The following is a 57,671-nucleotide window of genomic DNA, read 5'->3' as shown; positions in this document are numbered from 1 at the left end:
CCAATTGCCGTTGAATATGATGATTCGAATAGGGTCAACGTGCGTACGGGCCCAATCACGGATCCTCTCAAATATGTCATTGTGGGCATTTGCCCATGTGCATATAACGATGAAGTCGGCATTAGATAGAACTTCATCCAATTCGTTGCTGGCGTCGATGTTCCAGATACCTTCCATCGAGCCAGCCGACACTATGGACCCGTCGCGCAACGCAGCCAGCTTAGCTTCGTCACGTGTATATACCATCGGATCGTATCCAAGGGACTGTAAATGCAGAGCCGCGGCGAGACCGGTATTACCCGCCGAAAGAATGGCCACCTTCATGGTTCCCGCCAATCGTTTGTTAACGCAAATGAGTCATAAAAGTCAATGCCCGCCGCAAAGCCTAACGGTCTACGGCGAGCTGTTTCTCCGTGAGTGAGAACGTCACTCCCAGTAGATGACGCTGTCCACCTTGTCTGCGCCGGGAAGGCTAAACACATCTTCGCCATACCATTTTTCGGAAAGCTTGGATAGCGTGCCATCCTGACGGAAATCGTCCAGCACCTTATCGATATCTTTGCGGAGCTTGGCGGTGCTGTCGCCCTTGTGATACAGGAACACGGTTGGGAACAAGCCGATGGAATCAGTGGTGGTCAGGTCGAGGTCCAGCTCATCCTTGATACTCTGGAATGAGGTGTACGGATAGATGGCCGCATCATATTTGCCAGCACCGACCGCCTTGAGAACATCGGCGACGGTGGCGGATTTCTCCGTCGCACCTTCGAACTCGATCTTGTTGTTCGGATGTTCTTCGTTGTACTGGCTAATCAGTGTATAGCGGGCATCATCGGTTGGGATGGGGGCAAGCTTCTTGCCGGACTTCGCTAAGTCTTCCAGCGAGTTGATATCCTTCTCGTCGGATCGGATGATCAGACGAGCGTCGCTCAGACCGGTCGGATTCTCAGAATAGTCGAAAGTTTTGAAGCGCTCGGCCGTACCGTAGAAGGAGCAGGTGGCTGCGTCATACTTACCGCTTTGCAGGCCAGTGAGAAGAGCGTCCTGTGCAAGGGCCGTGTATTTGAACTCGTATTGAGGGAGCTTCTCATCAATTTTTTTCAGCAACTCGAAATCGTATCCAGTGTAATTATCGCCATCAACATAGGTGTACGGTTTCTTGCCGGTCACTCCTGCAATGTTGATAATTTGAACATCGTTGGAAGACGAGGTGTTTTTATCGGATGAGTTGGCACCGCAGGCGGCCAGCGAGAATACTGCGGTAGCGACGGCGAACATGGCAACAGCACGTTTGGCGATGGTGGTCTGAGACATTCGTTCTCTTTTCTCTCAAGGCGGATACTGGCTTTTTACGACGATGGCCATGCTATCGGAAACTTTTGGGCGAAATGCCTCTCTGCTATACGGATTCCAGCGGCAAGACTATAAGCAGGACTTATGAGAAACAGGACGAATCGGCTTGCATCGTTTGTATTATTCGTCTCCCGGCATCCGAGGCTTTGTGATACCGTCAGCGGTATCCTTCCCAGTGGGGGAGCGGGAAAAGAATATCCTCATATGCTGTCCATGTCTGCAGAAAATCAATGTCAGGCTCGCCCAGCCAGCGTGACTCGAGGCCTTCCATTGCCGATCCGATCGCCATGGAGAGAAGGCCTACCTGCTCAGGCTTCGAATACTCCGGAGGTAGCTTCCAAGGGACTTGTTCGACCTGCTTGCGCAGACGTTGGCCTCGATGCGCGAAATATTCATGTGCCGGATGCGACTCGTGCAATGCTTCTGCCCGCAACACCAGATATGCGCGGGTCTGATAAGGGTTCTCCTCGTTGAACCGCGCGATTTCCCGATACCATTCCGGCATCAGTGCTGGATGCTTGGAAAGTTCTTCCTTTGAGAGGTTAAGCTTGCGGATGAGATAGTTGTTTGAGCTGTTCTCATCCTCGCTGAAGTCATATTGCCGCAATACCAGATCCAATAGGTTCCGTTTGTTCTTTACATGCTTGAGTACGCCTGCCTGGCTGAGTCCCGTACGATCGGCAACTTCCTGGATGGTCATGCCGAAAAAACCTCGTTCACCGATGACTTCGGTTGCGACCCGCACGATCTCGTCAATCCGCTCGCTGCTCTGTTTCCTCAATGCAATCCCTTTCGTTGCGACGCCGCAGGTTACGTTTCGCACATTTCAGCATATCCGATAGAGAAAACCATGGGACACGCGCTGTTGACACCTCCGTCTTTGGTGATATATTGATTCTACATAGGTAAGTAACTACTTACTTACTAATGTGAAACGGTGCCTTTCCCTGAGAAAGAAGCATGTATTCCAATGTCGGAATTACAACGAACATGGAGGTTCGAATGTCAACCCAACAACGAGCTAACTGGAGACCATGGTTGGTCTTCGCCGGATGCTGCGTGCTCTCCTTCGTGGGTTTTGGCTTCATCGTGAACACGATGGGCCTGTATTACACACCGCTATGCGACGAATTGGGGATTTCCCGCACCCAGATCGCGCTGGCCGCATCAATTATGGCCATCGCCGCCATGCCGACCACGCTACTTGCAGGCAACATCATGAAACGTATCGACTCACGTGTCCTAATTTCCGTATGCGTGGTGGTGTGTTCTCTTTTGTTTCTCGCACAGTCATTCTTCACCCAGCTGTGGCAGTTCTACATCTCTTTCGCGTTGATGGGTGTCGCCTACGTTATTCCGATCACTCTGGCGCCGAGTGTGCTACTCGCCAACTGGTTCGAGGATAAGCTGGGACTGGCTATGGGCATTGCGCTGGGCGTCAGCGGCATCGGCGGCATGGTATTTAATCCGGTTGTTTCTTCCTGGATTACGAATTTCGGTTGGCGCACTTCATACCGTGTTACCGCACTTGTTCTGGCCATATGCATTCTGCCCTTTGCGATGTTCGCTTTCAAATTCCATCCCGACCAAGATAAAGGCGAATGCGCCTATGGACATACCGTCAATGCCGATGCTGCCAAGACCGAACAGGACGGCGAGCTGCCGGGTCTGTCGCTCAAACAGGCAGCGAAGACCCGTTCCTTCGCGTTGTTGGTTATTCTTGCCGTGCTGCTGCAGTCCGTTGCGGCGCTTGTGCAGCACGTTTCCGGTATGGAAGTTGCACGCGGCCTGACTTTGGAACAAGGGTCTCTGGTCGTTTCCGGAATCATGCTCGGTGCGGCCGTCGGCAAGGCGACTATCGGCATCCTGCTCGACCGTGTGAAAACCGAGGTGGTCATCGCCTTGTATGCGTCACTTGGACTGTGCGGCTGGGGTCTCATGGCGATTACCAGTGTGCCAGTGGTAGCCACGGTTGCCGGCTTCCTTGCGGGTATCGGCCAGGGAGTGGTGTTGGTATCCCTTCCTTGGATGATCCGTCAGTTCTTTGGGCTGAAGGATTACCCCATGATTCTAAGCGTTATCTCCGTCGGAGGCGGCATTGCATCAGCAGTCGCCAACACCATCCACGGGACGGTGTTCGATACTGCTGGTTCGTATATGCCGTCGCTCATCTCCAATGTCGTCTTCTACATGGTAGCTGCTGTCTGCGCAATAGCTGCGTACAAACTGCGCCCGATGAAGGCGGCCAAGAACAATTCCGAACAATAACACAGACACAAGGAGCCAAACAATGAGTGACGCAGATGAGTTTCTCAAGAAGTATCTGGAAAATATTCGCAACCAATATAACAGCTCAGGGTTCCCGCCGAAATATGCGTCCGGAACCATGCGGACCGTCACGGTCTCCTGCCGCGATGGCGTGGAACTGACCACTGATATCTACACGCCTGTCATGAAAAGACCATATCCGACCATCGTGGTGCGTTGCCCCTACCCGCAGCAAGTCGATTTATGGAGGTTGCATGGTGAAGAGCTTACTAAACGCGGTTATGCCATGGTATGCGAATGGTGTCGTGGCACCTATACATCCGGCGGAACATGGGAGCCGAATATCAATGAACGCAATGACGGTGCTGATTTGCTTGCCTGGTTGGAAACGCAGGATTGGGTCGAGACCATTGGCCTGTGGGGTACTTCATACCTATCCCTGACCTGCTGGGTCGTGGCCGACATCGCCACATCCAAGGTGGCATCCATCTGTGCGAACCATTATGGCACCGACCGATTCTCTTCCGCCTATCAGAAAGGCTCATTCCGTTGCGACGTGCTTACTGCATGGGCCATGCAGAACGCCGGGCATCCCGTTAACGCCGACTATCTCAAGTCCTCGTTGCATCTGCCGCAAATGACCGTGGATGAGGATATGTGGGGAGGCCGTCTCGACTGGTATCGCGACTGGATCAGTCATCCAAAAGGGACTGATTCCTACTGGGATGAAGGTTTTTGGGGGCTGCTCAAAAAGATTCCTTCCAACGTGAAGGTTCCAATGTTCATCAATGAGGGATGGTTTGATCATCATCTCGGCAGTGCGCTTACCGGCTATGCCTCTCTCGACCCCGATATCAAGAAACACTCTTGGTTGCGTATCGGCTGTTGGAACCATTATTTCAATAATCCTCTTGAAGGGCTCGAGCCCGCAAACCTCAATGCCACCGAGGTGCCTGCAGCACTGGAATGGTTCGATCTGACCCTCAAACAGCATCGGATTCCGGAACGTAAGGTTGAATACTACGAGGTCGGTGATGATTCCTGGCACACCGTAACGCAATGGCCGCTATCAGCCGATGACGTCGAAGAGCGCCGATTGTTCTTCGCCTTGTCCGGTGACGAATCCGATCAGAACGCACACGCCCTTGTCGATCGGCCGAAAGCGAAGATGGAAGCATTGCAGTACAACTATGATCCGGCCAATCCTGTCGCAACTCGTGGTGGTGAGGCCTTGTTGACCACGATGCAGGAAATTGGCGCTCGCATTCAGCCGAAACCGGGTTACCGTGCCGATGTGCTCAGTTTTCTCACAGCACCATTTGAACAGGATGTGCATATTCAGGGAGCTATCAGAGTGGAACTTTACATATCCTCCACTGCTTCCGATACGGCGTTCACTGCCAAACTGATGTGCGTCGACCCGGATGGTACGGCACGCAACTACCGCGGTTCCATCACCACCATTGCGCTCGATACGCCGGATGCGGAACCCTACACGCCTAGTGATATACGCAAGGTGAGCGTAGAGATGTGGGACATATGCTGGAAGGTGCCTGCCGGATCGCGAATTCGTTGCGATATCGCATCATCGGATTTTCCACAATATTCGGTGCATACCAATCGTGCCGGACTATGGAGTGAGCAGACCGGTGCAGACAAGGCCGTCCAGACCATATATATGGGTTCAGAAATGCCTTCGGCGATTGTGCTGCCGGTTCTTGCCTAATTGATGATCACAAGGAAGATGGTGCAATCATGTTGAAAGGAGAATGCACGCTGAATTGGGAACAGCTGACTGACTTGGCTGAAAGCGATGCCATGCCATCCGCTACGATCAGACGGCATGGCATCGCTTTACGAACAAAACACAGTGCCCCAGATAGGAATCGAACCTACGACACCTTCTTTAGGAGAGAAGTGCTCTATCCACTGAGCTACTGAGGCAACGAAGATATATTCTACACACCTTACGGACGTGGCATGTGCAAAGGCGGTGAATACGGGCGAGATTTCTTTCGCGATGCGGTAGGGTAGGGGCGTTGCGCGGCTTGTGTTCGCGCCGTCATCGGCTGGCATCCATGACATCATGCCGCGCGCAAGGAGGAACTATGGCTCAGGCAGCGAAATCACGTACGACCCGATCAGCCGGACCGGTCCAACCGATTCGGCTGGTGAATGGTCGTAGGTCGCACCATGTGCGCAACTGTATTTTCGGCATGCTGGCCTGGGTGTTCGCACTTGCGTCCCTGCTCGGCACGGCTACGCACATTCTTCCGGAATCGATTCAGGCGTGGCCCTATATGCCGGTCGTCGTGTCATTGGTACCGTGGTTCGCCCTTCTTGCCATCGTCGCTTTGGTTCTTGCCGTGATTTCGAGACGTGGCTTTGCCGCAATCATGGCGATCGCAGCAATCGGATTGCAGATATGGTGGCAGTATCCGTTCTTCTACAATCAGACGAAACTGCCTCGCGCCGCGATTGCCGCGGTTTCCGGCGCTTCCATGAACACGGATGACGGGTATGCCCGTCTGATGACATGCAACGTATATAAAGGACGTGCCGATGCGCAGGAGATAGTCGACTTGGTGAAAAGCGAGCATGTGGAAGTGCTTGCCCTGCAGGAGACCACGGATGATTTCGTGGATGCGTTGAACAGGGCCGGCATCGCCGACTATCTGCCATATTCGCAGGTTTCCAGTTCGGATGGCGTCTACGGCAACGGTTTGTGGTCGGCGACCCCGCTTGGCGACCCTGCGGATGATGATGTGGATTCCAGCGCTTCGTTCATGCCGGGTGGCACGGTGAGCTTCAACGGCGGCACCACGCCCGTCCGTTTCGTTTCCGTGCACACCACTTCGCCGACCCGAAGCCGCTGGCAGCAGTGGAGGCGATCCCTGGATGAACTGGCCCGTATGAAATTCAATACTGATACCCGGTACATTTTCATGGGTGATTTCAATGCCACCTACGACCATACGCCGTTCAGGGATTTTCTTGGGAATCGTTTCATCGATGCGTCCAGGCAGGCGGCAGGCGGGTTCGTGTTCTCATGGCCTGCGGATATTGATTATGTGCCGACCTTCGCCGGAATCGATCACATCGTGCTCGACTCCGGCATGTTGGCGGGGCAGGTGAAGTCGGAGAAGATTGACGGCTCCGACCACAAGGCCCTGCTGGCGACGGTGCAGATCAGCTAGTTCAGGACAGGTTGTCCTGAGTTCCTGCGGTATTCGCGGCCGTGGCCTGTTCGGCCTGGGCTGCGTCAAGCTTGGCTCGAACCTCGCCCAGCAGGCTCTGCGCCCGCTTGGCAAGGGCCTCGCCGATTTCCCATTGGCGCATGGACTGATCGAGGTTAAGGCCGCCGGCTTCCAGCGCCTGGACGGCTTGGATGAGTTTGTCGCGCGCCTCTTCATAAGGCATCTGCTCGATGGCCTCGCGTTCCTTGTCGGTGAGGCTGGAGGCCGGGGTGCTGGTTTCACTGGTCATGTTGACTCCTTGCTGTAGTCGCGGTTTTGACTTCGGAGACGACCATGCCGTGCTTCAGGGTCATGGTGAGCTCGTCCCCGGGTTTGACGTTGTTCGCGTCGTCGATCACATGCCCGTCGGCGCTTTGGATCACCGCATAGCCGCGGTTGAGGGTGGATTGCGGGCTGAGGGCCGTCAGGGATGCGCGTGAGCGTTCGATGGTCAGGCTGGCGTCGTCGAGAATGCGGGTCAGTCCGATGCGCATACGGTTCCGGGCGTCATCGAGGAACCGTTGATGCGGTTCCAGCATGGTCAGCGGCTGTGTCAGGCTTGGCCTGTTCGCGTAGCCTTCGACCAGTCGCATCTCGTTGGCGATCGTCGCGTCGATGCGCATGCGCATGCGTTGCAGATGCACGTTGATCAGTTGTGTCTGCTCATTGACGTCAGGCACCACTTTCTTGGCGGCGTCGGTAGGGGTGGAGGCGCGCAGGTCGGCTACCAAGTCGAGCAGGGTCCAGTCATCCTCATGTCCGATGGCCGAGATCAAAGGGGTCTGTGCCGCCGCGGCGGCTCGCACCACACCTTCGTCGGAGAATCCGATGAGATCTTCGAAGGCGCCGCCGCCCCTGGCGACGATGATTACGTCGACATCCGGGTCGGCATCCATCGCACGGATGGCGGCGACCACGTCGGACGGGCATTGCTCGCCTTGCACGTGTACGTGCATCACCTTGAAATTCGCTACCGGCCAGCGCAGGCGTACGTTGGTGATCACATCGCCTTCCGCACGTGCCTGGGGGGCGCAGATCAGGCCGATGCAATGCGGGAATTCCGGAAGCGGCATTTTGCGGTCGATATCAAACAGGCCTTCGCCTTTGAGCTTTTTGCGCAGCTCGTCGATCATCGCCTTCAGACTGCCGCCTGCGCCGGCTGCGATGATTGCGTCACCTCTGAGCGAAAGCGACGTGCGTTTCATCCACAGATTCGGCTTGCCGTGGATGATCACACGATCGCCCTGCACAAACGGCGTGGCGGCCGCCGCGAATTGGCCGAAGCCATTGACTTCCATTGCGATGTCCTGATAATCGTCGCGCAGGGTGAGATAGGCGCTGCCCGCACGGCGGGTGTTGATCTGTGTGATCTGCCCGGCCACCCATACGGAAGGCCAACGCTCGACGGCCATATGGAATTTCTCGCTGAGCATACTTACCGGCCAAGGATTATCCGCTGTGGTTTCGCTGGCAAGGCGGGGAAGCTGTTCAGGCTGTTTGAGGCCCGGCTGTGGCTGCGACTGCGTTGCCATGGGGTTGTATCCCGGAGTCCAAGTCATGTTGTCAAGATTCCTCCATCTTGCGGACAATGACGGCTCGGAAAACGGCGTTCGCCATGTATGGATCGCACGCGGTTGCGCGCGCCTACCCCCGCGTATATAGTCCTCTGTGGAGCAAATGCCAAACGACACTCCGGAACCGGTATCGTTACCTTTGTCACACAAATCAAATAATGGCGGAATGGCGCCGAAAAGTGCCATATCTAGTTTCTATGGCGGCGTGCCTCTACTAGATATAGTGCTGGGGATGACGTAGAGTACTTGAAGCCGATATAAACAGGACATGCGATGCGAAGCATGGAGACCAGTCGGAAGGCCCGACTCGGAAAGGACGAGAAATGGAAACTCAGGTTCTGGGCGCGATGAACGCGACCTCCGCAACCACTGCGGAGAAAGTGCTCGTCGAGAAGCGCGATGGTCGTGTGGTCGATTTCGATCCGATCAACATCATCAGCGCGGTGAAGTCCGCCTTCGCCGATCTCGACAAGAAGATCGGCCCGCAGGAAGAGCAGATGATCCGTGGTATCGCCAACCAGGTCGAGGCTGAGATCAAGGAACGCTACAACGGTCCGGCCAAAATCGAGGACATCCAGAATCTTGTAGAGCATGGCCTGATCGAGGATCACCTGTACGACGTGGCCCGCACCTACACCAACTATCGTCTGAACAAGGATATCGAACGCGCCAAGGCCACCGATATCAACGAGGCCGTAAGCCGACTGGTGAATCGTGACGAATCCTTGGTGCGTGAGAACGCCAACAAGGATTCCAACGTGTACTCCACCCAGCGTGACCTGCTGGCCGGAGCCGTCTCCAAGGCATCCGCCTTCTCCATGCTGCCGGATGCCGTGTCGAACGCGCATATGAAGGGCGACATCCACTTCCATGATGCCGATTACTCGCCGTTCACCGCACAATCCAACTGCTCGCTGCCGAACTATTGGGATATGCTCGCCAACGGCTTTACCTTGGGCAACGCCCCGATGGGTTCGCCGAACAGCATCAGCATTGCGGCCACGCAGATTACCCAGATCATGAAGGACGTGGCCTCCAGCCAGTACGGAGGGCAGACCGCCAACCGTGCCGACGAGCATTTGGCCGAATACGCCAAGAAGGATTACGCCAAGTTCCTGGAGCAGGCCCACGAGATCATGCCCGACGACCTGCCGATCGAAATCGCCGAGCGTCAGGTCACATTGTCCAAGAACGTCGAGCCGAAGCGCCTGCACTTCGAGGCCGATCGTGCTCCGCTGCCGATGGACGAGCCGTTCCACAAGGAAGCCGGACGCCTGGAACAGTTGCGCGAGGTCTGGGCGAAGATCCAGACCCGCAAGGCCATCTATGACGCCATGCAGACCATGGAATACCAGATCAACTCCAACCGTGTGTCCAACGGGCAGACCCCGTTCGTGACCGTCGGTTTCGGTTTGGGCACCGACTGGTTCTCTCGTGAGGTACAGCGTGCCATCTTCCTCAACCGCATCCGCGGCCTCGGTTCCGAACACCACACCGCCATCTTCCCGAAGCTGGTGTTCTCCGTCAAGCATGGCATCAACGCCGACGAGGGCGATCCGAACTACGACATGAAGCAGCTCGCGCTCGAATGCGCCACCAAGCGCATGTACCCGGATGTCATCTTCTACGAGAACATCGTGAAGATCACCGGATCCTTCAAGGCTCCGATGGGTTGCCGTTCCTTCCTGCAGGGATGGATCGACCCGAAGACCGGCGAGGACGTCGAAGACGGCCGTATGAACCTCGGCGTCGTGACCGTGAACGTTCCGCGCATCGCGTTGGAATCCCACGGCGACAAGGAACGTTTCTGGAAGATCTTCGACGAGCGCATGGCCGTCGCCCATCAGGCATTGCAGTACCGCATCATGCGATGCAAGCAGGCCGCGCCGGTCAACGCCCCGACCTTGTTCCGCTTCGGTGCATTCGGTCGTCTTGGTGCCAGCGACAGCGTCGACCAGCTCTTCCGCAATGAACGCGCCACCGTATCCCTCGGATATATCGGCTTGTATGAGGCGACCAGCGTGTTCTATGGCAAGAATTGGATGCGCGACCACGGCTGGGACCCGCAGGGTAAGGAATTCGCCCTGTCAATCGTGCGCCGCATGAACGAATTGTGCAAGGAATGGTGCAAGGCCGAGGGGTACCACTATTCCGTGTACTCCACGCCGGCCGAATCCCTGACCGACCGCTTCAACCGCATGGACCGCGAGAAGTTCGGCGAGGTGGAAGGCGTGACCGACCACGACTTCTACACCAATTCCTTCCATTATCCGGTGTGGCTGCAGCCCACCCCGATGGAAAAGCTCAATTACGAGAAGGACTTCCCCTATCTCGCTTCCGGCGGCTTCATCAACTACTGCGAGTTCCCGTGCCTGCAGGCCAATCCGAAGGCTCTCGAGGCCGTATGGGATTACGCCTACAACATCGGCATCGGCTACCTTGGTACGAACACTCCGATCGACCACTGCTTCATGTGTGGTTTCCAGGGCGACTTCGAACCGACTGAAGAAGGCTTCAAGTGCCCGGAGTGCGGCAACTCCGACCCGGACAAGTGCAATGTGACCAAGCGTACCTGCGGCTATTTGGGTAACCCGGTGCAACGTCCGATGGTGCATGGTCGCCATGAGGAGATCGCCCATCGCGTCAAGCACATGAGCGGTGAGACCGGTCATGTCGTGTTGCAGGACGGCTCCGAACGCGAATGGTTCGAAGAAGCCAAGTAAAGTCATGTAATGCCCCTCATGACGAGGGGCATCCGACGAAGCTTGGTAGGGAGGGATCAGGGAGCCCAGACTTCACTGTCCCTCCCTTTGTCATACTTCGCATGCCACCTCCCTCGCGAGAGGGGTATGTGTTATCGAGGAGGCAGATGTGATCAGCAGCGTCAGCACGGCGATCAAACGACATGATTTCGCGCCGAACGAACATGATCGTGGGCCGTTCATCCCTACCGAACGCTCCAATAACCCCAAAGCCGGCCAATGGACGAACCGGATGAGTCACAACATGGTGGCCGACTACAAACGTTTTCTCATGACCGATGGCGAAGGGATTCGCTGCTCATTGTATGTTTCGGGTTGCCCGTTCTACTGCGAAGGCTGCTATAACTCCTCGATCTGGGATTTTCAGGCCGGGCATGAGTACAACGACAGACTGGAAGCGCAGATTCTCGAAGATGTCGGGCAAAGCTTCGTGCAGGGCATTACCTTCCTCGGCGGCGAGCCGATGCTCAACACCGGCATCCTGATTCCTTTGGCGCGCAAGATCCGCGAACGGTACGGACATACCAAAGACATCTGGTGCTGGACCGGCTATACGTGGGAGGAGCTCATGCGTGAAGGCGAAAGTCCCGACAAGCGAGAGCTACTTGAGTTGGTCGACATTCTTGTCGATGGTCGTTATATCAAGGATCTGCATGACTCGTTGCTGCAGTTCCGTGGAAGCTCCAACCAACGCATCATTGACGTGCCGAAATCACTGGAATCCGGCGAAATCGTCATTTGGCCGAAACTGCACGACCAACTCCGCGTCATTCCGGAAATCTACGGCAAGGACCGTGCCGCGGGGGAGGGGGACGCTTCCTGAAGGGTGTCCCCTTGACCATCTTGAAAACTATACAGGCTGACTAAAATAATTGTCTAAATTACGCCTTGTGTCGCGCGAATCATGCGGCACGATGGTCGCTTAGGCGTGGCCACAGACTACCATTACATATTTGGATAACCGGGCCATGGTCACCTGTGGGGACACGGGGGAGGCTTACCGGCACTACGAATAGGTATAGAGGTATACATGGTTGAAGCAGCAGATACCGCGGTCGAATCCCGCGATACGAAGCCGTTGCGTGTAGGTCTTGACATCGGTTCGACCACGGTGAAGGCCGTGGTGCTCGACCAGACCGACGCGCTCGATGGCGTGCTCTTCTCCGACTATCGTCGTCATCACGCCAACGTACGCGCCACAGTGGCGGGACTGCTTGAAGACATTCACAAGGAACTCGTGGCTCGGGATCGTGGCGATGAGCCGATCCGACTGGCCATTACCGGCTCCGGCGGCCTGGCTCTGGCCGACAATCTCCATGTACCGTTCGTGCAGGAGGTCATCGCCGAGACCCGCGCCATCGATCAGGAATATCCGCAGGCCGACGTGATCATCGAACTCGGCGGCGAGGATGCCAAGATCACCTACTTGAAGCCGACTCCGGAACAGCGCATGAACGGTTCATGCGCCGGCGGTACCGGCGCGTTCATCGACCAGATGGCCACCCTGCTCGACACCGATGCGGCGGGGCTCAACGACATGGCCAAAAGTTACGAGACGCTCTATCCGATTGCTTCGCGATGCGGCGTATTCGCCAAAACCGATTTGCAGCCGCTCATCAACGATGGCGCGGCGAAGCCCGATCTGGCCGCCTCCATCTTCACCGCCGTGGCCACACAGACCATCGCAGGCCTGGCTTCCGGCCGACCGATTCACGGCACCGTGATCTTTCTTGGCGGGCCGCTCTTTTTCATGTCTGAACTACGCGAAGCCTTCCACCGCGCCCTTGAAGGCAAGGTCGACGAATTCATCGTGCCGACCGACGCTCACCTGTATGTGGCCTTCGGTTCGGCATTGTTGGCGGGCGAGCCCGACCAGCTGGAAGACGGCGTTCATTTCGAGGCACGTACCTGCGAGGATATTCTCGAGAATCTCGAGGATTTGAAGAATCTGCCTGCGAACACGCCGACCATGCCTCCACTGTTCCCGACCGAGGCGGAACGTGAGGCGTTCAACGAACGTCATCATCGCGAGCATGTGCATATCGGTACGCTGGAAGGTGCAATCGGTCCTCATTTCCTCGGCATCGACGCCGGATCGACCACCATCAAGGCAACGCTGGTGAACGATGACCGTGAAATCGTATGGTCATCATACGCGACCAACGAAGGCAGCCCGCTGACCGCCGCCGTGAACATCGTCAAGAAAATTCAGAACGAACTGCCGCAAGACGCGTGGATCGCGCGCTCCTGCGCAACCGGTTACGGCGAAGGCCTGATCACCACCGGCCTGCACCTTGACGAAGGCGTGGTTGAAACCATGGCCCATTACCGCGGTGCCGAAATGGCGAGCCCGGGCGTCACCGCCGTCATCGACATCGGCGGCCAGGATATGAAGTATCTGGCCATTTCCGACGGCGTAATCGACTCCATCGCCGTGAACGAGGCCTGTTCCTCAGGCTGCGGCTCGTTCCTGCAAACCTTCGCGCAATCCATGGGCCTGACCATTCAGGAATTCACGCAGGCGGCCCTGAACTCCACACATCCGGTGGATTTGGGCTCGCGTTGCACCGTCTTCATGAACTCATCCGTCAAGCAGGCGCAGAAGGAAGGCGCCTCGATGGAGGACATCGCGGCCGGTCTGTGCTACTCCGTGGTGCGCAACGCCTTGTATAAGGTCATCAAGCTGCGTGATTCGGGCGAACTCGGTGACACCGTGGTGGTGCAGGGCGGTACGTTCCTCAATGATGCCGTGCTACGCGCCTTCGAACTGCTCACCGAACGTGAGGTCACCCGACCGAACATCGCGGGCCTCATGGGTGCGTATGGAGCGGCCCTGACCGCGCGCATGCATTATTCCGATGTATCCGACGGACTTGATGGCGAACCTGACGATGCGGCGAACACCGGCATCAAGCAGATCGTGATCGACGGCGTGACGCACACTGCATCGAACATCATCTCCGGCGAGGACCTCGACCACCTGTCGATGACCTCCGAACGTGACGTATGCAAGCTATGCCAGAACCACTGCAAGCTCACCATCACCACTTTCCAAGACGGCTCGCGCTATGTGACCGGCAACCGCTGCGAACGCGGCGGCGACTCCAAAAAGCAACGCTCCGACAGGCCGAACCTGTACGACTACAAGTACAAGCGTTGCTTCGCCTACCGCAGGCTCACCGACAAGAAGGCCACCCGTGGCGAAATCGGCATTCCACGCGTGCTCAACATGTATGAGAACTATCCGTTCTGGTTCACGCTGCTCACTTCGCTCGGCTTCAAGGTAATGATTTCCGGCCGTAGCTCGCACGAGCTGTTCGAGACCGGCATCGAATCGATCGCCTCCGAGAACATCTGCTATCCGGCCAAACTGGTGCACGGCCATGTCAAATGGCTGCTCAACAAGGGCATCAAGACCATCTTCTACCCGTGCGTGTCATATGAGGAGAACCTGGTTCCGGACACCGACAACCATTACAACTGTCCGGTCGTGGCCAACTATCCGGTGGTCATCGGTGCGAACATGCCCGAACTGCGTGAGGAAGGCGTGCGCTACATGCGCCCGTACTTCAACATGGCCAACCACGAACTTATGATCGACCGTATCGTCGAGGAGTTCGCCTGGGCTGACGTGACCCGCGAGGAAGCCGAGACCGCGGTTAAGGCCGCCTACGCCGAAAACGAGGTGTTCAAGCACGACGTGCAGATGGAGGGCCTGAAGGCGCTCGCCTACATGAAGGAACACAACTGCCGCGGCATCGTGCTTGCGGGCAGGCCCTATCATATCGATCCGGAAGTCAATCATGGTATTCCGGAAACTATCTGCGCGCTCGGCATGGTGGTGCTCTCCGAGGATTCGATTTGTGACCTGCAGCCGGGGCAGAAGCTCGCCCTGAGCGAATTCCTGGCCGAGGGCGAGGAAGATCCGCGTAAGAAGAACGCCAACGGATTCCGCCATGTCGGTGACCGCAAGGTGACCAAGATGCCATTGCGCGTCACCAATCAGTGGGCCTACCATTCCCGACTGTATGCGGCCGCCAACTTCGTGGCCTCCTATCCGGGGCTCGAACTCGTGCAGCTCAACTCCTTTGGCTGCGGTCTTGACGCCATCACCACGGATCAGGTGTCCGAAATCCTTGCGGACAAGGCCGACGTGTACACCATGCTGAAAATCGACGAGGTGTCCAATCTGGGCGCGGCCAAGATTCGACTGCGTTCGCTCAAGGCCGCCGTCGAGGAGCGCGAACGCAATCACAAGCGCGCCGTTGCCGCATCCATGCCCACCAAGCAGGATCAACCCGGCAATGCCGACGCCGTAGCCGACGCCAAAGCCAAGCTTGACGAGGTCAAGGCACAGCTCAAGGCCGCTGAGGCTGAGCTCAAGGCCGCCGAAACCGCGGCCATCAAGCAGGCCGGACAGGGTGGATTCCGCAAGACCGGTTCCGCCGCCCCGACTCCGGGCCGTCAGATCATGCTCGATACGGTGATGAAGGCCAATCCGAAGCTTACCGAAGCCGTGAAGGCCGCATCCAGGCGTGCCGCTGAAAATGGCATCGGCGAAAGTCGGGAAGGCAAGAAGACGGCTCATAATTCCGCCACCATGTCGAAATATGCGAACCGCATTCCATTCGGCAAGGATATGAAGGACTACACCATCGTGGCTCCGCAGATGAGCCCGATTCACTTCTCATTGGTGGAATCCGTGATCCGTTCCGGCGGCTATAAATTCGACATTCTCAAGCACGCCAGCCGCGATGATGTCGAAATCGGCCTGAAGTACGTGAACAACGATGCCTGCTATCCGGCCATCATGGTTATCGGCCAGCTTGTGAATGCGATTCTGGAAGGCAAGTATGATCCGGACACCACTGCGCTCGCCATCACGCAGACCGGCGGCATGTGCCGCGCCACCAACTACTTCGGCCTGATCCGCAAGGCGCTGGTGGATGCCGGCTATCCACAGATTCCGGTCATTGCCATCTCCACTCAAGGTATCGAAGACAATCCGGGCTTCAAGGCGACCCCATCTCTGCTGCATCGTGCCGTCAAGGCGCTGGTCATCGGCGATCTGCTGATGAAATGCCTGTATCGGGTGCGTCCGTACGAAGTGACCGCAGGAAGTGCCGACAAGCTGTATGAGACGTGGGATGTCATCGTGCGTGAAACGCTTGAACATCACGGTTTCTCCAAGACGGCACGCAAGTTCATCGGCAAAGGGTATCTGCCGTATCAGGAGCTTGTCAAGGAAATCGTCAGGTCCTTCGACAAGTTGCCGTTGAAAGACGAGCCGCGCAAGGTACGCGTCGGCGTAGTCGGTGAGATTCTGGTCAAGTACCAGCCGGATGCCAACAATCACGTGGTCGATGTGATTGAATCACAGGATTGCGAGGCCGTGGTGCCGGGAATCATGGAGTTCATGACCACCCGTCCGTACATTGCCGACTGGAACGAGCACTATCTCGGTATGGGTGGCAGCAAGCTTGGCTATGCCTTGATGCGTAAGGGCTTGGACCTGTATTTGAATCCGGTGCGCAAGGCAATCGGTCTGGCAAACGGCAAGTTCTCCCAGGACCTGCCGATGCCTGAACTGGTCAAGAAGGCCGGTGAGGTCACTTCCGTGGGCGTACAGGCCGGCGAAGGCTGGCTGCTGACCGCCGAGATTCTGGAACTCATCGAATCGGGATGCCCGAACGTGATTTGTGCGCAGCCGTTCGCCTGTCTGCCGAACCATGTGACCGGCCGAGGCATGTTCGGCAAGATTCGGCGTCTGCATCCGGAGGCCAACATCGTATCCATCGACTATGATCCGGGCGCTTCCGAAGCCAACCAGCTCAACCGTATCAAGCTGATGATTTCGGCGGCGAAGAAGGCGTATAGGGCCCACCAGTCTGAGCCCGCAGCCTAGTGCCTTCCTCAATCTACCGACGCTGAAACGGTCTGAGCGTCGGCAGATTGAGATTAGCCTCAATCTACCGACGGTGGCGGGCCTTGAGCGTCGGTAGATTGAGGTGGCGTATAAGCGTTATCGATTTTCCATATAGCGGTTCCTGCGTTGCGGATGCCGATTTTCGTTAGGATGACCATCATGACAGCACCAAGAATTACGTATGCGCACCTGCTGACCGAGCCGAACCCGAAGCATGTGGAAAGCCTGGTCAAGTTTTTCGAATCCGGTTGCCAAGGCCGTGGAACCGGTGGCTTCGGTGTGGAGATCGAACACCTGCCGGTGCACAACAGTGACGATACCGCCGTGAACTATTACGAGGAAAACGGTATCGAGGCGTTGTTGAACCGTATTCGTCCATACTACGACGAAAGCAAGGAATACTGGGAGAACGGACGTCTTGTCGGGCTTGGACGTGAGGGCATTTCCGTTTCCCTCGAGCCGGGTGGCCAGCTCGAATGTTCGCTCGGCATCCTGCATAAACCCGAGGAACTGAGCAGACTGTACGGTGCGTTCCGACGTGAAGTCGATCCGGTGCTTGATGAGTTGGATTTCCGTTTGGTGAACTATGGCTACCAGCCGAAATCGGGCTATGCCGATATTCCCGTCAATCCGAAGGACCGGTATAAGGCCATGACCGCCTATCTTGGCCGCGTCGGTCAGTTCGGCCCGTGTATGATGCGATGCTCGGCTTCCACACAGGTGAGCATCGACTATGTTTCCGAGAGGGATGCGATTGCCAAGTTGCGTTTGGGAACGGTTATCGGTCCGATTCTGGCATGGTTTTTCCGTAACACCCCGTATTTCGAAGGGCAGGAAAATCCTTATCCGTTGCTGCGTCAACGCATGTGGGATTATTTGGATTTCCAACGCACCAATGTGATTCCCGGACTGTTTGACCCGCGTTTCGGTTGGGAGGATTACGCGGTGGATGTGCTGTCCACACCGCTGATGTTTGCCGATCTGACGCATACGCCGGAGGCACTGGCCACACCTGGAGCCGATTTGCACCATCCTGCATTCTACGAGAACGCGAACGATGCATATCCGGATCGTGAGCTTAACGCATATGAGATCAATCATGTGATCTCCACGCATTTCAACGATGTTCGTCTGAAGAATTTCATTGAATTCCGTCATTGGGATTCATTGCCGATCGCACGTGCGCAACGGCTTACTGAAATCATTGGCTCGCTGTTCTACGACTCCACGAATCGTGAACGTCTCGAATCATATTTCGATGGCATTCGCGAGGAGGATGTGCTTGAGGCCAAGGCGAATCTGCAGGCACGTGGACGCCAGTCCGCTCCTTATGGCAATTCGCTGGAATTCTGGCAGGAATTCCTGGGACTGGAGGGTGTACTGGCCGACGAGCCAGGCGATCCGAAGCATCCCAACGTGTTTCAGGCATAGGGCCGAGAGTGCCGGTTTCAATCGGCCTGCGGTCGGCTACTGATAAGAAAAGCCTGTGGGGGCATGCCGTTGCTGCCCCACAGGCTTGGATGTTGCTTGTCAGATGAATAGTGACAAGCCCAGTACGGAGACCAGTCCGGTTACGGACATTACCGTAGTGGCGGTGGTCCAAGACAGGAACGTCTCCTTGAGCGAAAGACCGAAATACTCTTTGATCATCCAGAAGCCGGCGTCGTTGACATGATCTGCGATGACCGATCCTGCACCCACTGCCAGCACCATCAATGCCGGATTGACTGAAGACATCGCCAGCATGGGAGCGACCAGTCCGGCGGCGGTGAGAGACGCCACGGTCGCGGAGCCAAGGCAGACTCGTAATACTGCGGCCACCAGCCAGGCGGCAATCAGCGGAGACATGTTGAGATTGGCGAACAGCGAGGATACGTAATCAGATATGCCGCCATCGACAAGTACCTGCTTGAATGCGCCACCGCCGCCGATAATCAGCAGCATCATCGCTATCTGCTTGACGGACTCGGTCATCGACGTGCTGATTTCGGACACGGTCTTTTTGCGGGCGAATCCCATCGACCAGATTGCGAAAAGCAAGGAAAGCAGCATTGCGGCATCAGGTGCCCCGACGACTTGGATGGCCTCGTTCACCGGATTGCTTTCCGGCAGAATGAAAGAGCAGATCGTTGCGATGGCGATCAGAATGACCGGCATCATGGCGGTCAGTACGGAGATGGCGAAGCCGGGGGTCTCTTCCTCCTTGAATTCTTTGAAATCACCGAGTACTGCGATGTCGATGTTTGTGCGATATAGATCCGGACGAACGCGATGCAGGAGCATGTTGAACAGCGGACCCGCGACAATGGTGGTACCTTTATGTTTCTTGGTATGAGGTCATGTATTTGGCGATATGTCAGCGAAGCAGGTATCCGCCGTCGACGGGGAGCATGACACCGGTCACGTAATCGGATGCCTTGGAGCACAGGAACACCATCGCTCCCATCAGTTCCTTCGGCTCTCCCCAGTGGCCCGCCGGAATATGTTCTCGGATTTCAACGCTTCGTACTGGATCCTCTTGCAGGGCCTTGGTCATAGGAGTGTTGATGTAGCCGGGAGCGAGACCATTGACCTGCACATTGTAGGGGGCCAGGGCATCGGCATAGGCTCGGGTCAGTCCCATGACTGCATGCTTGCTTGCCGCGTACGGGAAGATGAACTTGCCCGCCCGATAGGACTGCATGGAACCGATATTGACGATTTTGCCGCTTTTTTGCTCAATCATGATCGTTGCGACTTCGTGGGAAAGGTAGTACAGGGCGTTGAGATTGAGTTCGATGACGGCTTTCCAATCCTCGTCGGGGAATTCCACGAGTTCATGTCTGCGTTGCATGCCTGCATTGTTGATGAGCACATCGATTCGTCCAAATTCCTGCATTGCCTGTTGAACGATCTTTTTGGCCGCACCTGGCTCCGTGATGTCCTGCAGCATGAATACCGCCTTGCGTCCATTGGTCTCTACGGCAGCTCGGGTCTCCTCCCACCCTTGTCGGTCGTAGGAGACGATGAACACATCCGCGCCGACTTTGCTTACGGCTTGGGTGTAATACTGCCCCAAGCCACTTGCGCCGCCCGTGATGAGTACGACTTTATCCGTCAGATTGAAGCTGTTGAGTGAGAACTCTTCCATGATGCCTCCGTTGGCTTTGTGATGGTTAGTTTAACGATACATCTTATGGTAATCAACATTCTTTGTTGTGTTAGGTGTATCGATACCCCTATGATAAACACCATATGGACGATTGTCAATCCACATGGCCTCAAGTCCTTGGGGCGCAAGGGACTGAAGCATGTCGGATGGGCGTGTCGTTGACGGAACGGACTCGATGAAGAAGGGGCGGTACAATGATTGACTATTCCGACGGAAAGGGAGTTGCTATGGCAAAGGCGACCATTGCGGATATCGCACGTGAGGCGCAGGTGTCGGTGACGACCGTGTCGCGTTTTATTAACGGAAACTATGGGAAGATGAGCGCGGCTACGAAATCTCGCATTCAGGAGACTGTGGATCGTCTGGACTACAGGCCGAACGCATCGGCAAGGCGGATGCGTCAGCAAAATACGCATGTGGTGGGTGTCGTGGTCGCTGATATCTCGAATGTGTTTTCGTCATTGCTGTTCAAAGGCATCGATGAGGAGTTGCGTCCGGCTGGATACGATGTCATGCTGATGAATTCCGATAATTCTCTCGAGGAGGAGCGTGCCGAAATCAACCGTCTGTTGTCTCAAAGGGTTGATGGGCTGGTGATTCAGCCCAATGCCTCCGATTTCAACGCATATTCTTCCATTATCACGGCGCGCACGCCATTGGTCGTCGTGGATAGGGAGCCGGAGAATCTTCCCGATTCCGTATCGAGAGTGATGTCGGATAACGAGGATTCATGCATGAGGCTAGGTAAGCGACTGGTGGATGCTGGCTATGACAATGTCTTGGTGCTTTCGCGTATGAAAAGCGAGATTTCCGCACAGACTCATCGAGTGGAGGGGTTGCGGAAGGCCGCAGATGAATCCGGTATTCTGATGATTGCGATTGATGTCAAGGACAATGACGTCGACTGGATCGAGCGAAAGCTGTCCATCGCGTTGGGTCATCTGAGCGGTAGGACCGCGATCGTGTCGTTGATGGGGCCGTTGCTGTTCGATGTGTTGGCGGTGTTGCGCGCCTTGGGCGTCGGTTTCCCGGATGGCGTCGGTCTGGTCAGTTTTGATGATTGGCGTTGGAGCCAGTATGTGCACGATGGCATCTATTTGCTGGAGCAGGATCCCAGAGAGATGGGGCGCGCCGCCGCGCATGATCTGTTGTTGCAGATTCGGGCGAAGGAAAACGGGATTCCATATGAAGGAGACGGGAGTGTGGTGCTTCCCGTCTCCTTCGTGGAGGCTCCGTCGATCTGATGGTGCCTTGCTAGGCCGTGACGTTTCCGCGCGCTCGCTGGTTGGCCCGGGACTGGGATTGACTGAACGTGTTGGGGTCGCCGGAAATGCGCATGGCAGGATTGTGCAGGGCTCTGATGGCCTGCATCTCATCCGGATCCAGCTTGAATCCGAAGACATCCAGGTTCTGTCTCATGCGTTCTCGGTGTCGATGTGCCGGTAGCCGATTTCCAGAGCCTGCTCGATGGCCTGCTGCGTAGCGGTTACCGGAATCTGATAGGTGCCGAAACCGATCTGAAGAATGGGGACGGAATTGTTGAGTTGCATGTTTGGGACCGATGGGATTGATGGCTGCGTCATAGCGCTCCTTTGTACAGACGTTAGGAAAACGATACACCATGATGTGCGTGTCGGCGAACGGGGCCGTGTTGGCCGTGGGGTGGATGCTGGTCGGTAGACTGGGATGCATGACTGGTGCGGGGAAAAAACGTGTTCGCAAATCTCCTGAGGAGCGTAAGGCCGAAATCGTTGCGGCGGCGGTCAAACTGATAGGGGAGAAGGGCTTCTATGGCACGTCGTTGAAGGACATCGCCGATGAGATCGGTATGAGTCAGCCGGGGTTGCTGCACTATATCGGCAATAAGGAGAACCTGCTGTCGATGCTTGTCACCGATAACTATGACGCTTATGGAACGCCGCGGGATTTCATGGAATCGGGCTTGCCCGGCAGTGATCCGAACGGCATGAGTTTTCCCGCATATCTGCGGTTTCTGGTGCGGTACAACGCGAAGCGACAGAGTCTGTTGCAGCTTTACATGGTGTTGGAGTCCGAAGGATTCAGCCCCGAGCATCCGTTGCATGACTATTTCGAAGAGCGCCCGAACCTTGTGTGGGAGCATTATTCCGAATATCAGTGGAATATTCCGCCTGAGGTCGGTGGATGGCGGAATATGCGGCCGACGGTGCGCATGTGTCTGGAGGCGATGGATGGCATTCAGTTGCGATGGATGCGCAAGCCTCCGATCGACCTGTACGATGAGTGGCTGCTCTTCGAGAGGATCATCTTCCCCTCCCCGGTGTGGGATAACTACCGGTAGGCTTCGTCGCCTGACGTCTGCACTCATGCGTGCGGACTCGCATGCTTGCGAGAGGTATTGTTTTCTAATGGATGTTAGATAAGACATGCCTGATTTCTCGCCGTTCTTGACAAATTGCCGTGTCGAGATGTATCTTCTTTATATCTAATAACCGTTAGATATAAATGCAAGTGCATGTCAAGGAAGACAATAGAAAGAGGAGCCATGAGTCGCAACAGCGCGGACCATATCCTTTTCGGCGCCGCCTACTACGACGAATACCTCATGATGAAGGGCATCGATCGTATCGATGAGGATATGAGGATGATGAAGGACGCCGGGCTCAACGTGATTCGCATCGCCGAATCCACGTGGAGCACCTGCGAACCCCAACCGGGCAAATTCGACTTCACCTATGTGGACCGCGCCCTCGACGCGGCCCAGCGCGCCGGCATCGACGTCATCGTCGGTACGCCGACCTACGCCGTGCCCGGCTGGCTCGTCAAGCTCGACCCGAGCGTGCTCGCCGTCACCCCGAACGGCGAAGGCAAATACGGCGCACGCCAGATCATGAATATCGTTAACGCCACCTACCGTTTCTACGGTGAGCGCGTGATCCGCAGGCTCATCTCCCACGTGGCCGACCATCCGGCGGTCATCGGCTATCAGGTGGATAACGAGACCAAGTACTACGATTCGGTCTCCGACGACATGCAGCGTCTGTTCGTCAAATACCTGTACGAGAAATTCGATGGCGACCTCGATGAGATGAACCATCGCTTTGGCCTCGACTACTGGTCCAATCGTGTGGACTCCTGGGAGGACTTCCCGGATGTGACCGCGACCATCAACGAATCCCTCGGCGGTGAGTTCGACAAGTTCCGCCGCGACCAGGTGCGCGCCTTCCTGCAGTGGCAGGCCGACATCGTGCGCGAATATGCGCACGACAACCAGTTCATTACCCACAATTTCGATTTCGAATGGCGTGGTTATTCCTTCGGCGTGCAGCCGGCCGTCGACCATTTCAAGGCTTCGACCGCTGTGGACATCACCGGTGTGGACATCTACCATCCGACCGAAGACGATCTGACCGGCAAAGAGATCGCATTCGGCGGCGATATGACCCGTTCCACCAAGGACGGCCGGAACTACCTAGTGCTCGAAACCGAAGCGCAGGGCCAGCACGGCTGGGTTCCGTTCCCGGGTCAGTTGCGCTTGCAGGCATACTCCCATCTGGCCTCCGGCGCCGACATGGTGGAATACTGGCACTGGCATTCCATCCACAATTCATTCGAAACCTACTGGAAAGGCCTGCTGAGCCACGACCTGGAACCGAACCCGACCTACCGTGAGGCCGGCGTATTCGGTCGCGAAATCGCCAAGCCAGAAGTGGGGGAGCGTCTTGTCCACCTGAAGAAGCGCAATAAGGTGGCCATCATGGTCTCCAATGAATCGCTGTCCGCGCTGGACTGGTTCCTCATCGAATCCGGCTTCCCGTTCGGTGGCAGCCTCAAGTACAACGACGTGGTGCGCAATGTGTATGACGCGTTGTTCGAACTCAATGTGGAATGCGACTTCATACCGTCCGACGCCGACGCCGAACGCCTTGCCAGGTACGGGATGATCGTGACCCCGGCCCTGTACTGCACAGGCCAGAAAACCACTGACCGTCTGCGTAAGTTTGTGGAAAACGGCGGCCATCTGGTCTCCACCATGCGTTCCTTCGTCTCCGACGACGAGGTGAGCGTGTGGGCTGACCGCGCTCCGCACAACCTCACCGACGTGTTCGGCATGACCTATAACCAGTTCACCCGCCCGAACGGTCACGTATCCGTGGAATTCGCCGGCGCGCTCGAAGGTGTTCCATCCACCCAAGCGCTTTCGCTGATCGAGCTGGTGGCCCCGGCTGACGGCACCGAAGTACTTGCCACCTACGGCCACTATGCATGGAAGGATTATGCGGCCGTGACCCGCAACACCTTCGGCAAAGGCAGCGCCGAGTGGATCGCCACCTTGCTGGATGCCGAATCGATTCGCGCCGTCATGCGAGAAGCCGTGGAATATGCCGGGGTCGCGGGCGCCGGCACTGCGCTCGCAGGTCGGATTGCGGTTCGCCAGGGCACGAACACTCAAGGCGAGACGGTGACGTATCTGCTCAACTATTCCGCCTCCGACATCACCATCGCCAGTCCGGTGCCGGGTGAGGTGGTGGTCGCGCCGGTCGTGATCGCCTCGGAAGGCGAGATCGACGAGGTGGCCACGGCCGATGTTGCGCTGAAAGCGGGCGATGCCGTTGCCATCGGTGACGAACTGACGATTGGCCGCTGGAACGTGGTCGTTATCGTCGGTTGAGCCGAATCCGCCCGGCGCAGGAGATTTGTCGACCGACGCCGGGCGGTCGGAACGACGGCGGAATGACTTTCGTCAGGGGATGATCAGATCGATGAGGGCCTTCCACTCGGCCACGAAGTCGATGTCGTGAGATCCGTTGAGCCATCGCAGCTGCAAGCCTTCCATGGCGGAGAGCACCTGCAAGGCGGTGCGCTCCGGATCGGCGACCCCGTCGCGCTTTGCGGCGAACGCATATTCCCTGAGCAGATTGGTCTCGCGCTGTTCGAAATACTCGTGCACGGGATGGTCCTTGCTGAGCGCTTCGCTTTCAAGCAACGTGTACAGGCGGACCATTTCCAGACGGTCGGCATTGGTTTCCACGGTGCCTGTGGAAATGGCTTTCAGCCCCAGATCGCAATGGTATGCAATGCCGTCCTGCAAGACTTCGCCGGTCACGCCTTCGACGCCCAAATGTTTCGCGATGGCGATCTGATTGATGCGATCGGCGTACTTGAGGGTTTCTTCGAGAAGCTGTTCCTTGGAGTTGTAGTAGTAAAGGAGGCCCGCTTCGGTGATGTTCTGAGCTTGGGCGACGTCGCGAATGGTGAAGCCCCAGAAGCCGAACTGCGAAATGAACGAGATGGTGGTTTCGAGGATGCTTTTCCTACGATCCTCGGCGCTCATTCGTTTCTTGGTGGTGGTTTCCGTACGGCGACGCATGATTTCTCCTTTTTGTACTTACTAAGTTATAGCAGAGGGAGGGGGAATCGTTGAAAATCATTGGGACACGCCGGAGAATGACAGTCAGATATCTTTGTAATATGATTTAACTAAGCAGTTACTAAGTAATAGATAACTTATGTACTGCGGGGCATGGTCAACGACGATCCCTAAGGAAAATCGATGGTCGGGCATTGCCGACTTGCGTTTTTCCGTCGGGTGGTTTATGGTAAAAAACAAGTTAGTTACCATATGGTAGTTAGCAAAACGGAGCAAAGCAGCTCACACATTTCACTACTGAAGCATGAATCGAAGGAGAGAGTTTCATGAGTGAAGCAATCGCAAGCAAAGAAGAGCGTCTGTCGGCATACTACGCCAACATCGCGGCGGCGGAAAAGGACCCGTCGCTCTCGCCGGCAACGGGCAAGCCGCTCGATAAGGTCACTATCGCCCGATTCGGCGCCGGTTTCATCATTTTCGGCGTACTATGGATGTCGGGTCTTGGCATTGTTTCCGCAGTGCTCCTACCGATGCATTACAAGACCATCGAAGGCGTCAATCCGGATGCGTTGATCGGTATCGTCAACGCCTTCACCGCGGTCGCATCCCTGATCGCCAATCTGATGTTCGGCAACTTCTCGGACCGTTCCCGCTCGAGGTTCGGACGTCGTACTCCGTGGATCCTGTTCGGTGCGGTGCTTGGCGGCGTCACCCTGTTCCTGACCGGCACCACGCATAATGCCGTGCTGCTCACCATCTTCTACTGCGCCTGCATGTTCGGCCTGAACTGCATGATCGCCCCGATGGTCGCCATCCTGTCCGATCGCGTGCCATCCGGCATCCGCGGCACCATGTCCGCCTTCTACGGCGCCGGTGCCACCATCGGTTCCCCGATCGGCACCATGCTCGGTGCACTGTTCATCAAGAATCTCATCCCGGGCTTCGCCGTCGCAGGCGTACTCATGTTCCTCGGTGGCGTCGTCTCCATGCTTATCATGCCGAAGGAGGAGTCCGCCGACTTCCTGCCGAAGGATGAAGGCTCCCTCAAGGACGTGCTCGTCTCCTTCCGTCCGCCGGCATTCCATGGCGCGCATGACTTCTACAAGGCGTTCGTTGGTCGTTTCTGCATGCTCGTTTCCTATCAGATGATTGCCGTCTATCAGCTGTACATCATCCAGAACTACATCGGACAGTCCGTCGACGAATCCGCCGTCACCGTGTCCGTCGTTTCCATGATCATGATGGTCATGTCTCTGGTCGGCTCCTTCATTTCGGGTCCGGTCTCCGACATCATCGGCCGTCGTAAGGTCCCGGTCGTCGTGGCGTCCGTGCTGTTCGCCATCGGCATCGCCATGCCGTGGGTCTTCCCCTCGTCCATGGGCATGTACCTGTTCGCAGGCATCGCCGGCCTTGGCTATGCGGTCTACTCCGCGGTCGATCAGGCCCTGCTCGTCGACGTGCTGCCGAACAAGGAAGAGGCCGGCAAGGATCTGGGCATCCTGAACATGGCTACCACCCTCGGCCAGATGTGCGGCCCGATCGTGATGTCCGCCCTCGTGGTGAACCTCGGCTACAACTTCGCGTTCCCGACCTCCATCGCCCTGGCCATCATCGGTTGCTTCTTCATCATGGCCATCAAGAAGGTCAAGTAGGCCATCCTTCCCTGAACGGGAACGGAAGGAACATCATAACAAGCAACGTGACGTGACGGCGTTGCGAACAGGGAAGCTACGGCGGTCCGTTCCGGACCGCAAGGACTCGGCCTTGCATGGTCCGAACGTGCCGGAACGGACCGCCGTGGCTCCTCTGCAGGAAAACGTACCAGCTTGGGCGATTGCATTGCCATGACGAATGCAATGGGTCGAAACCTAGGCCGAAAACCGCAGATTCCAATATCAACGACGATATCAAGGAGTGTCCAATGACCACCTGGACCGCAACCACGCAAGACGACAGACTCGTCGACAAAACTTCCGAAATCGAATCCACCAACTCCGCCTCCGCCTCCGACTTGCAGCTCGACGGCAATGAGTATCAGGCCCTGCGTGGCTTCGGTGGCTGTTTCAACGAGCTCGGCTGGCTGCCACTGCAAACGGTCACCGAAGAGGAGCGCGACCAGATCATCAAGGAACTGTTCAGTCCCGACGAGATGAACTTCACCTTCAATCGTGCACCCGTCGGTGCCAACGATTTTGCCGACCACTGGTACAGCTACGACGAGACCGACGGTGATTACGAGATGGAGCATTTCTCCGTCGAGCATGATGAAAAGACTCTGATTCCGTACATTCATCGTGCACAGGAATGGCAGCCGGATATGCAGCTGTTCTCCAGCCCGTGGAGTCCGCCGACGTGGATGAAGCGCCCGAAGGCCTACAACTACGGCCGTCTTGTGCAGACGCCGGAGAACCTCAAGGCCTACGCCAAGTATTTTGTCAGGTATGTGCAGGCCTACGCCGAACACGGCATCACCGTGAACCAGCTGCACGTGCAGAACGAGGTGTTCGCCGACCAGAAATTCCCGAGCGCCCTATGGGATTCCGAAGCGCTCAAGGTGTTCATCCGCGACTATCTCGGTCCCGCGTTCGACGAAGCCGGGATCGACACCGACATCTGGCTGGGCACGCTCAACGGCCCGGAAGACATGGCGTGGACCGGCGGCGGCTACGGCATGAAGCTCAACAACTACAACCGTTTCGTCGATAACATCCTCTTCGATGACGATGCGCGCAAGTACATCAAAGGCATCGCCTACCAGTGGGCCGGACAGAACTGCATCGCACGTACGCATGAGTCGTGGCCGGAAATCGAGCTGATCCAGTCGGAATCCGAATGCGGCACCGGCGACAACAGCTGGGAATATGCAGAGTACATCTTCCACCTGATCAACCATTACCTGCGCAACGGCGCCACCGCCTACACCTACTGGAACATGATCCTCGACGACCAGGATTCCACATGGGGATGGTGGCAGAACTCGCTGTTCACCATCACCGCCGACAAGCATGAAGTGCGCCGCAATCCGGAATATTACGTGATGCGCCACTTCTCGCACTACGTCAAGCCGGGTGCGAAGGTGCTCGGCACTACCGGCCACTTCAACTCGATGGCCATCGCATTCCGCAACCCGGACGGCACGGTGGTGGTCGTGGTCCAGAACGCCCTCGATGAGGAGCGTCCATTTGAGTTTGCCGATCCTTCGTCCGCCAACCGTGGATTCAAGGTGACGCTGGCCCCGCGTTCGTTCAACACGTTTGTGCTGGATTAGCGGGGACGGTGGCTCGGTCGATTGACTGAGCTGACAGCGGCTTGGAGGGTCTGCCGAACGGTGGTCTTTCCTTTCTCTTCCCACCGTCGCCCTCGAAGCCGGTGTTGTATTGCAAGGCGCCTGCCTGACGGAATTGGTTACTGGTTCCGCATGGCAGGCGTCAACATGCTGCGAAAGGAGCCGGCATGACGTTGGGAGTCGACGAGAAGATCAATGGCGTGAATCTCGGCAACTGGTTGGTGTTGGAAAAATGGATGAAACCGGCCTTGTTCGAAGAATGCGGCGAGGATGATGAAATCTGGATGCATCGCACGATGGAACCGTCCAGGTTGGAGGCGCTGCTACGACGCCATCGTGAAACATATGTGACCGAGCGGGATTTCATCGCCATCGCTTCACACGGATACAATCTGGTGTGCATTCCCGTTCCGTACTTCGTCCTCGGCGATGTGGAGGGACATCCGGGATGCATCGAATATGTGGACCGCGCTTTTGCTTGGGCCGATCGGTGCGGATTGCAGGTGCTGCTTGACCTGCACACCGTGCCGGGCTCGCAAAACGGTTACGACAATGGCGGAATCACAGGCGTATGCACATGGCGCAAGGACCCGGAGGCCGTGGAATATGCGCTGACGGTGCTGGAACGTCTCGCCAAGCGCTATCGGAATGAGCCGGCATTGTATGGCATGGAAGTATTGAACGAGCCGATCAGCTGGCTGGTATATCGGACGGCGCCGTCCACCGGCCATGCCAAGGACAAGGAGGAGGCCAAGGGCAGCGGGCATGTGCCCATGAGATTCTTGAAAGACCTGTATCGCGACGCGTATCGGCGTTTGCGAGCCATCTTGAAACCGGAAAGCGTGATCGTGTTCCATGACGGATTCCGATTGGGCGCTTGGAGAGGCTGGTTCGGGAAGGAAGGCATGACGAACGTCATGTTGGACACGCACATCTACATCATCGCCATGGAGACATTCGTACCGGTGCCTGCGATGTGGCTGTACCGGTTGTTCGTCGCATACGGCAAGGCGATGATTCGGCTGGCCGCACGGCATGTTCCTGTTATGGTGGGCGAGTGGTGCCTGATGAATACTCTCGCGCAACGGCAGCGCGATGCGGTGGAACGCAAGGCGATCTACCGTGAAGTGGCCCGGCTTGAGTTGGATGCGTGGAACGTGTCCGCGGGGCAGATCTACTGGAGCTACCGGTTGTTGGGCAATGATGCGATGGGGGATTCCCGCGGCGGCAACGGTTTGGAAGGATGGGATCTGACGTGTGTATGGCGCAACGGATGGATGGCTCAATCGACCGACGAAGGCGCCGATGGCGAGCGAACGGTCGATTCATGAGCCGTGAGCGTCGTGGCGATCTGGCGGTTGCATGTCTCGGATAATTATATTATGATTTAACTAAGTGGTTACTAAGTACATAGAAACTACTATGGGACCGTACAAAGGAGTGCATATGGATCTGAACTACATCAAAGGCGTGAACCTCGGCAACTGGTTGGTTCTGGAGAAGTGGATGAACCCGACGTTGTTCGACGGCACCACCGCGGATGACGAATACTATCTGCCGACCCAGCTTGATCCAGCCGTTTACGAAGCGCGCATCGCAACGCATCGCGCCGAATACGTCAACGAACGCGACTTCGCCACCATCAAATCATGGGGCCTGAACTCCGTGCGCATTCCGGTGCCGTATTTCATCTTCGGCGACCGGCCGCCGTTCATCGGCTGCGTCGACGAACTCGACAAGGCGTTCAACTGGGCCGATAAGTATGGTCTGACCATTCTCATCGACCTGCATACCGCGCCGATGAGCCAGAACGGCTTCGACAATGGTGGCATCTCCGGCGTGTGCAAGTGGGCGCAACTGCCCGACGAGGTGGAATTCGTGCTGTCCGTGCTCGAACGTCTCGCCAAGCGTTACGGCAACCGTGAAGCGCTGATGGGCATTGAAATCATCAACGAACCGAACACCACCACTTCCTGGCCGATGATGAACGTGACCGAACGGTACAAGGCGGTCGATCCGGAACTGGCCGCAGGCACCGGACCGATTGCGTTCGACTGGTTGAAGGACTTCTATGTCACCGCCTACCATCGCCTGCGCGACGCCGACAGGGGAGCTCTGCCGACCGATAAGGCCGTGGTGTTCCACGACGGTTTCGACATCGGGCAGTGGAAGGACTTCATGCGCGGTGATGACGGCAAGCTGGCGCCGGAATTCGAGAACGTGATTCTCGACACCCACCAGTATCTGATGACCGCCGAAATGATGGGTTGCCCGCAGACAGTCGAAGGCTACGACGATTTCGTGAGGAATACGTACGCGCCGATGATCGAGGAGATGAGCGAATACTTCCCGACGATCGTGGGCGAGTGGTGCCTGTTCAACTCCGTCGGTTGCGGCGTGGATACCCATGGTGGCCAAAGTGTGCTCAACGGTGAGGAAGGCGCACAGGCCGAGACGCTTTCTGCCGAAGAGAAGCGCGCGCTATACCAGGGTGTGGCCGAATCCCAGCTCAACGCCTGGAGCAAGGGCCACGGTTTCTACTACTGGAACTACAAGCTGCTCACCGACACCGTCAACACTCCCGGCTGGATTGGCTGGGATGCATGGGATCTCGGCCGGTGCATCGCCCAAGACTGGTTCCCGATCCAAAAGTAATCCCGTACACCAAAAACAAAGGAAAAGCAATGCTGCACAATCCGATTTTCAAGGGCTTCAATCCCGACCCGGCCATCTGCCGTAAAGGCGACGATTACTACGTGGCCGTCTCCACATTCGAATGGTTCCCGGGCATCCCGATCTACCATTCCAAGGACATGAAGCACTGGGAATTGCTGACCCATGTGCTTACCGACGACGCCACACCGAACCTCACCAAGCTGCCCTCCGCCAAGGGTATCTGGGCTCCATGCCTCACCTACAATGAGGCCGAAGACATGTTCTACGTAATCTATGGCGTCATGAACTCCATGAATGCCCGATATTTCGACGTGAACAACTATCTCATCAAATCCAAAAGCATCGAAGGTCCGTGGAGTGAGCCGGTCTATCTGACCTCATCCGGATTCGACGCATCCATCCTGCATGACGATGATGGCAGAAAGTACATCGTCAGCCTTGAATGGGAAACCCGTGAAGGCTATGAGAAGCCCGGCGTGATCTGCTGCGTGGAATACGATCCGGAAACCGAACACGTGGTCGGCTATCCGAAGCGTATCTGGCGAGGCGCCACAGACCGTGGCTGCATCGAAGCGCCGCATCTGACCAAGCGCGATGGCTGGTACTACATCATGTGCGCCGAAGGCGGCACCGGCTACAACCATGCCGTGACCATGGGCCGCTCCCGCAATGTGTGGGGTCCGTACGAGCCGGATCCGAACGGTCCGCTCGTCACCTCCCAGCCGAAGGAATCCAACGAGCGTGCCGATGACGACCATCTGAAGCCGCGTTACTTCAATCCGGAATCCGTATTGCAGAAGTCCGGTCACGGATCGTACGTGGATCTGCCGAACGGCGAAACGTATCTGGTGCACCTGACCAGCCGTCCGTTTGTGCCGGAACTGCGTTGCACGCTCGGTCGTGAGACCGCCATTCAGAAGATGACGTGGACCGACGACGGCTGGCTGCGCATGGCCGACGGCTCCAATCTGGCCAAGCTGGAGGTCGAGGAACCGAATCTGCCGGATGTGCCGATGCCGGAAATCCCGCAGCATGATGACTTCGACGGCGATGAGATCGGCAACTGGTACTACTCGCCGCGCCAAATGCCGACGACCTTCGCCAACGTGACGGAACGTCCCGGCTGGCTGCGCATCCGTGGCGAGGAATCACTCGCATCGCTCAACCGTACGAGCCTGATCGCCCGCAAGCTGACCAGCGTATACGCCACCGTCACCACGAAGATGGAGTTCGAGCCGGAAGTCTACCAGCATTCCGCCGGTCTGACCGTGTACTACGACAACATGAACAACGTCTTCCTGCGCAAGTACTACTCCGAAACGCTTGGTGGCCCTGCAATCTCCATCGTGCGCCTTGAGAACGGCGAGAAGACGGAGATGCTCGACACCCGCGTGGCCGTTGAGGACAAGCCGATTCACATGCGTCTTCGCATCGAAGGCCGCCGCACCTGGTTCGAGTGGGGCTATGACGGCGAGACCTGGACTACGATCGGCCCGGATTTCGACACCACCACCTTCTCCGATGAATACTGCAAGTATGGCGAATTCACCGGCACGATGGTCGGTATCGCCGTCACCGACGCTTCGCTGCATGAGAAGACCGCCGACTTCGACTTCTTCGATTACGAGGCGGACGAGACCAAGCCGGTCGACTGAATTTCGGGCGAGTATCGATGAGAAGCGCGGATGGCCTTGTGGGGCAGGGCCATCCGCGCTGATTATTGGTTATGCATGGGCAGACTCGTGACTACTCACCGTCATTGGCGGCGGGCTCACCGGTTTCCGCAGCTACCGTTGCGTCTCGCTTGCGTCGGCGCAGGATCTGCAAGGTCGCAATGGCGATCAATGCGACCGCTCCGACCGTCACCACGCCGTCGAGCGCATACACGCCCCAGCGCCACAGCGAACTGGTCAAGGAGATGCGCGAATCGTTGACCGTCTATGATGCGACGGCCAACACGGGCAATGATGCGCTCGATGCGCTCATCACGGAGCGCAATTTTTCCTGTGCCCGAAATGACATCCGTATGACCTGCTCGTTGATGATGGGGTTATTCATGGCCGCTCCTTGTCGGTTGCGGAACGTCGGTTCATTATGATGATGGTTGACGCGAAATAACGGGAATGAAGCAGCATCGGCGCTAGACTCGAAATCATGGTTGAAGAAGAGGTTGTGAGGCGCGTGCGCAAATCGCCGGAAGAGCGCCGTGAGGAAGTGCTGGATGCGGCGGTGCAGCTGATCAGCGAACGTGGATACAACGGCATCTCCGTGCAGGATGTGGCCGATAAGGTCGGCATTTCCAAACAGGGTGTGCTGCGATACGTCGGCAACAAGGATCATATGTTGGCGATGGTGTATAGCGAGTATTACAACGGTACCGGCACTCCGGAGGATTTCTTTGCATCGGGCATGCCCGGCAGTGATCCGACCGCGCCGTTGTTTCCGGCCTACTTGCGCTATCTGGTCCGGCATAATTCGCGCCGTCGCATGATGGTGCAGTTGTTTACGGTACTGGCGGCCGAATCACTCAATCCTGGCCATCCGCTGCATGACGAATTCATGTCGCGCATGGACGGCATTTGGGAAAATTATTCGAGGTATCCGTGGCTCGTCCCGCCGCAGCTGGGTTCGTGGCATGAGAGCATGCGGCCAATCGTCCGTAAAGCCATGGAGATCATGGATGGCATTCAGCTGTGGTGGTTGCGTGAGCCGGAGGTCGATCTGTATACGGAATGGTCCGAAATGGAGAATCTGCTGTTCCCCTCACCGCTGTGGGATGCGTATCGCTGATTGAATCTGTCGGGCTGATTGGGTCTGCAGGGGCTGGTCGAAGCTGCTGGAGCCGGTCGGTCGTGCACGATTCGGTATTGCGGCACCTTGCGTGAATCGTGCTCTGCAATCCTAATAGAATTAACCTCGGATATATGTTCGCAGTCGGGAAAAGAAAAAACACGACTTGCCGAAAACGGCGTTCTCGGCAAGTCGTGCTTTCGTCAGGATGTGGGTGAGCGCGGTGCATTCACCCACTATGTAAGAGGAAAGACGTCAGGCGACCGTGAAGACGGTGCGCTTGAGATCCTCGCGACGGCTGGAATGGCCGACGAGTAGCTCGAATTCACCCGGCTCGACGATACGATTGGCATCGGGGTCGACGATGGTGCAGTCGGCGACCGGAATGTCGAATGCGACCGTCTTGCTTTCTCCCGGCTCGAGCTCGACGCGCTTGAACGACTTAAGCTCGCGATCGGTCCAGCTGTAAGAGGTGACGATGTCGCCGATGTACGCCTGCACCACTTCGATACCCTTGCGTTCGCCGGTATTGGTGAGCGTGATTTCGGCATGCACGGTGTCGGATTCGGTGAAGGCGCCGGAGTCCGGAACGTTGGTGATGGCCGGTTCGCCGTACTCGAACGTGGTATAGCCCAAGCCTTCGCCGAATGCGAATGCCGGATCCTGCGTGAGATCGGCGTAGCGGTTGCCGTGCTGGCCGCGAATCTGGTTGTAGTAGACCGGCAGCTGGCCTGCGTGGCGTGGGAAGGTGATCGGCAGGCGTCCGCTCGGTTCGGTGATGCCGAGAATGATTTCGGCGATGGCCTGGCCGCCCTTCATGCCCGGGCTTGGCGCCCACAGCAGTGCGGAAGTACCTTCGGCGGCGGATTCGTCGACGATCACGCCATTGGTGCCGATCACACAGGCCGGCAACACCATCGGCTTGGAGCTCATGAGCACCACGACCAATGGCTTGCCGGTTTCGCGAGCTACGTTGGACAGCGCCTCGAGCAGTGCGTTCTGCCCGCCGAGCAGTTCCAGCGTGCCGGTGGAGCAGCCTTCTCCGATGAGCTGGACCACATCGCCGACCACGGCGACAACCAAATCGGACTGTCGTGCATTCTCGATGGCTTCGTCGATCATGGCCTGGTCCACTGCGGCGGAGACGCCGATTTTCGGTCGCGGCTGACCATCCGGATAGAACTCGCCTTCCGGATCGGGTACAAGATCCACGATATTCGCACCGCGGGAGTAGACCACGTTGCATCCTGCCGGTGCGAGCTGCTTGAACGCATCGAGCACGGTGGTGATCATGTGGCGCGGATGGCCGTCCGGCATCCAATTGACCTGTCCGGAATTGCCGGCCCAATCACCCAGCTGGGTCTGTGCGTCGTCGGCGAGCGGGCCGACCACGGCGATGCGTTTCGCATCGCCTGCGGCGAACGGCAGGGATCCGTTGTTCTTAAGCAGCGCCACGGATTCGCGAGTCAACTCGAGGTTGAGCCGCTGATGCTCGTCGGAGCCGATGACCGCGTCGATACGTTCCTGATCCGGCAGGCGCGGATCCTCGAACAGGCCCAGACGGAACTTGAGTGCGAGAATGCGGGAGACGGCGGCATCGATCAGTGATTCGTCGAGCAAGCCGGTGCGTACCGCCTCGAGCGCACCTTCATAGAACTGCGGGGTGGTCATGACCAGATCGTTGCCGGCCTTGACCGCGTCGGCGGCCGCATGCACGTAATCCGGCTTGACTTTCTGCTCCCAGACGGAACGGCCGACGTTGTCCCAGTCGGTGATCAGCGTGCCCTGATAGTTCCAAGCGCCGCGGAGTTTGTCGGACAGCAGCCACTTGTTGAAGGTGACCGGCACGCCTTCGATGGATTCGTAGCCGAGCATGAACGTGCCGCAGCCTTCCCTGGCTACGCGTTCGAACGGCGGCAGGAACCAGGATTCCAACTTACGATGGCTCAGGTCCGCTTCGGAGGCGTCGCGGCCGCCCTGGGTTTCGGAATAACCTGCAAAATGCTTGGCGCAGGCCAAGATCGCATCCTTGGCGAGCGGTTCGCCGGCCTTGGCTCCGCCCTGATACCCTTTGACGATGCTGGAGGCCATCTCGCCGATCAGATACGGATCCTCGCCGAAGGTTTCTCCCACGCGGCCCCAACGGGTGTCGCGGCCGATGCACAGCACGGGGGAGAAGGTCCAGTGCACGCCCGTGGTGGATACTTCCTCGGCGGTGGCGCGGCCTGCGGCCTGTACCTTTTCGGAATCCCAGCTGACGGCCATGCCGAGCTGCTCCGGGAAGATGGTGGCGCCCGGCCAGAAGGAGTAGCCGTGGATGCAGTCGTCACCGATGACCAGCGGAATGCCGAGGCGGGTCTTGGTGTTCACGGTTTCGACCGCGCGGGGCAGGTCGGCGGGAGAGGTGTGCAGGATGGAGCCGACGTGCTTGTTGACGATCAGATCGTCCAGATCGCCGCTGCGGGCGTCAAGCTGCATCATCTGACCGACCTTCTCTTCGAGGGTCATGCGGCCGAGCAGGTCCGCGATGCGTTCTTCGGCGGGAAGTTCGGGGTTCTTGTATGGCAGTTCGGTGGTATTGCCGGTCATGGGATTGCTCACTTTCCTCATTGAAGCGATGTCCTTTAATTACCAATTGGTAGTTTAGCAGTTGAGGGATGGTTTTGCAAATGAAGTAGTGGATGGCTTTCGAACGGACGGACCTGTTGGCATGGCAAAGCCCGTCCCCTCCGAAAGCGGAGAGAGCGGAGGCTCTCGGAGGGAACGGGCTTTGCCGGTTATGCGGCTTGTGCGGGCCGCTTGCGGTCGGTGAACCTACTTCACTTTTTTGATGAACAGGATCACCACTGCACCGACCATCACGGCGGCGATGGCGATGGGGAATACCAGGAAGTAACCGCCGGTGGCGACCACGATGGAGGAGACGACGATCGGTGCGATGACCTGGCCGAGGGTGTTGGCGAGGTTCAGGATGCCGAGATCCTTGCCGGCTTCGTCCGGATTCGGCAGCACGTCGACGTTCAGTGCCTGATCCACGGCCATGTAGATGCCGTATCCAAGGCCCATGAGCGCCGCATAGGCGAACATGGAGAACTGAGACTTCAGGACCCACGGCACGGCGATGCCGATGGCGATGATGGCGGAGGAGACGAACACCGGCAGCTTGCGCTTGCCGATCCTGTCGGAGATTGGACCGGAAACCAGGGATACGACAAGCGAGACGATCATGGTGATCACTGCCATGGTAGACACGGTCGCCGCGGCGGCCTTGGCATCCTGTCCGATGTACTTCATGCACACGTACAGTTGGTAGCCGACGATCATGTTGTAGCCGAAGATGAGCATCAGCCGTCCGATGAGCGCCAGGTAGAAGTCGCGTGCGCCCTTGGTCGGTGGGCGGAACTGCATGGCGACCTGCTTGATGTCGAACTTTTCGGTTGTGTCGGTGGCTGCGGACAGTTCACGCGGAAGCAGCAGCACGGTGCCGATGCCGCACAGGCACCAGCAGATGGTGCCGATCATGAAGCCGGTCTTCGGCGCGTCGATGAATGCGGATCCGATGATGGTGCCCATGGACTGGCCGACGATCTGTCCGGCGCCGTAGAAGGCGGACATGGAACCACGGTATTTCTGGGGAACGCGATCGGACAGAATCGCCACACACGGTGCGATCATGCAGTTCAGGCCAATCTGCAGCAACGACCAGGAGGCGACGATGGTCGGCAGTGTGAGGGAGATGGAGGTCAGGTAGAAACCGAGGCCGGCGATCGGGCCTCCGACGATGATCCATGGCGTACGCTTGCCGAAGCGGCTATGCGAGGCGTCGGACAGCGCGCCGAAGATGACGTTGGAAATCAGGGCGAAGATGATGCCGATGGAGTTCATCGTGCCGAGAATCGTCTCGCCCTGACCGATGCCCAGCGTATTGAAGCGGGCCGGTAGCAGTACGGTGGATCCGATGGTGCCGGACATCATGAAGACGATGCAGAAGAAGATGAAGCCTGCGCCGAAACGGCCGAGGTTGAGTTTGCTTACCGGCTTGCCGGTGTCGGGAGCGAGCTCCTCGGCGGCGATGATCTGCGATTCCATGTGTATACACCTTCCTTGGTGCCTATTGCAGTTGGTTATGGGATGACTTCGTTGTTCCGGTTACTGGTTACTACCAGATAACTTATAAGTTAGCTACCGATAACTTTGATGTCAAATCATTGATGTGATTGCGGTGTGTCTTACTGATTTTCCGCGATTTTCACATACGACTGCGGCATAATTATTAATTGGTAACTTAAGTGATTGTCTGATGTGTCAGGAGGCTCGATATGGCGGTTGACAAGGTGGGTGCCGACGATCTTGATGTGCTCGACAAATCGGCCATCACCGCGCTGATGGCGGAACCGAAGCCGAAGAAGAAAGCGGTGTCGAAAAGGATGAGCGCCGAAGAGCGCCTCAACCAGATCATCGACGTAGCCGTGCGGTTGATCGGTCAAAAGGGCTACCACGGATTGTCGTTGCAGGACATCGCTTCGGAAATCGGCGTGACGCAGACGGCCGTGATCCATCGCGTGAAAAGCAAGCACAATCTGCTGGTGCTGGTGGTGGAACGTTACTATGACATGTCGGGGGCGGAGACTGAATATCTGGGCCATTTCCGCGCCGGCGGCGACAGGGCGGGTGAGCGTCCGCATATCCCGTCCGCGTTGCGCGCGGTGGTCGAACAGAATGTGCGGCAACCTGAAATGGTGCGGCTGTTCCAAATGCTCAACACCGAGGCCATGTCGGCCGAACATCCGGCACATCGATATTTCGTGGAGCGCACCAAAGGCATGTGGGATAATTTCGCGCAATTTGACTGGGCGGTTCCCGAAGGGGTGGACGGCATGCTGGCATATCAGTTGGCCAATGCCGCCATGTATGGGCTTGAAGGCCGTTGGCTGGCCGATCCCGAGGGCGTGGACTATCTGGGGGAGTGGAAAAGATATGAGGCGTATCTGTTCCCGTCGCCGCAGTGGGATGGGTATCGGTGACGTCCGCGGAAGATTCGTGGGCGAGCGTCGATGATTCGTGTTTTGCCTGGCGTGTCAAGGAAGCCGAATGCCGGTCGGGGTCGGGGTGGCTGTGGGCGTGTCGTGGGTTGACAAGTAAGTTATCAACCAGTAAGTTACTAGTTAGTAATCAATAACAATCGGATTGTTGTTCCGGTATCCGGTTGCTGTTGATTGCTACCAGTCAACACGTTCGAACGCGTCGCACGTCGTCGTGCGGCACCGACCAACCAAAGGGCGGCAATCATGGCGGAATACAAGACCCAGGTCGAGCAGTACCGACTGTTCGAAATCAATCTCACCGGAACCACGGAAGGCAACCCATATCAGGATGTGACGCTTTCCGCCGACTTCACCAATGCCGAGACCGGCCAGATCGTTGTCGTCGGCGGCTTCTATCGCGGCAACGGCAACTACTCCGTGCGCTTCATGGCAGCGTCGGCGGGGCGGTGGGCATTCACGACCCGGAGCACCGATCCGGCGCTCGACGGTCAAACCGGCGTCTTCACCGTGACTCCGGCGACGCAGGACAACCACGGTCGTGTGCTTACCGCAACCGAAGCGCTTTCCGGCAAGGCCCGCGAAGCCTATGGCAGCGAACTCAAATACCGTTTCACCTATGAGGATGGCACTCCGTACCAGCCTTACGGCACCACCTGCTACGCATGGGTGAGCCAGCCGACCGACGTGCAGGACCGCACCGTCGCCACGCTCGCCAAGGCGCCATTCAACAAGATTCGCATGTGCGTATTCCCGAAGTTCTACGACTTCAACACCGCCGACCCATGGGCCTACGCCTATCCGGGCACCCGTGAAACCGGTTTCGACCACACCTGTTTCGACGAGGAATTCTTCGCGAACCTCGATTGCCGCATCGCCCAGCTTGACGAGCTCGGTATCGAGGCGGACATCATCCTGTTGCACCCGTATGACAAGCCGGACTGGGGCTTTTCCAAGATGACCAAAGTCGAAGACGAGATGTACCTCGCCTATATGGCCCGTCGCTACGGTGCCTACAAGAACGTGTGGTGGTCGCTGGCCAACGAATACGACCTCATGCCTCAGAAGTCGCTCGAGGACTGGCGTGAGTACGCACGTGTGGTTATGGCCAACGATGCGTTCGGCCACCTGCGCTCCATCCACAACTGCATTCCGATCTACGACTACAACGAACCGTGGTGCACCCACTGCTCCATCCAGCGTGTGGACGTGACCCGTACCACCGAATGCATCGCCGACTGGCGTAAGGCCTACGGCAAGCCGGTCGTATGCGACGAACCGGGCTACGAAGGCAACATCTATTGGGGCTGGGGCAACCTGACCGGCGAAGAACTCATGCGTCGCTTCTGGGAAGGTGCCATGCGCGGCGGCTACGTGACCCACGGTGAGACGCTCATCGACGAAGGCGAGCAGATCTGGTGGGCGCATGGCGGCGAACTGCACGGCGACGCCCCGGCGCGCATCGCGTTCATGCGTTCGATCTTCGACGACGTTCCGCTCGACGCGACGCCGTTGGATGGCGATCTCGACGCCGATCGGGCATGGCCGATTGCCAATCCGATCAACGGATCCGTAAACGTGGCACCTGCGGTCGAGAAGGCCGCACAGTACTGGGACGTTCCCGTGCTGCGCGGTGGTGACGATTACCAGCTGATCTATTTCGGCTGGTTCCGTCCGAAGTATCGTGAAATCCCGTTGCCGGCCGGATCCGCCTACGTGGTCGACGTGATCGACACGTGGAACATGACCGTCGAAACGCTGCCGGACGCCTACGAAAACTCCGTGCGCGTCGATCTTGGCCGTCAATACATGGCCGTGCGCATTCGCAAGGCCTGACATCATGCTTTGCCGCCTCCCTCATCAGAGGGAGGGGCCTGCCTGTTATCTCACAAAAGCGACATGAGGGAAGAACTATGTCTGCAACCATCAAACCCCAGGGCAAACTGACGTTCCTGACGAAATTCGCCTTCGGTATGGGCGATTTCTGGACGTCCATCGGCAACATCGCCATGGCCACCTATCTGACCATGTTCTATACGGATGTGGTCAGGCTCTCGCCGTCCATGGTCGCCTCCATGCTGCTCGTCGTGCGTCTGGTGGTGGCCTTCTGGGATCTGACCGTCGGCATTCTGGTCGACCAGACCAAGTCCCGTTGGGGCAAGGCCCGCCCGTGGATGCTGTTCGGCGGCATCGCCTACGGCATTGCGTTCCTGTTCCTCTTCCTCGACCCGTTCGGCAACTCTCCGGCCGGCGTGATCTATGCGTGGGCCGTGTATGCGATCGTCAACGTGGCCTATTCGACCGTGAACGTTTCGTATGCCTCGCTCACCTCGCTGCTGACCGCCGATTCCGGTGAAAAGACGCAGCTCAACATCTTCCGCATGACCATCGCCAATGTGGGTGCCATGCTCGTCTACGTGCTCGCCATGCCGATTGTGAACGCGTTCGGGGGAACGTCGATCGGCTGGGGCGTCTTCTTCGGCGTGATCGCCGTCATGATTCCGTTCGGCTACTGGTTCACCTTCGCGAATACGTGTGAAGTCGCTTCCTTCGAATCTGACGGCGGCACGGATGGCAACGATGGCAAGGTCTGCGTGGGCGGACATTTCAAAGCGCTGGTGCGCAACAAGTACTGGTGGCTCACGCTTGGCCTGAATTTCGCGCTGTGGACCTATAACGGCATCGCCAACGGCATGGCCGCCTATATCGCCAAGTATGTGCTTGGCAATTCCAATCTGACCGCCGTAATCGGTTTGGCCACCGTCATCCCGATGGTCATCGGCCTGCCGTTCGCCGGCCCTCTTGTGGCCAGGTTTGGCAAACGCAACTCCTCGATGGCGGGACTTGTGCTCGTCGCCGCCGGCAGTCTGCTGGTGTTCATCGATCCGAGCGATCTGTGGGTGTTCTTCGTCTCCATCGTCGTGCGCATGATCGGCATCATCCCGATGAACGCCGCGCTCAATGCCATGAGCGGTGACGTGGTGGAGTACGGCGAATGGCAAAGCGGCGTGCGCTCCGACGGCATCGTGTTCAGCTCGTCCAGCTTCTCCATGAAGGTGGCCATGGGCGTCTCCTCGGCCGCCATTGCATGGGTCCTCGGCGCCAGCGGCTATGACGGTTCGCGAGCCACGCAGTCCGCCGTCACCGTGTCCGCCATGGTCAACACCTTCGTATGGGTGCCGGTCGCCATGGTCGTGGTCATGGCCGTATTGCTTTTCTTCTACGATCTTGACGGGCGCATCGGCCGGATCGGCAGGGAGCTTGCCGCTCGTCGTGCGTAGCGGAAAAGGCTATTGAGGTTTTTGTGGAATACAGGCGTGCATCCAATGGGTGCACGCCTGTTTCGTTAATGGAATTATGGTTTTCCGAAACATGATTTGGCGGCTGATACGGAAAGTCCGCCGGTTGTCTAGGGCATTCATATACTTACTCTTGGTAATGACTATTGGTAACGATATGCGGAGGCGTCATGACGGAATCGCGAAGTGGCCGACGGCAACTGTCTTTGGATGACGTGCGTGATCTGATCGACGCATGCTGGACGGCGAAACGTATCACCGAAGCGTTGCCGGAACTACCGAGAAGCATGAAACCGCGGCATGTGCACGTCATCGACGCCATCTGGAATCTCAATCATCAGGCCGAATCCCCGACTCCGGTCGCACGGGTCAGCGGCGTCAGCGCTTTTCTGGGAGTGACCGCACCGAGCATTACGAAACTGGTCAACGAGCTGGTCGGCAAAGGTCTTGTGGTCAAGCACGCATCCGAAACCGACGGTCGTGCGGTGACGTTGAGCCTGACGGAAGCCGCCGAGGAAATCCGTGAACTGTACGTGCATCAGTTCCACGAACACCTGTGCGGCGTATTGTCCGGCATCGATCCGCAAGACGCCGCCACCACGGTCGCCACGCTGCAGGCCATGCATCGGCTGATGGGCGCAGATCGGGGAGGGGAGTGGACCACGCAGGTGGCCGATGCCTGGCCGGCGCACGTCGAAACGCTGATGGCGGGTGACGAGTCCCGATCGCATACGGCGACGAAGCAATAGACCAGATGGACAACCGAATCGTGCGACACACGATGCGGTCGCGCATGTTGAAGAGAGAGGAATCGCCAATCATGACGGAACGCGAAAAACAGCAGGGGCAACCGATGGAAACAATGCGGGAGGAATCGCAGCCCGGCAAATATATGAATGAGGGACGGCTCACCGTCGTGGTGGTGGCGCTCGCCATCCTGACGTTTCTTGGCATCCTGTCCGAAACATCACTGAACATCGCCTATTCGACACTGATGGAGGAATTCGCCATTTCCGCTGACGTGGTGCAATGGCTTACCACCGGCTATCTGTTGCTGCTTTCGGTGGCGATTCCGACCTCACCGTTCATGGTGCGACGTTTTTCGACGAAGGCACTGTTCGTCACCGCCATCGTACTGTTCTCGGCGGGTACTCTGGTCGGAGCTCTTGCGCTGAATTTCCCGATGCTGCTCGCGGCGCGACTCATCATGGCGCTCGGAACGGGCGTTTCACTACCGCTGCTGACCAACATCATTCTGGAAAAGGCGCCGTTGTACAGGCGAGGCATGATGCTCGGCCTGGTCAGCCTCGTGACCTGCGCGGCCCCGGCCATCGGCCCGGTGTTCGGAGGCTTGGTCATGGAATTCCTTGACTGGCATTGGATTTTCTACGCCATGATTCCGTTCCTTGTGATCGCTTTCCTGCTCGGTACCGCAACCATCCCCGACATCCGTCATGGTGAGAAGGGGTATCTGTCGGCGCCGTCGTTGCTGCTGATCGCGCTCGGTCTGGCCGGGGTCATCGTCGCGGCCAGCTTCTTCGCGCAATGGAATGGCGATTGGCGATTCTGGACCGTACTCGTCGGTGCCGTCGTGGTGTTGGCGGTGTTCGCCTTCGTGCAGCTGAGGATGGAACATCCGCTGATCGAAGTGCGTATGTTCACGTACCCTGGCTTTACGCTTGGCATGGTGATTCTGCTCATGTCGTCCGGTGGCGTGCTCGGCGTCAACTTCCTGTTGCCGATTCTGCTGCAGCGAGGTCTTGGACATACCAGCATGATCGCCGCCCTGATTCTACTGCCGGGAGCCGTGGTCGGCGCGGTTTCCGCTCCGCTGATCGGCAGTGCGCTGAAAGCGCATTTCCCGCCGAAATTCATCTCCTGCGGTTTCGTGGGCGTGGCGGTCATGGACGTTGCGATGATGCTTGGCGGTGCGCATGAATGGGCGGTGGCGATAGCCTACGCGCTGTTCATGGCGGCTTCCGGGTTCGTGCTCGTACCTGATCAGACCCATGCGCTGAACCAGTTGCCGGCTTCGATGAACGCCGATGGATCCGCCGTGATGAACACCGTGCAGCAGCTCGCCGGTGCCATCGGTACGGCGGTGGCTTCCACGCTCATCGCCGAATGTGCAGGCGCGAACGCCGCTTCCGGAATGAGTCAGTCGGCGTCCTACGTGGCGGGATTCTCCACCAGCATGTGGGTGTTCCTTGGCATGGCCGTAGTCGGTGAGATTCTCGCCCTGCTCATGTTTCGCTTCTCGAAGCGCGTGGGTTGATCGCGTCTCCGGTCCGTTCAAGGAATCGTGATCCGTTGGGTCATGATTGACGGAGTGCGATGTTGCCGATTGCTGAACATGTGTGGATGATGCGGGCTGTGTCATTTGATAACCGGTACAATATGCGTGAAGCGTCGTGTTGTGGCAATTATTGTACGAGACAAAGGAGCCCCTATGAAAGTTGCAAGCGGCAATGTGCTGTGGAAGCAGCGTAAGCGTAATTGGTGCCGTACTCCGTTCACCTTCACCGTATATACGCTCACCGATAAGGAGATGAGCATCAAAACGGGCATATTGAATGAGAAATTCAATCTGATCAAACTGTTTCGTATCGTCGACATCAGTGTCGAGCGTTCGTTCCTGCAACGTCTGTTCGGCATGAGTACGCTGGTTCTTGACACGCGCGACCAGTCGTCCGGCAATGGTGTCGTGGTGTTGAAGAACATCGTGCATGGCTTCGAAGTTCGGCAGGCGCTACAGGAAGCCGTGGATGCCTCCCGCAAGGAAAACGGCATGTCCGCTCGTGAATTCATTGGTGGTCCTAGTGGCCCCGGCCCGGAAGTTCCGGGTTTCGACGATGGTTTTGACGGTCCTGACATGGACGGCTACGCCGACGGACAGTAGCTGGGCGCGCACGGTGTTGCGTGTTCGTGCCGCGTGAATTGGTGGCATTACTACTGGTAGAGCTGTTCAACGGATACCAGCCGTATTGACGGATCGTCCTGTGCCAGTCTCTCCAGTTCGGTGCTGAAACCGTTGAGCGCGAACAGCAGATAGTGCTTTTCCGCGCGGCAAATCGTAATTTGTTAAATCGTAATTTGAATAATTACGATTGTAGGGCGTAGAGCGGCGTGCAGCGATGGCGGGTGAAGCGGATGCGTACCGATCCGTCGGGCGTGCGGCTGCCCCAAATCTCCGTCATGGTCACGTGCGGCCAATCCCGCGGGTTGAGTTTCAACGCCATCGCAGTGCCGTCGTTGAAGCATTCCACGAGGGATTCACGCTCGATCACCTGGCTTTCTGCAGGGCCTCCGGGCGGGTTGATGACGGTCGTATTACCGGGAAAATCGTAATCGCATATCAATCGTGAACGATCGCCGGAATGGAATACGTCAAGCATGTGCTGCGAGGGGGCGAACTGATGAAAGGCGAACGCCTGTCGCCGTTCCAAATCCATAAGTATGCCCCGGCGTAAAAGATGCGGTGCCGACGCTTCGCGAATGGCCTTGCGCAGGTCCGTCATCGTGCGCAGATACTGCTTCATGTTGCACGGAGCGTCGAACGGCCAATCGGTTGAGACCAGCCACGTTGGGAGCAGATCGGAACGGACCACACCATCAGCGGGGGAGTGCGCCTTGCGGACCAGTTCGCCGGCGTAATCGTTGATCGTGGTCTGCAAATATCGCAACTGCCTCATGCGTTCGTCAACTTGCGATTGTGCGGCTGCCAGTACGCTCCGCCAATCCAATGACCCATCTTCGAAACGGTATTGTTCCAACGATTCCAGCGGGATGCCGGAAGAGATGAAGATGCGCATCACATCCACGTCAAGCATCTGGTCGGGTGTGTAATAGCGGTATCCGGTCATCGGGTCGACGGCTGCAGGCTTCAAAATGCCATGCGCGTCATAGTAACGCAGCGCTTTGGTGGTGATGCCATCCAATTTGGCCACCTCGCCAATCGTCAGCAGTTCGTCCTCCGCGTCCACGTCGTCCTCCTTGACCTTACCCTCGGGGCAAAGTCTACCATCGGTGCTGATTATTCCGACAAAGATGCGGAATCTGGGAAAAATTTAAAGGAGAAGCTCCCGTGAATGAAAAGATGATCGAAAATCCGGCTTCAAGACAGTATGACTGGCTGGGATTGGCAGGCGACGTATGCGTGGTGACGGGTGCCATTGGCGGCATGGGCACCGCGATCTGCGGTGAACTCGCCAAAGCCGGCGCCCGACTGGCATTGGTGGATGTGAGCGAAGAGGCTACCCGCACGTTTGCCGTCGAAGTCGCACAGACCTACGGCGCAGAGGCGAAAGGGTACGGTTGCGACATCTCCGATGCCGCCGATGTCGAGATCCTGCGTAACAAGATCGTCGCGGACTTCGGCACCGTCGATGTGCTCGTCAACGCCGTCGGCATCCTGCGGTTCGCTCCGCTCGAGGATCTGCCTTTGCAGGATTGGAAGGATGTAATCAACGTCAACCTGACCGGTGCATTCATCCTTTCACAGGCATTCGGCAAGGTGATGCTGCAGCACAAGTCCGGTCGGATCGTGCACATCTCCACGGTCGCCTCGCACTCTCCGGAAACGTTCTCCGGCGCATATTCCTGCGCGAAAGCCGGTCTTGGCATGCTCTCCAAGATGATCGCGGCCGAATGGGGGCCGTTCGGTATTCGGTCCAACTGTGTATGCCCATGTTTTGTGAAAACCCCGATGTCGGCCTCATTCTACGCCGATCCGCAGGTCACCAAGGATCGCGAACGGCTGATTGCATCCCGTCGCATCGGTGAAGTGCAGGACATCGCCAACGCGGTGGCATGGATGGCGTCGCCACGATCGGATTTCGTCAACGGAGACGAAGTGAACGTGGACGGTGGCTTCCACCTGATGATGGGGGATCTGACGCCGAAGCCGGGCGGTCGTCGCCAGTTCGCGGTCAACTCGCTCAAGCAGCGCGGACTGCTGTAAGCGGTACTCGAAAATCTCGGTATAACGCGAAGCCGCGCAAAGGGGCGTGGCTTCGCACGGACAATCGCAATTGCGGTTTCGAAAAGCAATTGCTGGAAAGGAAAGCCTTATATGGCAACCGCAACCAAGGAACATAACCGTTACGGCATTTTGTCGGCCGCGTTCGTGGTCATGTTCTTCGTGGCGTCCATCGCATTGTTCAGCGTGTTTCTGACGCCGCTGAGCGAGCAGAATGGGTGGAGCAAAACCGACGTGAGCCTCTCGTATTCCATCTTCCAGACGGTCATGGCCGTCACCGGCATCTTTTCGGGTCGCATTTCCGACAGATTCGGTCCACGAAAGGTCATGATCGTCGGCGGACTGGTATTCGGCCTGGGCTGGTTCCTGACCGGCATGGCCACCAGCATTCCGATGCTGTACCTCTGCCACGGCGTGATCGCCGGCATGGGAAACGGCCTGGTATACAACCCGACGCTCACCACCGCGCAACGCTGGTTCCCCGACATCCGCGGCAAGGCGTCCGGCATCCTGTTGGCCGCAGCGGCCATCGGACCGGCCACCCTGTCTCCGATAGCCAGCTTCCTGTCGAGCACGTTCGGCGTCTCCACCGCGTTGAAGATTCTCGGCATGACGTTCTGGATCACCATCACATTGGGCTCGCTGTTCGTCTCGCCGGTGCCGGAAGGGTACCGTCCGAAAGGCTGGAATCCGCCTACTCCCGCAACCTCTGCCGACAATGCCGAAGACGACGGCTTTGATTGGAAGGCGATGCTCGCTTCGCCGCGGTTCTATGTGCTGTTGCTCGTCTACGCGGCCGCGGCGACCGCCGGCACCATGCTTGTCGGTGCGCTGTCATCGATCGCCCAGTATCAGGTCGGCCAGGTCGGTGCGATGACGGCCGCCGCCTTCGGAGCGATGGTGGTGTCGATCAACACGTTATCGAATTTCGTGGGACGACTCGCATTCGGTGCTTTGTACGACAAGCTGGGCGCGTTCAAGTGCCTTGCCGTGATGCTGATTGCTACCGTGCTGGCGATGGTGGCCATGTCGTTCGCAACGAACGCGCCGTTCTTCATCGGCTGTGTAATCGTACTCGGATTCGCTTTCGGCGCGTTGCTGGTGATTTACCCGCCGCTGACCGGCGAGACGTTCGGAACAAAGCATCTGGGCATCAACTACGGCATCATGTTCCTAGGGTACGCACTGGGTGCGTGGATCGGACCGCGCATCGCCACCAGCCTGTTCGACGAGACGGTCGGATATCGCAACGCGTTCTATGCTGCGGCCGTGATTACGCTCATCGGCCTTGCCGTTGTGTTGCTGCTGGTGACGAAGGTTAGGAAAACCGGCACTATGATGCCGAAACTCAAGTAGACGCAGTCGCGGAATATTCCGAAGGAAGAACCAGACAGCGAAACGACGCCAACAAAGGAGTTACTTATGACGCAACAGCTCAAACTCGCCGTAATCGGCGCAGGCGCTATGGGGCGCGACCATATCCGTTACATTCAAGACAATCCTGATGCGAAATTGGTGGCGATCGCCGATCCGATGCCCGAATCGGAGGAATTGACGAAATCCATCGACGTCGAATGGTATGCGGACTACAATGACATGTTCGATCATGTGGCGCTTGACGGCGTGGTGATCGCATCGCCGAACGGCCTGCACCTGCCCATGGCACGCGCGGCACTCGAACATGGCGTGCCGCCACTGGTGGAAAAACCGATCAGCGACGACCTGGACGACGCGCGCATCTTCGCGAAGGCGGCCCGCGAAATCGGCCTTCCGGTATTGGTCGGTCAGCATCGCCGGCATAATCCGAAGGTGCAGCGTGCCAAGGAAATCATCGAATCCGGCGTGCTCGGCACAATCGTGACGGTTTCCGTGCATTACAACATCTACAAGCCGGATACGTATTACGACATTCCCTGGCGCAGGCAGAAAGGCGCCGGCCCGATTCTCGTGAACATGGTGCACGATGTTGATCTCATGCGCTATCTGATCGGCGAACCCGTGGAAATTCAAGGCATGGCGGCCAACAGCGCTCGAGGATTCGAAGTGGAGGATTCCGCAGTGGTCAATGTACGCTTCGAATCCGGCACGCTTGGCTCGATCACGCTTTCCGACGCGGCGGCCAGCCCGTGGAATTGGGAAGCGACCGCACGAGAGAACCCGTTCTTCGCGCCGTTCGACACTGACGCGTATTTCATCATGGGTACCAAGGGGTCACTGTCTCTGCCGAGATTGCAGCTCTTCACATACCGGGATGGTGTAAGTGACTGGACGAAGCCGCTCACCTGTGAGATTCAGGGCGTGAAGGAGGGACTGCCGCATCGTCTTCAGCTGGTGCACTATCTGAAGGTGCTGCGCGGTGAGGTTGAGCCGATCGTCACGCCGGAAGACGCCATCAAGTCGCTGGAGGTGCTCAACGCCGTCAAGAAGGCGGCGGATGAAGGTGCCATGGTGACGTTGTAGACGCCGGTCTTCGGTGATCTTCGGTGATCTGCAGGACGGGCCGCGCGCCGTCGTGTGATTTCGCTTCTGCGTCTTGATTCCTCCACCCACTGGAGGTTTTACCCTGCTGGGATGCTTCTTAGCGGGGTAATTCTTCCAGTAGATGGAGGTTTCTTACCTCGTAATGGCTTCTCTGCGTCCTGTTTCTTCCAGTGTCTGGAAGTTTCATCCTTCTGAAAGGCTCCTCAGTGGGTCAATTCTTCCAGTCGCTGGATGTTTTGTACCTCTGAGAGGTCCCTGAGCAGGTTGATTGTTCCAGTGACTGGAGGAATTTGGCTTCTAGCGGTAGCCATCCCACTGAGGCAGCGGAAAGAGCACGTCCTCGCATTCGACCCACATGGCGTTGAGATCCTGGCCAGGCTTGCGCAGCCAGCGCAGCTGCACGCCGTCCATCATCGCGAAGCCGGCGCGCAGTACCTGTTCGGCGTCGACGCCTTCGGGCACGTGCCAGCGGATGTTCTCCGCCACGTCCACGATACGCTCCTCGCGGTTGGCGAAATAGTCGTGCGCGGGATGATCGGGGTTCAGCGCCTCGGCGCTCAAGGTTGAGAACATGTGCACAAGCTTGGGACGTTTGGCGTTGATCGCCACGGTCTTACGCCACATTTCGGCGATGTGAGGGTGTTCGTTGCGCACCATGCCGGCGGTGATGTCTTCGGTTTCTCGATCGTACATCTCGTCGAGCACCGCATGCAGCAAGCCTTCTTTGCTGCCGACATAGTGCAGTACGCCCGCTTTGGTCAGGCCGACCATGGTGGCTATTTTCTGCAGTGACGTTCCGTAGTAGCCGAGCGTGCCGAAGCATTCGACCGCCGCGTTGAGGATTTCGCTTCTGCGGTCGACTTCGTCGTTGGCCATGTTCTCTCCTATGCAGCTCTGACAACAGTTCCTCATCGGGATGGAAAATTATGATTACCTTACGGTCGGTTAACTGAAATTCCAAAGATGATTGGCGTGTCGCGTATTCGATTTTGATAAAGTACCTACCAATCGGTTGGTAAAGAGTTCGGAGTTGAACTCTTGCCGAGCAAACGAAAGAGGTTCGTATGAGCGAAAGCACCTATCCTGAAGTCAACGACCTGACTCTCGAGGAGAAGGCGTCACTGACCTCCGGCGGCGACGCATGGCATCTGCAGGGCGTGGAAGCCAAGGGCATTCCGGGCTACATGATCACCGACGGCCCCCACGGCTTGCGCAAGTCCTTGGCATCCAGCACCGGTGAAACCGATTTGAACGACTCCGTGCCGGCAACCTGCTTCCCGCCGGCCGCGGGCCTGTCCAGCTCCTGGAATCCGGAACTCATCCACCAAGTGGGCGAGGCCATGGCCGAGGAATGCATTCAGGAGAAGGTGGCCGTGATTCTCGGCCCCGGCGTCAACATCAAGCGCAACCCGCTCGGCGGCCGTTGCTTCGAATACTGGTCCGAAGATCCGTATCTGGCCGGCCATGAGGCCATCGGCATCGTTGCGGGCGTGCAGTCCAAGGGCATCGGCACTTCGCTCAAGCACTTCGCCGCCAACAACCAGGAGACCGATCGCCTGCGCGTCAGCGCCAACATCTCCCAGCGCGCGCTGCGCGAAATCTACTTCCCGGCTTTTGAGCACATCGTCAAGGAAGCTCAACCGTGGACCATCATGTGCTCCTACAACCGTATCAACGGTGTGCATTCCGCGCAGAACCGCTGGCTGCTCACCGACGTGCTGCGTGACGAATGGGGCTTCGAAGGCATCGTCATGAGCGACTGGGGTGCAGACCATGACCGTGTCGCCTCCCTCAACGCCGGCCTCAACCTTGAAATGCCGCCGAGTTACACCGACGATCAGATCGTCTACGCCGCCCACGACGGCCGCATCCAGCCTGAGCAGCTCGACAGGATGGCCCAAGGCATGATCGACCTGGTCAACAAGACCCGCGCCGCCATGAGCGTCGAAGGCTACCGCTTCGACGTGGATGCCCACGACGAGGTAGCCCACCAAGCCGCAGTCGAATCCATGGTGTTGCTCAAGAACGACGACGCCATCCTGCCGGTCGCATCCGATGCAAAGGTTGCCGTCATCGGCGAATTCGCCCGTACCCCGCGCTATCAGGGCGGTGGTTCCTCCCATATCACTCCGACCAAGATGACCAGCTTCCTTGACACGCTCACCGCACGTGGCGTGGACGCCAAGTTCGCGCCGGGCTTCACCCTCGACCTCGAACCGGCTGATGCCGCAATGGCCGCCGATGCCGTCGAAGTCGCCAAGGGTGCCGACGTAGTGCTCATGTTCCTGGGTCTGCCGGAAGCCGCCGAATCCGAAGGCTTCGACCGTGAAACCCTCGACATTCCGGCCAAACAGGTCGAACTTCTGGAAGCCGTCGCCGCCGAAAACAAGAACATCGTGGTCGTGCTTTCCAACGGCTCCGTCGTCTCCGTGGCGCCGTGGGCGGATAACGCCAAGGGCATCCTCGAATCCTGGCTGCTCGGACAGGCCGGCGGTCCGGCGCTCGCCGACGTGATCTTCGGCAACGTCAGCCCGTCCGGCAAGCTTGCCCAGACCGTTCCGATGGACATCAACGACGACCCGAGCATGATCAACTGGCCGGGCGAGGAAGGCCATGTCGACTATGGTGAGGGCGTGTTCGTCGGCTACCGCTACTACGACACCTATGACAAGGCGGTCGACTACCCGTTCGGCTACGGCCTGAGCTACGCCACCTTCGAAGTGTCCGACGTGAAGGTCGCCAAGACCGGCGCCAACACCGCTTCCGTAAGCGCGGTCGTGAAGAACACCTCCGACGTTGACGCCGCCGAAACCGTGCAGGTGTACGTGGCTCCGGGCAAGTCCGCCGTGGCACGTCCGATCCACGAGCTCAAGGGTTTCAGGAAGGTGCTCCTCAAGGCTGGCGAATCTGCCGAAGTGAGCTTCGACCTGGACGAGCGCGCCTTCGCCTACTGGTCCGAGAAGTTCGATGACTGGCATGTCGAATCCGGCGAATACGCCATTGAGGTCGGTACTTCCAGTCGTGACATCGCCGGCACCGGCGTGGTTGAGCTCGATGGCGATGGCAAGGCCGAACCGCTTACCGAGTGGTCTACCTTCGGCGAATGGTCCGATGATCCGGTCGGCTCCAAGATCGTCGCATCCGTGTATGCCGAGGGCGAGGCCGGCAATCTGCCGAAGATGCCCGATAACGACATGATGCGCATGTTCCTCAGGTCCATGCCGATCAACTCCATGCCGATGCTCATGAGCGAAGGCGGTAAGAAGATCACTGCCTTCATGCTTGACGAATACGCCAAGGTCACCGAGTAAGGCGACGGAAAGGAACCCAAACAGACTTGGGCCGAGAGCCTAGTCCGCGAATGAACCGGTGCGGACCAGGCCCTCGGCCTTTCACATAACGATTCGCCGGCATGTTTGCCGGTAAGGGGCATCTCGCTCCGGTAAGATGGGCGAGACGACGAGTGCATGCAAGGAGGCACAATGACCGAGATCGACGAGACGGCTGGCATGAGCGAAGCGGGTCGTCACGAGTGGGAGTTGATGGTGGCCGGCGAGGTATATCAGGACTCGCATCCGGACATCGAACGCAAGCGCGCCGAGGCGAAGAGACTGTTCGTCGAATACAACAAAACCGATTACGAGGATGTCGAACGTCGTCGTGAGATCATGGAACGGCTGTTCAAATCGATTGGTGAAGACGTGTTCATCGAACCGAACTTTCGTTGCGAGGTCGGCCGCAACATCACCATCGGTTCGCATGCCTACATCAATTTCGATTGCGTGATGCTTGACAATGCGCCGATTACGCTCGGCGACTATGTGTGGATCGCGCCGATGGTCGGTCTGTTCGCCACCAATCATGCGCTTGATTTCGAAGAGCGCAAAAACGGCGCGTGCCAGGCCAAGCCGATCGTGATCGGCAACGGCGTATGGTTGGGCGGTCATGTGACCGTGCTCGGCGGCGTGACCATCGGCGACGGTGCGGTGATCGGCGCCGGAGCCGTGGTGACGCACGATATTCCGGCGAACTGCATCGCCGTCGGCAATCCCGCACGTGTGCTGCGCGAAATCACGGACGAGGATCGCACCGGATTCATGGAACGCATCAAGGCACGTGACGCGGCGTGATTTCGTCTGCCGCCCTTATCGCCATAAGCCATAAGGGTGCTGCACAATCGATCATGGTGCGAACCTTATGTGACGTATCCCGAGTTTTACGGGCGGGATCATGAGGTTCGCACCATGATTGTTTTTGCGGTTTCGGCAATCCTTGAACCGGTGCCTTCTCGTCGGAGAAAACCCGACGACACGCGGAATGTTGTATATGCAACTGTTGTATGTGCAACGGGTTATGATATAGCGCGTGACAGATGAACGAAACAATGAAACGACTTCGGTGAACCCGGCGTTCGCCGAGGCGTGGGACCAAGGTGTGTGCAAGCCGCCGAGCGTCGCCATCAGATCTCTGCACAACGTCATCAACCGGTATCTTGCGTCGACGCGTCCCGAGCAGGTGGATGGATTGAGCGGTGGCAACATCGACATCATCGCTTTCCTCGCCCGTCATTCGGAACGTGAGATTTTTCCACAGGATGTGGAACGGCGCTTCGGCGTGACCAGATCGACGTCAAGCAGGGTGCTCGGACTCATGGAACGAAAAGGACTGATCGTTCGTGAATCGGTGCGGCGCGACGCAAGGCTCAAGAAAATAGTCTTGACCGACAAATCCCGCGACATCGCCGAAGCGTTGCGTGAAAACGCCGTCGCCATGGAGAACATACTGCTGCAGGGGCTGAACGATGACGACATTCGCCAGTTCATGCACGTGCTTGACGTGATGCAATCCAATCTGGTGGAGACCGGCATGATCGGAGACGAAAAACGTTACTCCAGTCTGGCGATCTGTGATGTGCGGGCGGATGAATCGCAAGCGGAAAACGAAGGGAAGGAAGAGGAGTGAGCGCAACAACGCAAACGGTTTCGGTTGCAAAGAACCAGTCACGGCCGAAACAGCATCTGATACGCACGTTGGGCGGATCGCTGCGTGAATACAAAAAGGACAGCTTGCTGGCGCCTGCATTCGTGGCGGTGGAAAGCGTGCTGGAAATCCTGATTCCGACGGTCATGGCGTCGCTGATCGATCAGGGCATTTCCGGCGGCAGCATGCCGGCGATCATCAAATTCGGCGTGATCCTGTTCGTATGTTCGATGTTCTCCCTGGCATCTGGCTTCCTTGCCGGAAAATTCGCGGCGATCGCCGCCGCGGGCCTTGCGAAGAACCTGCGTAAGGACCAGTTCGAGAAGGTTCAGGGCTTCAGCTTCACGAACATCGACAAGTTCTCCACCGGTTCGATCATCACCAGGCTCACCACCGATGTGACCAATCTGCAGAACGCCTACGGCATGATGATCCGCATGGGTGTGCGAGCCCCGATCATGGTGGTCGTGGCATGGATCTTCTCGTTCCGCATCAGCCCGTCGATCTCCTTGGTGTTCCTCGCCTGCATCCCGATTCTCGCAATCGGCCTGTGTGGTCTGGCCGTCATCGTGCACCCGGTGTTCGAGCGTGTGTTCCACACCTATGATGAGCTCAACAATGTGGTCGACGAGAACCTGCAGGGCATCCGCGTAGTCAAGTCGTACAACCGCGAATCGCATGAAATAGGCAAGTTCGGTCGCATTTCCGAGCGGATCTTCAAGGATTTCACCAAGGCCGAGCGCATCATGAGCTTCAACAGCCCGCTGATGATGATCTGCATCTACGGCACCATGCTGCTCATCGCATGGATGGGCGCACAGCAGATCGTCGCTTCCGGCAACAACGCGGCCCTTGGATTGACCACCGGCGACCTGACCGCATTGGTCACCTACGCCATGCAGATCCTCATGGCCATGATGATGCTTTCCATGATCTTCGTGATGTTCATCATCTCGCAGGCTTCCGCCGAACGAATCTGCCAGATTCTCAATGAGGAAAGCACCGTCACCAATCCGGACAATCCGGTCAGGGAGGTCGTCGACGGTTCGATCGACTTCGATCATGTGACATTCCGCTATTCCGACAGTTCGGAAAAGCCGGTACTGGACGACATCAACCTCAAGATCCGCTCCGGCATGACCATCGGCATCGTCGGCGGCACCGGTTCCGCCAAGTCCAGCCTGGTGCAGCTCGTGCCGCGACTGTACGACGTGACCGAAGGCTCGCTCAAGGTCGGCGGCGTCGACGTGCGCGATTACGACCTTGAAGTGTTGCGCGACCAGGTGGCCATGGTGCTGCAGAAGAACGTGCTGTTCTCCGGGACCATCGCCGAAAACCTGCGTTGGGGCAATCCGAACGCCACCGACGAGGAAATCCGTCACGCATGCCAGTTGGCGCAGGCCGACGGATTCATCCAGGAATTCCCCGATAAGTACGATACATACATCGAACAGGGCGGCACCAACGTCTCCGGCGGCCAGCGTCAGCGCCTGTGCATCGCCCGCGCCTTGCTGAAGAAGCCGAAGATCCTCATCCTCGACGATTCCACTTCCGCGGTCGACACCAAAACCGATCAGCTGATTCGTGCGGCGTTCCACAACGAGATTCCCGACACCACGAAGATCATCATCGCGCAGCGCGTCGCCTCCGTACAGGAATCCGACATGATTCTCGTCATGGATGCCGGCCACATCATGGCCGCCGGCACCCACGACGAACTGCTTGCAAGCTGTGACGAATACCGTTCCATCCATGAATCGCAGACCAGGAACCAGGCACAGCCTGAGGAACTTCAGTGAAAGGAGGAGAGAGCAATGACTGAAATGATCATCGATGAAGAGACCGAGATGAACGAGCGCCAAGAGGCGATCGACGAGGCGAAAACCGCGGAAAGCGAACCACGAAAGTCGCAGGGCGGGCCGAATGGTCCCATAGGCAAACCGATGCAGAAGGCCGCTCCCGGCACCACCAAACGCATCTTCGGCTACATTTTCCAATACAAGTGGCGCGTAGCCATCGTGGTGCTGTGCATTCTGATCGGAGCCGCGGCACAGTCCGGATCCGCGCTGTTCCTGCAATCACTGATCGACAGTTACATCCTGCCGATGGTCGGTGCGAACAATCCTGATTGGGGTCCGCTGCTGCGCGCGTTGACGCTTATGGGATGCCTGTATGCGGCCGGCATTCTCTGCAGCTGGCTGTGGCAGTGGCTTATCGTCACCGTCGAGCAGGGCGTGCTCAAGAAGATTCGCGACGACATGTTCGCCCATCAGCAGAGCCTGCCGATCCGTTATTTCGACACCAACGAACACGGCGACATCATGAGCCGCTACACGAACGATACGGACACGTTGCGTCAGGCCATCAGCCAGTCGTTCCCGCAGATGTTCTCGTCCGCGATCACCGCCATCGCAGCGCTCATATCGATGCTGTGGCTCTCCGTGCCGGTCACCGTCTTCGTGCTGGTCTTCTCCGCACTGCTGTTCGTGGTAGTGCGCAAGGTCGTCTCCCGTTCCGGGCGC

General features: G+C 57.7%; 45 protein-coding genes, 1 tRNA gene and 2 pseudogenes (2 of these 48 running past the window's edge). 32 read left to right on the top strand and 16 right to left on the bottom strand.

Annotation, left to right across the window (positions count from 1 at the left end; genetic code table 11):
• The 3 genes from HMPREF1494_RS09685 to HMPREF1494_RS09675 form a co-directional block, all read right to left on the bottom strand.
• Positions 1 to 324, bottom strand: the beginning of a protein-coding gene (locus tag HMPREF1494_RS09685; RefSeq protein ID WP_034522444.1) for an NAD/NADP octopine/nopaline dehydrogenase family protein. 762 nt of this gene lie to the left of the window's left edge; the window shows 324 of its 1,086 coding nt (coding positions 1–324); it begins with the start codon at positions 322 to 324; the stop codon falls past the left edge of the window.
• 102 nt (positions 325 to 426) lie between these two features.
• Positions 427 to 1,311: a transporter substrate-binding domain-containing protein gene (locus HMPREF1494_RS09680; protein ID WP_034522442.1), complete on the bottom strand. Its 885-nt coding sequence runs from the start codon at positions 1,309 to 1,311 to the stop codon at positions 427 to 429.
• 196 nt (positions 1,312 to 1,507) lie between these two features.
• Complete coding sequence (locus HMPREF1494_RS09675) at positions 1,508 to 2,173, bottom strand: TetR/AcrR family transcriptional regulator (protein WP_231495401.1); 666 nt, start codon at positions 2,171 to 2,173, stop codon at positions 1,508 to 1,510.
• 179 nt (positions 2,174 to 2,352) lie between these two features.
• On the opposite strand from HMPREF1494_RS09675, the gene HMPREF1494_RS09670 reads away from it, so the two are divergent.
• Together HMPREF1494_RS09670 and HMPREF1494_RS09665 are read left to right on the top strand one after the other, a co-directional pair.
• Positions 2,353 to 3,618 carry an MFS transporter gene (locus HMPREF1494_RS09670; RefSeq protein WP_171843633.1) on the top strand — a complete coding sequence of 422 codons (1,266 nt, stop codon included), beginning with the start codon at positions 2,353 to 2,355 and terminating at the stop codon, positions 3,616 to 3,618.
• 22 nt (positions 3,619 to 3,640) lie between these two features.
• On the top strand, positions 3,641 to 5,344 hold the full coding sequence (locus tag HMPREF1494_RS09665; RefSeq protein WP_034522437.1) for a CocE/NonD family hydrolase: 1,704 nt from the start codon (positions 3,641 to 3,643) through the stop codon (positions 5,342 to 5,344).
• Between the two features lie 145 nt (positions 5,345 to 5,489).
• On the opposite strand, the gene HMPREF1494_RS09660 is transcribed toward HMPREF1494_RS09665, so the two are convergent.
• Positions 5,490 to 5,562, bottom strand: a tRNA-Arg gene (locus HMPREF1494_RS09660).
• 164 nt (positions 5,563 to 5,726) lie between these two features.
• Between HMPREF1494_RS09660 and HMPREF1494_RS09655 the strand changes: the two genes are divergently transcribed.
• Positions 5,727 to 6,815, top strand: coding sequence for an endonuclease/exonuclease/phosphatase family protein (locus HMPREF1494_RS09655; protein ID WP_034522435.1), 1,089 nt, complete (start codon positions 5,727 to 5,729; stop codon positions 6,813 to 6,815).
• 1 nt (position 6,816) lies between these two features.
• Here the strand turns inward: HMPREF1494_RS09655 and HMPREF1494_RS09650 are convergent, their stop codons facing one another.
• Together HMPREF1494_RS09650 and xseA are read right to left on the bottom strand one after the other, a co-directional pair.
• Entirely contained in the window at positions 6,817 to 7,104 is a 288-nt protein-coding gene (locus tag HMPREF1494_RS09650) for an exodeoxyribonuclease VII small subunit (protein WP_003839164.1), read from the bottom strand.
• Entirely contained in the window at positions 7,094 to 8,413 is a 1,320-nt protein-coding gene (gene xseA / locus HMPREF1494_RS09645; protein ID WP_034522433.1) for an exodeoxyribonuclease VII large subunit, read from the bottom strand. Before xseA ends, HMPREF1494_RS09650 begins: the two co-directional genes overlap by 11 nt.
• A 338-nt stretch (positions 8,414 to 8,751) precedes the next feature.
• On the opposite strand from xseA, the gene nrdD reads away from it, so the two are divergent.
• From nrdD to HMPREF1494_RS09625, 5 genes and pseudogenes are all read left to right on the top strand, one after another.
• Entirely contained in the window at positions 8,752 to 11,151 is a 2,400-nt protein-coding gene (nrdD, locus tag HMPREF1494_RS09640) for an anaerobic ribonucleoside-triphosphate reductase (RefSeq protein ID WP_034522429.1), read from the top strand.
• Between the two features lie 148 nt (positions 11,152 to 11,299).
• The gene (gene nrdG / locus HMPREF1494_RS09635; protein WP_003839168.1) at positions 11,300 to 12,013 is read left to right on the top strand and encodes an anaerobic ribonucleoside-triphosphate reductase activating protein; all 714 of its coding nucleotides are present in this window, start codon (positions 11,300 to 11,302) and stop codon (positions 12,011 to 12,013) included.
• Between the two features lie 207 nt (positions 12,014 to 12,220).
• A pseudogene (locus tag HMPREF1494_RS09630) lies at positions 12,221 to 15,736 on the top strand (acyl-CoA dehydratase activase-related protein); the annotation flags it as partial.
• Positions 15,737 to 15,763: 27 nt separating this feature from the next.
• Positions 15,764 to 17,095: pseudogene (locus HMPREF1494_RS12015) on the top strand (activase); the annotation flags it as partial.
• A 180-nt stretch (positions 17,096 to 17,275) separates the two neighbouring features.
• Positions 17,276 to 18,547: a glutamate-cysteine ligase family protein gene (locus tag HMPREF1494_RS09625; protein ID WP_012902403.1), complete on the top strand. Its 1,272-nt coding sequence runs from the start codon at positions 17,276 to 17,278 to the stop codon at positions 18,545 to 18,547.
• Positions 18,548 to 18,646: 99 nt separating this feature from the next.
• On the opposite strand, the gene HMPREF1494_RS09620 is transcribed toward HMPREF1494_RS09625, so the two are convergent.
• Both HMPREF1494_RS09620 and HMPREF1494_RS09615 read right to left on the bottom strand, forming a co-directional pair.
• Positions 18,647 to 19,399 (bottom strand): gluconate:H+ symporter, encoded by a 753-nt coding sequence (locus tag HMPREF1494_RS09620; RefSeq protein ID WP_081724144.1) that lies wholly within the window; start codon positions 19,397 to 19,399, stop codon positions 18,647 to 18,649.
• 73 nt (positions 19,400 to 19,472) lie between these two features.
• Entirely contained in the window at positions 19,473 to 20,246 is a 774-nt protein-coding gene (locus tag HMPREF1494_RS09615) for a glucose 1-dehydrogenase (RefSeq protein WP_034522425.1), read from the bottom strand.
• A 248-nt stretch (positions 20,247 to 20,494) separates the two neighbouring features.
• Between HMPREF1494_RS09615 and HMPREF1494_RS09610 the strand changes: the two genes are divergently transcribed.
• Complete coding sequence (locus HMPREF1494_RS09610; protein WP_034522483.1) at positions 20,495 to 21,511, top strand: LacI family DNA-binding transcriptional regulator; 1,017 nt, start codon at positions 20,495 to 20,497, stop codon at positions 21,509 to 21,511.
• A 10-nt stretch (positions 21,512 to 21,521) separates the two neighbouring features.
• Here HMPREF1494_RS09610 and HMPREF1494_RS09605 read toward each other — a convergent pair whose 3' ends face one another.
• Both HMPREF1494_RS09605 and HMPREF1494_RS09600 read right to left on the bottom strand, forming a co-directional pair.
• Positions 21,522 to 21,686, bottom strand: a complete 165-nt coding sequence (locus HMPREF1494_RS09605; protein ID WP_003839181.1) for a hypothetical protein — start codon at positions 21,684 to 21,686, stop codon at positions 21,522 to 21,524.
• A complete protein-coding gene (locus HMPREF1494_RS09600) occupies positions 21,683 to 21,850 on the bottom strand; it encodes a 2,5-diketo-D-gluconic acid reductase (protein WP_034522423.1) in 168 nt (55 codons plus the stop codon). Before HMPREF1494_RS09600 ends, HMPREF1494_RS09605 begins: the two co-directional genes overlap by 4 nt.
• 38 nt (positions 21,851 to 21,888) lie before the next feature.
• Here HMPREF1494_RS09600 and HMPREF1494_RS09595 point away from each other — a divergent pair, with 38 nt between their 5' ends.
• A complete protein-coding gene (locus tag HMPREF1494_RS09595) occupies positions 21,889 to 22,587 on the top strand; it encodes a TetR/AcrR family transcriptional regulator (RefSeq protein ID WP_003839184.1) in 699 nt (232 codons plus the stop codon).
• Between the two features lie 204 nt (positions 22,588 to 22,791).
• Positions 22,792 to 24,918: a beta-galactosidase gene (locus HMPREF1494_RS09590; protein WP_034522421.1), complete on the top strand. Its 2,127-nt coding sequence runs from the start codon at positions 22,792 to 22,794 to the stop codon at positions 24,916 to 24,918.
• A gap of 72 nt (positions 24,919 to 24,990) precedes the next feature.
• Here HMPREF1494_RS09590 and HMPREF1494_RS09585 read toward each other — a convergent pair whose 3' ends face one another.
• Entirely contained in the window at positions 24,991 to 25,617 is a 627-nt protein-coding gene (locus tag HMPREF1494_RS09585; protein WP_003841204.1) for a TetR/AcrR family transcriptional regulator, read from the bottom strand.
• A 326-nt stretch (positions 25,618 to 25,943) separates the two neighbouring features.
• Between HMPREF1494_RS09585 and HMPREF1494_RS09580 the strand changes: the two genes are divergently transcribed.
• The 5 genes from HMPREF1494_RS09580 (at position 25,944) to HMPREF1494_RS09560 (ending at position 33,234) form a co-directional block, all read left to right on the top strand.
• Positions 25,944 to 27,269, top strand: a complete 1,326-nt coding sequence (locus HMPREF1494_RS09580; protein ID WP_003839191.1) for an MFS transporter — start codon at positions 25,944 to 25,946, stop codon at positions 27,267 to 27,269.
• A 269-nt stretch (positions 27,270 to 27,538) separates the two neighbouring features.
• Positions 27,539 to 28,885 carry a glycoside hydrolase family 30 protein gene (locus HMPREF1494_RS09575; RefSeq protein ID WP_003841205.1) on the top strand — a complete coding sequence of 449 codons (1,347 nt, stop codon included), beginning with the start codon at positions 27,539 to 27,541 and terminating at the stop codon, positions 28,883 to 28,885.
• Between the two features lie 185 nt (positions 28,886 to 29,070).
• Positions 29,071 to 30,234, top strand: coding sequence for a glycoside hydrolase family 5 protein (locus tag HMPREF1494_RS09570; RefSeq protein ID WP_034522419.1), 1,164 nt, complete (start codon positions 29,071 to 29,073; stop codon positions 30,232 to 30,234).
• Positions 30,235 to 30,349: 115 nt separating this feature from the next.
• Entirely contained in the window at positions 30,350 to 31,558 is a 1,209-nt protein-coding gene (locus HMPREF1494_RS09565) for a glycoside hydrolase family 5 protein (RefSeq protein ID WP_003839199.1), read from the top strand.
• 29 nt (positions 31,559 to 31,587) lie between these two features.
• Positions 31,588 to 33,234 carry a glycoside hydrolase family 43 protein gene (locus HMPREF1494_RS09560; RefSeq protein WP_034522415.1) on the top strand — a complete coding sequence of 549 codons (1,647 nt, stop codon included), beginning with the start codon at positions 31,588 to 31,590 and terminating at the stop codon, positions 33,232 to 33,234.
• 91 nt (positions 33,235 to 33,325) lie between these two features.
• Here HMPREF1494_RS09560 and HMPREF1494_RS11515 read toward each other — a convergent pair whose 3' ends face one another.
• The gene (locus tag HMPREF1494_RS11515; RefSeq protein ID WP_153881423.1) at positions 33,326 to 33,493 is read right to left on the bottom strand and encodes a hypothetical protein; all 168 of its coding nucleotides are present in this window, start codon (positions 33,491 to 33,493) and stop codon (positions 33,326 to 33,328) included.
• 4 nt (positions 33,494 to 33,497) lie between these two features.
• Here HMPREF1494_RS11515 and HMPREF1494_RS11510 point away from each other — a divergent pair, with 4 nt between their 5' ends.
• Together HMPREF1494_RS11510 and HMPREF1494_RS09550 are read left to right on the top strand one after the other, a co-directional pair.
• Positions 33,498 to 33,677 carry a hypothetical protein gene (locus HMPREF1494_RS11510; RefSeq protein ID WP_034522412.1) on the top strand — a complete coding sequence of 60 codons (180 nt, stop codon included), beginning with the start codon at positions 33,498 to 33,500 and terminating at the stop codon, positions 33,675 to 33,677.
• Positions 33,678 to 33,733: 56 nt separating this feature from the next.
• Complete coding sequence (locus HMPREF1494_RS09550; RefSeq protein ID WP_003841215.1) at positions 33,734 to 34,369, top strand: TetR/AcrR family transcriptional regulator; 636 nt, start codon at positions 33,734 to 33,736, stop codon at positions 34,367 to 34,369.
• A 255-nt stretch (positions 34,370 to 34,624) separates the two neighbouring features.
• Here HMPREF1494_RS09550 and HMPREF1494_RS09545 read toward each other — a convergent pair whose 3' ends face one another.
• Positions 34,625 to 36,979, bottom strand: coding sequence for a glycoside hydrolase family 3 N-terminal domain-containing protein (locus HMPREF1494_RS09545; protein ID WP_034522408.1), 2,355 nt, complete (start codon positions 36,977 to 36,979; stop codon positions 34,625 to 34,627).
• Between the two features lie 204 nt (positions 36,980 to 37,183).
• On the bottom strand, positions 37,184 to 38,458 hold the full coding sequence (locus HMPREF1494_RS09540) for an MFS transporter (RefSeq protein WP_034522405.1): 1,275 nt from the start codon (positions 38,456 to 38,458) through the stop codon (positions 37,184 to 37,186).
• 230 nt (positions 38,459 to 38,688) lie between these two features.
• Between HMPREF1494_RS09540 and HMPREF1494_RS09535 the strand changes: the two genes are divergently transcribed.
• The 6 genes from HMPREF1494_RS09535 to HMPREF1494_RS09510 all read left to right on the top strand — a co-directional run bounded on the left by HMPREF1494_RS09535 (position 38,689) and on the right by HMPREF1494_RS09510 (position 45,609).
• On the top strand, positions 38,689 to 39,393 hold the full coding sequence (locus tag HMPREF1494_RS09535) for a TetR/AcrR family transcriptional regulator (RefSeq protein WP_034522402.1): 705 nt from the start codon (positions 38,689 to 38,691) through the stop codon (positions 39,391 to 39,393).
• A gap of 264 nt (positions 39,394 to 39,657) precedes the next feature.
• The gene (locus HMPREF1494_RS09530; RefSeq protein ID WP_034522400.1) at positions 39,658 to 41,247 is read left to right on the top strand and encodes a DUF5605 domain-containing protein; all 1,590 of its coding nucleotides are present in this window, start codon (positions 39,658 to 39,660) and stop codon (positions 41,245 to 41,247) included.
• A gap of 77 nt (positions 41,248 to 41,324) precedes the next feature.
• Positions 41,325 to 42,692 carry an MFS transporter gene (locus tag HMPREF1494_RS09525; protein WP_003839216.1) on the top strand — a complete coding sequence of 456 codons (1,368 nt, stop codon included), beginning with the start codon at positions 41,325 to 41,327 and terminating at the stop codon, positions 42,690 to 42,692.
• Between the two features lie 188 nt (positions 42,693 to 42,880).
• Positions 42,881 to 43,459 carry a MarR family winged helix-turn-helix transcriptional regulator gene (locus tag HMPREF1494_RS09520; protein ID WP_034522397.1) on the top strand — a complete coding sequence of 193 codons (579 nt, stop codon included), beginning with the start codon at positions 42,881 to 42,883 and terminating at the stop codon, positions 43,457 to 43,459.
• A 71-nt stretch (positions 43,460 to 43,530) separates the two neighbouring features.
• A complete protein-coding gene (locus tag HMPREF1494_RS09515; protein WP_231495400.1) occupies positions 43,531 to 44,985 on the top strand; it encodes a DHA2 family efflux MFS transporter permease subunit in 1,455 nt (484 codons plus the stop codon).
• A 174-nt stretch (positions 44,986 to 45,159) separates the two neighbouring features.
• Positions 45,160 to 45,609 carry a PH domain-containing protein gene (locus tag HMPREF1494_RS09510; protein WP_003839222.1) on the top strand — a complete coding sequence of 150 codons (450 nt, stop codon included), beginning with the start codon at positions 45,160 to 45,162 and terminating at the stop codon, positions 45,607 to 45,609.
• 202 nt (positions 45,610 to 45,811) lie between these two features.
• Here the strand turns inward: HMPREF1494_RS09510 and HMPREF1494_RS09505 are convergent, their stop codons facing one another.
• Positions 45,812 to 46,693, bottom strand: a complete 882-nt coding sequence (locus tag HMPREF1494_RS09505; RefSeq protein ID WP_003839224.1) for a MerR family transcriptional regulator — start codon at positions 46,691 to 46,693, stop codon at positions 45,812 to 45,814.
• A gap of 101 nt (positions 46,694 to 46,794) precedes the next feature.
• On the opposite strand from HMPREF1494_RS09505, the gene HMPREF1494_RS09500 reads away from it, so the two are divergent.
• From HMPREF1494_RS09500 to HMPREF1494_RS09490, 3 genes are all read left to right on the top strand, one after another.
• A complete protein-coding gene (locus HMPREF1494_RS09500) occupies positions 46,795 to 47,670 on the top strand; it encodes an SDR family NAD(P)-dependent oxidoreductase (RefSeq protein WP_034522393.1) in 876 nt (291 codons plus the stop codon).
• A 111-nt stretch (positions 47,671 to 47,781) separates the two neighbouring features.
• Positions 47,782 to 49,044 (top strand): L-lactate MFS transporter, encoded by a 1,263-nt coding sequence (locus tag HMPREF1494_RS09495; RefSeq protein ID WP_034522390.1) that lies wholly within the window; start codon positions 47,782 to 47,784, stop codon positions 49,042 to 49,044.
• A gap of 66 nt (positions 49,045 to 49,110) precedes the next feature.
• Positions 49,111 to 50,148, top strand: coding sequence for a Gfo/Idh/MocA family protein (locus tag HMPREF1494_RS09490; RefSeq protein ID WP_034522387.1), 1,038 nt, complete (start codon positions 49,111 to 49,113; stop codon positions 50,146 to 50,148).
• Between the two features lie 318 nt (positions 50,149 to 50,466).
• On the opposite strand, the gene HMPREF1494_RS09485 is transcribed toward HMPREF1494_RS09490, so the two are convergent.
• Positions 50,467 to 51,045, bottom strand: a complete 579-nt coding sequence (locus tag HMPREF1494_RS09485) for a TetR/AcrR family transcriptional regulator (RefSeq protein ID WP_003839232.1) — start codon at positions 51,043 to 51,045, stop codon at positions 50,467 to 50,469.
• A 188-nt stretch (positions 51,046 to 51,233) separates the two neighbouring features.
• Here HMPREF1494_RS09485 and HMPREF1494_RS09480 point away from each other — a divergent pair, with 188 nt between their 5' ends.
• The 5 genes from HMPREF1494_RS09480 to HMPREF1494_RS09460 form a co-directional block, all read left to right on the top strand.
• Positions 51,234 to 53,480: an exo-alpha-(1->6)-L-arabinopyranosidase gene (locus HMPREF1494_RS09480; protein ID WP_034522384.1), complete on the top strand. Its 2,247-nt coding sequence runs from the start codon at positions 51,234 to 51,236 to the stop codon at positions 53,478 to 53,480.
• A gap of 171 nt (positions 53,481 to 53,651) precedes the next feature.
• Positions 53,652 to 54,299 carry a sugar O-acetyltransferase gene (locus HMPREF1494_RS09475; RefSeq protein WP_003845025.1) on the top strand — a complete coding sequence of 216 codons (648 nt, stop codon included), beginning with the start codon at positions 53,652 to 53,654 and terminating at the stop codon, positions 54,297 to 54,299.
• A gap of 235 nt (positions 54,300 to 54,534) precedes the next feature.
• On the top strand, positions 54,535 to 55,131 hold the full coding sequence (locus tag HMPREF1494_RS09470) for a MarR family winged helix-turn-helix transcriptional regulator (RefSeq protein WP_231495399.1): 597 nt from the start codon (positions 54,535 to 54,537) through the stop codon (positions 55,129 to 55,131).
• Positions 55,128 to 56,948, top strand: coding sequence for an ABC transporter ATP-binding protein (locus HMPREF1494_RS09465; RefSeq protein ID WP_003841239.1), 1,821 nt, complete (start codon positions 55,128 to 55,130; stop codon positions 56,946 to 56,948). Before HMPREF1494_RS09470 ends, HMPREF1494_RS09465 begins: the two co-directional genes overlap by 4 nt.
• Before the next feature lie 144 nt (positions 56,949 to 57,092).
• A protein-coding gene (locus HMPREF1494_RS09460; RefSeq protein WP_129879815.1) for an ABC transporter ATP-binding protein crosses the window boundary here: on the top strand, positions 57,093 to 57,671 show its start. The gene runs 1,398 nt beyond the window's last position; only the first 579 of its 1,977 coding nucleotides appear in the window; it begins with the start codon at positions 57,093 to 57,095; its stop codon lies off the right edge, out of view.

Origin of the sequence: Bifidobacterium sp. MSTE12, from assembly GCF_000513015.1 — a bacterium.
GTDB lineage: Bacteria > Actinomycetota > Actinomycetes > Actinomycetales > Bifidobacteriaceae > Bifidobacterium > Bifidobacterium dentium.
The sequence above is the reverse complement of the archived record's forward strand: the minus strand, read 5'-3'. Positions and strand labels throughout refer to the sequence as shown.

Coding starts and splice junctions, on each gene's coding strand:
- HMPREF1494_RS09680 (WP_034522442.1), bottom strand. CDS start 1,311: ATGTCTCAGACCACCATCGCCAAACGTGCTGTTGCCATGTTCGCCGTC.
- HMPREF1494_RS09670 (WP_171843633.1), top strand. CDS start 2,353: ATGTCAACCCAACAACGAGCTAACTGGAGACCATGGTTGGTCTTCGCC.
- HMPREF1494_RS09665 (WP_034522437.1), top strand. CDS start 3,641: ATGAGTGACGCAGATGAGTTTCTCAAGAAGTATCTGGAAAATATTCGC.
- HMPREF1494_RS09655 (WP_034522435.1), top strand. CDS start 5,727: ATGGCTCAGGCAGCGAAATCACGTACGACCCGATCAGCCGGACCGGTC.
- HMPREF1494_RS09650 (WP_003839164.1), bottom strand. CDS start 7,104: ATGACCAGTGAAACCAGCACCCCGGCCTCCAGCCTCACCGACAAGGAA.
- xseA (WP_034522433.1), bottom strand. CDS start 8,413: ATGACTTGGACTCCGGGATACAACCCCATGGCAACGCAGTCGCAGCCA.
- nrdD (WP_034522429.1), top strand. CDS start 8,752: ATGGAAACTCAGGTTCTGGGCGCGATGAACGCGACCTCCGCAACCACT.
- HMPREF1494_RS09625 (WP_012902403.1), top strand. CDS start 17,276: ATGACAGCACCAAGAATTACGTATGCGCACCTGCTGACCGAGCCGAAC.
- HMPREF1494_RS09620 (WP_081724144.1), bottom strand. CDS start 19,399: ATGCTCCTGCATCGCGTTCGTCCGGATCTATATCGCACAAACATCGAC.
- HMPREF1494_RS09615 (WP_034522425.1), bottom strand. CDS start 20,246: ATGGAAGAGTTCTCACTCAACAGCTTCAATCTGACGGATAAAGTCGTA.
- HMPREF1494_RS09610 (WP_034522483.1), top strand. CDS start 20,495: ATGGCAAAGGCGACCATTGCGGATATCGCACGTGAGGCGCAGGTGTCG.
- HMPREF1494_RS09605 (WP_003839181.1), bottom strand. CDS start 21,686: ATGAGACAGAACCTGGATGTCTTCGGATTCAAGCTGGATCCGGATGAG.
- HMPREF1494_RS09600 (WP_034522423.1), bottom strand. CDS start 21,850: ATGACGCAGCCATCAATCCCATCGGTCCCAAACATGCAACTCAACAAT.
- HMPREF1494_RS09595 (WP_003839184.1), top strand. CDS start 21,889: ATGATGTGCGTGTCGGCGAACGGGGCCGTGTTGGCCGTGGGGTGGATG.
- HMPREF1494_RS09590 (WP_034522421.1), top strand. CDS start 22,792: ATGAGTCGCAACAGCGCGGACCATATCCTTTTCGGCGCCGCCTACTAC.
- HMPREF1494_RS09585 (WP_003841204.1), bottom strand. CDS start 25,617: ATGCGTCGCCGTACGGAAACCACCACCAAGAAACGAATGAGCGCCGAG.
- HMPREF1494_RS09580 (WP_003839191.1), top strand. CDS start 25,944: ATGAGTGAAGCAATCGCAAGCAAAGAAGAGCGTCTGTCGGCATACTAC.
- HMPREF1494_RS09575 (WP_003841205.1), top strand. CDS start 27,539: ATGACCACCTGGACCGCAACCACGCAAGACGACAGACTCGTCGACAAA.
- HMPREF1494_RS09570 (WP_034522419.1), top strand. CDS start 29,071: ATGACGTTGGGAGTCGACGAGAAGATCAATGGCGTGAATCTCGGCAAC.
- HMPREF1494_RS09565 (WP_003839199.1), top strand. CDS start 30,350: ATGGATCTGAACTACATCAAAGGCGTGAACCTCGGCAACTGGTTGGTT.
- HMPREF1494_RS09560 (WP_034522415.1), top strand. CDS start 31,588: ATGCTGCACAATCCGATTTTCAAGGGCTTCAATCCCGACCCGGCCATC.
- HMPREF1494_RS11510 (WP_034522412.1), top strand. CDS start 33,498: ATGCGCGAATCGTTGACCGTCTATGATGCGACGGCCAACACGGGCAAT.
- HMPREF1494_RS09550 (WP_003841215.1), top strand. CDS start 33,734: ATGGTTGAAGAAGAGGTTGTGAGGCGCGTGCGCAAATCGCCGGAAGAG.
- HMPREF1494_RS09545 (WP_034522408.1), bottom strand. CDS start 36,979: ATGAGGAAAGTGAGCAATCCCATGACCGGCAATACCACCGAACTGCCA.
- HMPREF1494_RS09540 (WP_034522405.1), bottom strand. CDS start 38,458: ATGGAATCGCAGATCATCGCCGCCGAGGAGCTCGCTCCCGACACCGGC.
- HMPREF1494_RS09535 (WP_034522402.1), top strand. CDS start 38,689: ATGGCGGTTGACAAGGTGGGTGCCGACGATCTTGATGTGCTCGACAAA.
- HMPREF1494_RS09530 (WP_034522400.1), top strand. CDS start 39,658: ATGGCGGAATACAAGACCCAGGTCGAGCAGTACCGACTGTTCGAAATC.
- HMPREF1494_RS09525 (WP_003839216.1), top strand. CDS start 41,325: ATGTCTGCAACCATCAAACCCCAGGGCAAACTGACGTTCCTGACGAAA.
- HMPREF1494_RS09520 (WP_034522397.1), top strand. CDS start 42,881: ATGACGGAATCGCGAAGTGGCCGACGGCAACTGTCTTTGGATGACGTG.
- HMPREF1494_RS09515 (WP_231495400.1), top strand. CDS start 43,531: ATGACGGAACGCGAAAAACAGCAGGGGCAACCGATGGAAACAATGCGG.
- HMPREF1494_RS09510 (WP_003839222.1), top strand. CDS start 45,160: ATGAAAGTTGCAAGCGGCAATGTGCTGTGGAAGCAGCGTAAGCGTAAT.
- HMPREF1494_RS09495 (WP_034522390.1), top strand. CDS start 47,782: ATGGCAACCGCAACCAAGGAACATAACCGTTACGGCATTTTGTCGGCC.
- HMPREF1494_RS09490 (WP_034522387.1), top strand. CDS start 49,111: ATGACGCAACAGCTCAAACTCGCCGTAATCGGCGCAGGCGCTATGGGG.
- HMPREF1494_RS09485 (WP_003839232.1), bottom strand. CDS start 51,045: ATGGCCAACGACGAAGTCGACCGCAGAAGCGAAATCCTCAACGCGGCG.
- HMPREF1494_RS09480 (WP_034522384.1), top strand. CDS start 51,234: ATGAGCGAAAGCACCTATCCTGAAGTCAACGACCTGACTCTCGAGGAG.
- HMPREF1494_RS09475 (WP_003845025.1), top strand. CDS start 53,652: ATGACCGAGATCGACGAGACGGCTGGCATGAGCGAAGCGGGTCGTCAC.